Here is a 57,671-nt window from a genome sequence, read left to right as displayed (position 1 = left end):
TAGTTTCATTTCCCTTATTAACCCTGGGTTTAGGGCTTCGCACTCATCAATTAGCTTACGCTGTAATTGCTGGTTTGGGTAGCGCCAATATCCTCGCCGTTTTAATTCGTTTCCAAGTATCACTAAGTTTATTCCATTTTTCCAAAATACCCACAGGCTTTGACATCTTCCCAGCCATAGGTTTTTTCAGCTTGGTGAGTATCTTAATCAGTTTTTGTTTAAGTCTAAGCTATTACCTAATTATCCCCTGCTTACGCTGGTTAGGTTGGAGATGACAATTATGGAAGGAGTCAGGAGGTAGGGGCGCAGGGTCTGCGCCCAACCTAGTCCCCAAAACACAGATACCCCCAGTTCCTTTTCATGTGAACTGGGGGTATCCCATATTTGGTAGACTATAAATCTTTCGGTATACTAAGTTGAGACTAATATACATTCTTTATTCCCTTTTGCATAGTTCTGTAATAACAATTTATATAAGATTTGTATATTCTTAATTATTTCTTTATATTTTGTGTTTCATTCTCCGTACTCGTCACCAGTGACCTTACCTCGGAAGACAATATACTGATACAGATTATAAAACAGCATCACCGGAATCAGGAAACCGATAAAAATGATCATAATTACTAGGGAACTAGGATCAGCAGCAGCTTCATAAATTGTAATTTGTCTGGGGATAATATAGGGAAAAACAATCAAACCCAAACCCAGAAATGTCAAAACAAATAACAAAATAGTCCAGACAAAAGGTGCGCGTTCTTCCTTGCGGTTTAAACTTTGTAATAGTTGCCAAATTAACCATATTCCTAAAACAGGAATTACCGCAAAGATATAAACTAATGGCTTTTGAAACAAACGCATTCTCGCACCTTCATAAATTATGGGTGTGGTAATTGTAATTAAAATTGCCCCGATTAAAGTTGTCCAAGCTGCAAGTTTTGCAGTTTTATAGTGAGTCTCTTGTAATTCTCCCGTGGTTTTCCAAACTAAATATGTAGAACCAATCAAAACATAGCCTTGAATTAAAGTTAAAGCGACTAATATCGAAGGTAAACTTAACCAATCCCAAGTGCTACCGATAAAATGCCCTTTTTTATCAACATTAACACCTTGTAAAACTGCACCTAACGCAAAACCTTGACCCAGTGCAGCCGTAAAACTTCCTGCACCAAAAGCCAAATTCCAAAATAATTTGCGTCGGGATAATTCCCGAAATTCAAAGGCTACACCCCGAAAAATAAAGCCGAATATCATTACCAAAATTGGGATATATAAAGCATTTAAAATTGTGCCATAAGCCAGAGGAAATGCGCCAAATAAACCTCCAGCCATGAGAACTAACCAAGTTTCATTAGCATCCAAAATATTACTTAAACTTGTCATCAAAATCCCCCGACGTTCTTCATCAGAAGAAGTGAGAGATAATATTCCTACGCCTAAATCAAAACCATCTAACATGACGTAGAGAAAGAGAAATAAAGCTAAAATCACAAACCAAACTTGGGGAAGAAAATATTGTAATGTTTCCATAAATTGCTTTATTTAGGGCTTAGTATTCAGGAAGAAGGAATCATACGCAAAATACCTTTTTAACTTTCTTCCCTTCGTGTTCTTAGTGCCTTCGTGGTTCATTTTTCCGCTGCTTGTGCGTAAATCCTAATTTTATTGTTGTGCTTCTATAGGACGTTCATCTGGTGTAAATTCTCCAGGTGTTGTATCTACTGCGGGTTTAGTAATTTCTACACCAGGAATTGGTAAATCAAAATTTGGACCCTTGCGAATAATGCGACTACCAAAATACAAAGCCGCAATAAATAAAATACTGTAAACTGTAGCAAAAGCAGAAAGAGAAACCAACACATTACTAGCAGGTAAATGAGAAGCTGCATCTACAGTACGAATTTGTCCATAAAGTACCCAAGGTTGTCTTCCCACACAGCGGACAATCCAACCTGATTCCACAGCAATATAACCTAAAGGTGCAGCGAAAACCCAACCCCACATTAACCAACCTTGCTGACTAATATTGTCGGCTGAAAGTTTACCCCGTAACCATTGCATGGTACTGAATAACATTAAACCAACAAAGAAAAAACCAATACCAATCATGACGCGGAAGGCATAATAAATTAAACCTACCATTTTTGGTCTATCTTCGGGTTTCCATTCTTTTAAACCTCGTAGCGGTTGAGAAAGATTTTGTTTAAATTCGAGAATATAACCTAGTCCGTTGGGAATAGTAATTTCCCAGTCGTTTTTCTCAGCTTTTTCATTAGGAATAGCTAATAAACTCCAATCAGCAGGTTTTCCCGCAGGTGAAGAATTCCATTGTGCTTCCATTGCGGCTAATTTTGTGGGTTGATAGTGATAAACTTGTTCACCACTAAGATGTCCGATATATATTTGCAATGGTGCAACTGCGATCGCTGCTGCTATAGTTATCTTCAAAGACTTAGAAAAGAAAGCTGTATTTCGTCTTTGCAAAATATACCAAGCACTAATTCCCCCAATCACAAATAAAGATGTTTCCAGTGTGGCAAAAAACATATGCAGCACACTATTAACCATGAAAGGATTTAAAATTGCTTGAAAATAATCATGAACCACAAATTTACCATCAACTAATTCTCCACCTGCGGGGGTTTGCATCCAAGAATTAGCGGTTAAAATCCATAAAGTTGAGAGGTTAGCACCAACAGCTACCAAAATTGTGGAAAGATAATGAATAGTTGGGTTGACACGCTCCCAACCAAATAACATAATGCCTAAAAAAGCAGCTTCCAGCATAAATGCCCAAGATGCTTCAAAGCCAATTACACTACCAAAAAAGTTACCTACAGCTTCCGAGAATGGGGCCCAATTCGTCCCAAATTGAAATTCCATTGGTATACCAGTAGCTACACCAATCCCAAAATTAAGGACGTAGAACTTTGACCAAAACCGCGCGTGTAAGTAATAATCTGGGTTGCGAGTTTTCAGCCATAATCCTTCAACTATCACCAAATAGATCCCCATACCTGTAGTCAGGACAGGCCAAAGCATATGAAATATTGCCGTGAGTGCGAATTGCATCCGTGATAACACAACGGAATCGGATAAAAATTCCACGAATTCTCTCCATTAGCTCGCTATCCTTTCTAGGATAAAGGTTAGATATGAATGCGAATACCTCTAAAGTCTATACTTCAGGTAATTTTTCAAATATTGGGTATTTTTATTTCTGGTGTTGCTGATTAAGAGTATGATTTTGTTTCACGCAGAGGCGCAGAGTCTACAGAGAGTAAGAGTTTGAAATCATTGATTCTTGAATTTCATACCCTAATTCAGCAACGCCTTATTTCTTTTGAACCAGGTAGAGTCGAGGATGCGTGTAGAGACGTTCCATGGAACGTCTCTACCACTCAAAATTCTCTTCCTGTTCCCTGTTCCCTGTTCCCTGTTCCCTTGTCATAACGACAATTTTTAACGCCAACCTTGTATCTTAGAGAAACTTATCAGGGGTGATGGGTAGATCACGAATACGTTTACCTGTAGCATGATAGATGGCATTAGCGATCGCTGGTGCAACACCTGTAATCCCAATTTCCCCCACACCACGAACCCCCGCCGGATTAAAATTCAAATCCGGTTCACCCACAAAAGAGACTTGAATCCGGGGAATATCTGCATGAGTTGGGTAATGGTAAGTAGCCAGATCATAAACCACGGGATAACCGATATTGGGATCAAAATGGCACTCCTCCATTAAAGCTTGCCCAATTCCCATAATTACAGCCCCCCGAATTTGAGAAGCTGCGGTTTTAGCATTCATCACCTTACCAATATTCATCACAGACACCCACCGCGTCACCTGTAAGCGCCCGATTTCCTCATCAAGACTGATTTCGCAAAAATGTGCGCCCCAGGACTGGAAAGCCCATTTACTACCCTCTTGACCAGGAGCAGAAGAGCCTGTTGCTTCAAAAGCTGCCCGTTGAGATTGACGCAGACTTGCAAAAGCCTCCTGGGCAGTTTTAGCTTGGGCAGTTTTGAGAACTTCCTCACAAGCTACCATTACCGCAGGAATTAAGGTTGCAGTCATTTGTGAACCCCCGGCAATACTACCATTGGGGAATAGAGAGTCACCCAATTCCACCCGCACCTTTTCCACAGGTAGTCCTAAACCTGCCGCTGCTGTACTTGCCACAATAGTATATGCACCCGTACCCATATCATTCCCACTGGTGAGAACATGAGCCGTACCATCTGCTAAAAGCCTGATTTTCACAGAAGCAGCACCTCGTAAACCGGGAAAAGTGCAACCAGCCATTCCCCAACCAATTAATTTGCCGTCACGAGTCAGGGAACGAGGTTTTTTCGGTCTTTCTTGCCAACCAAATTGTTCTGCACCCACCCGCAGACATTCCGCAAAATGTTTAGCAGAGAAAGGTAAACCACGCCGGGGATTTTCCTGAGTTTCGTTTTTTAACCGTAGTTCTATGGGATCTATTCCCAACTCCCACGCCAACTCGTCCATTGCTGACTCTAGGGCATATAAACCAGGATTTTCTCCAGGCGCACGCATAAACGTGGGTGTACCGATATTCATCACTGCCAATTCTTGCTGGAGGCGCAAATTGGGGGCAGCATACATGACTGCGGTGATATTTGTACAGGGTTCAGCAAAAACATCAACAGGGGAAGTATATGATTTAGCAGTATGTTCAATTCCCTGCAAACTACCATCAGCATTTGCGGCTAAACGAACTGTTTGCTCAGTTGCCGAACGGTGTCCAGAATTGGCTGTCATTTGTCGGCGACTGAGAACTACTTTCAGAGGCCGCTGAAGTTTCCGAGCCGCTGCTGCACAGAGAATTCCATGAGGCCAGGGAAAAGCTTTAGAACCAAATCCTCCCCCTAAAAATGGCGTAACAATCCGTACTCGCTCCGGTGTGAGTCCAAAAAGTTCTGAGTATGTGTTCTGGCTACCAGCTACCCACTGAGTTGCTTCATAGACAGTCAGGGAATCGGGATTTTGCCAGTGAGCAATAATGGCATGAGGTTCCATTGGAGCGTGCAGTTCTGTGGCTGTTTTGTAGGTAGCTGTAATCTTTACTGCTGCACCTGCCATACTATCGGCAAAATTCCCGGTGGCAAAGTCCCCTTTTTCAAATTTCATTTCTTCCCCAAACATGGAAGGAGCATTTTTAAAGGTAGCTTGTTTGGGGTCTAAAATGGGTTTTTGGGTGGTGTATTCAACTTTAACTAAATGGGCTGCGTCTCTTGCTTGTTCAAAGGTATCTGCTACTACTAAGCCAATAATCTGCCCAGCATAATGAATTGTGTCATCTGCTAATGGTAGCCGTGCTTCGTAGATTTTGGAGTTGACAAAGTTGTTAGTGGGCTTAAAAATTTTCGGGGCATTTTTATGGGTGAAAACGGTAATTACCCCTGGTGCTGTTGCTGCGGCTTGGGTGTTGATACTTTTAATTTTCCCATTGGCGATACTAGCAGTTACGAGATAACCATGTATTAAATTGGGTATTTGATGTTCGGCTGCGTAGGTTGCTGTACCTGTTACCTTTGCTTGTCCATCTTTGCGGTTAATGCCAGTCCCAATTATTGTATTATTCATACGATGCCTCCTCCTTGAGCCGAAACCTTGAGGGCGCGACGAATTGCCCGCTTTGTGAGTTCAATTTTATAACCGTTATCAGCCAAGGGTTTTGCTCCTTGTAAAGCGATATCTGCAGCTTGTGTAAATGTGGCGATATCTGCCGATTTACCTATTAAAAACTTTTCTGCTGCTGTGGCTCGCCAAGGTTTATGTGCGACTCCACCTAGAGCCAAGCGGACATCTTTAATTTTTTCCCCAGCCAATTCTAAAGCCGCTGCTACTGATATTAAAGCAAAAGAGTAAGAAGTGCGATCGCGCAGTTTTAGATAAACTCCAGATTTTGCAAAGGATACAGGCGGTAAAATTACGGCGCTAATTAATTCACCTGGTGCTAGATTACTATCTCGCTGGGGTGTATTTTCTGGGAGACGGTGGAAATCAACAAAGGGGATTTGTCGTTTACCCTGAGAACCTTCTACTTCTACCACAGCATCTAAAGCTGCCAGCGCCACGCACATATCCGAGGGGTGAACTGCCACACATTGATCACTAGCACCTAAAATAGCGTGCATCCGATTAATCCCTGTTGCGGCGGCACAACCACTTCCAGGCACTCTTTTGTTACAAAGAAAGGCAGTATCGTAATAGTAGGGGCAACGAGTTCTTTGCAGGAGATTTCCCCCGACTGTGGCCATATTGCGAATTTGTTGAGATGCACCGGAGAGAATTGCCCTGGTTAATATGGGATAATTGCGGCGGATCTCGGCATGATCAGCTAAAGCCGTATTTGTCACCAATGCCCCGATTCGCAAACTACCATTAGCCATTTTTTCAATGCTTTGCATCTGCAACCGAGAGATATCAATCAGTTGTGATGGCTCGTCTAAAAAGGCTTTCAGGCGATCGACTAAATTTGTCCCCCCACCGATAAACATGGCATTATCATCGGCTACCGCTCTGTTGACGGCATCTTTGACTGAAGTGGCGCGAATATAGGTAAAATTATTCATGATGCTTGTATTCCCTCAGAAACCATCACATTTGCCATCGGGGAAGGGGGTTTTTGACCAATGGCCTGTTGGACTGCGGCGACAATCCCATTGTAAGCACTACACCGACAGAGATTCCCACTCAATCGCTCCTTGATTTCCGCTTCTGAAAGTTGAGCTAACTGGGGAGGATTATTCAAATCTGAGGTAACAGCACTGGCACAACCGCGTTTAACTTCCTCTAGTAAAGCCACAGAAGCGCAGATTTGCCCCGGTGTGCAGTAACCACACTGAAACCCATCGTTGTCAATAAAGGCAGCTTGTATGGGGTGGAGAGTATTCCCTGTTGCTAGTCCTTCAATGGTGACAATTTTTTTTCCTTCCTGCATGACTGCCAAGGAAAGACAAGAATAAACTCGTTGTCCATCAATAAGTACGGTACAAGCGCCACACTGTCCATGATCACAGCCTTTTTTACTCCCCACTAATCCCCAGCGTTCCCGCAGGGCATCAAGGAGGGTAACACGCGGCTCAACAGTTAGGGCGCGTTGCTCACCATTGACATTCAGTGTCACATTCATCTCACCTTTGCCTCCTGGATTAGTTTCTTTGGCTACGCTTCCTTGATTAAGCAATGAAGGAACAGTAATTGCTGCTCCGGCTGTAGTAAGTGCCTGTCCTAGAAACCCACGTCGGGATGTTTTCCCTGGCTTTTTGTCGGATTGTTCCATGATTGCTGCCTGCTATATACGATTTAGACAACTTTAGACATTCTACTATTTGACGTTTCTTTCTGTCTTCATCCACGGTAGTTAGGGCTTGCTAAATCCACAGGTTAAAATGAATTGACTGAAAATAATTAACAGGTGACAGGTGATTCCTTTTTTCTTCTTTCTCCTGACTCAATACTTGTCTGTTAACCTAAAAACATTAAATCACGTAGGTTGGGTTGACGTTAGGAAACCCAACATTTACGGATTTTTGTTGGGTTGCACTATCTCTTAACCGAACAGTATTGACTCCTGACTCCTATCCTTCACGAAAAGACTTATTCAATAAAGTTTAATCATATCATTCCATAATTCCTATTTTTTGATCATAATCTCCTATCCAAACATCAATTTTTCCGATTTGGGTATAATTGGTAAATTTATCATTTTTAGGAATATTTACGGTAAATTGTTGTAATTTTCGCCAATCTAATTCTGTTAAATATTCTTGATTTTGCATTTGGGCAATTAATTTTTCACTATCTCCCCATTTGACAACTACAGATGTTTGATGTTCATCATCAATCACTTTCACTGATTTAGCAACTTCAGGAAAATCATAACTTTCTCTTAGTTTTTGAATATCTACACCACCATCATGATTCTGATTGAATAAACTACTAAAATACATTTGAATAATAGGTAATATATCACCGTTTAAGTCATATTTTGCTAATATCTTTTTAGTTAAATTAGTCCGGTAAATATATCCGGGTGGGTTGGAAGATGACATATTAAAAATAATTACATTACCTTTGTCTTGTTTACCTTCTCGGTTACATCTTCCCGCTGCTTGAATGATAGAATCTAAAGGTGCAAGTTGACGATAAACTATGGGAAAATCCACATCAACACCAGCTTCTATAACTTGAGTGCTAATTAAAAAACAGGGTTTTTCATCTTTTAATAATTGTCGCACTTTGGTAAGAATTTGGGAACGATGAGCAGGACACATTCGGGAACTAAGATGAAAGCATTTTTCTGGAAATTTTTCCGATAGTATTTGATATCCTTCTCCAGCTAGTTTTGTAGTATTGACAATAATTAAACCTTGATTTAATCCAGATTCTTGAATACTAGAAACTATATTTTCCCATTCCCAAATATCTAAAATGTATTGATAATCAACACGGTTAAGTTGTTGAAATAATCTCGTAGTTTCATCTTCGGGAATAATATCAACAACATTAATTAAATCATCATCAAGGTTATGAAAAGCTGGTTGTGTAGCACTCATCAATACTATTGTACATCCCCAATCTGTAACTAAGGTATTTAATATATTTAATATTGGCCGGACTAAATTAGCTGGAATAGATTGAGATTCATCTAATAAAATAACTTTATTGATTAAACCTTGTAATTTACGGCATTTTGTAGGACGATTAGCAAATAAACTTTCATAAAACTGTACTCCACTGGTGACAATTACGGGTTTATCCCATCTTTCTGTATTTAATTTATATTCTTTAACTTCTGCTAATTCTGGTTCATATCCTGAATGATGTTCTAATACTGCTGTTTCTCCAAATAATTGCCGATAAACATCTGCTGTTTGTTCAATGATGCTTTTTAGGGGTCCTACGTAAACTATACCGGACATTTGATTTTTTTGACTGTGTAAATAAGCAAAATTAGCACTAGCAATGGTTTTACCAATTCCACAAGGTCCAGTTAATCTAAAAATTCCTTTTGGTAATTCACTTTTGTTGGTACAATGTTGAGCAAAAATTTTTCTAGCTATACTAATTGTATTTTGTGAATTTGATAAATTTAAATCATGATTCCAAGTATATGTAAAATCTTCTTGTTTTAGAGAATTTTCAAATCTTTGAGCGTCTAATCTATCACTATCAACTAAGACAGAAAATAACATTCTAATAGCAAATTCTCGGCGTAATTTAGGTAAATTAATATCTGGTAATTGTTCAGGTATAAAATCAGCAATTTCTTGTTGAGCATTTTCCAAACATTCTTCTAAACCTGCTGCTAATTGTTTATATTCATTTCCTCTAATTCTTAACCGTTCAGATAGACAAGAATGATGGCCAGCAATAATATAAGCCATTGCTGGAGGTTCTTTTTTTGCCATTTGTAACGCTAAAACTGCACCATGTGGAGAGTGTACAACTCGTTTACCGTTATTTTTGAGATATTCCTGCCATTTGTGCTGATATTTACCCAAGTCATGCCATAAACCTGCATATCTGGCTACAGCTTGAAATTCTTGGGGTACAGCACTTGCAGACATTTCAGCCACATTGTGTAAATGTTCTGCTAGTAGTTGTTCGCATTTATCAGGAGTAATTCTTGCTAAGTAGTTCATTCGTATCTATAATTAATAAAATGTTTTTAGTCTAGACTATGCAGTTAAAAATATGGGGTGAGTGGGCATTATTTACAAGACCAGAATTTAAAGCTGAACCGCACAGTTACCAGGTAATGCCCTTTACTGCGGCTGTTGGTGTACTGGAGTCTATTTTCTGGAAACCAGAGATTAAGTACAAGATTAATTATATTACGGTATTAAATCCAATTAGTACATTCACTATACACCGTAACATGGTGCAGTCCAAACAAATCTATGGAAATGCTAAAAAATGGATGAAGAATGATGGTATAGGTGGATACACGGCTGTGAGCGATCGCGCTCAAAGAAATCATGTCATATTACGTGATGTTGCTTATATCGTTGATTTCAACTTTGATTTACAGACTGAGGAAGATTTATCTAATAAATATGCAGCCCAAATAAAACGCAGAATTGAAAAAGGACAATGTTTTAAGCAGCCATATTTTGGCTGTCGAGAATATATAGCCTATTTTGGTTTTCCCTCCGCAGAAGATAAACCCGCACCGGAGTTAAAAGGGGAATTAGATTTAGGATTAATGCCTAAACAAATGCACTTTATTCCTGATAAAAAAGGGGCTGTTTCTTGGCAGACTTCTGAAGGTTTTGTTAAGGGTAATGTGGTTACAGAATTTGCTCACTTTATCATGAGAGATGGGCGAGTATGTTACGAGAATTAAATCAACTAGGAAATGCTTTAGAACAGGATAATAAACTCACGCCAATTGGTTTTGGTGAATGTGTTTGTCATTGGCAAATTAATTTACCTTTAGAGAGTTTTAGTGTTTTGGAAACACCCCCAAAAGGTGATAAGGGTAAACCTAAATTTGGTAAAAAAATATTAGTTCCAGATTTACGGCGGAATGGTGATGAAACATTATTAATTGATGATGGGGGAGAATATGTTTTTGGTGCTGGAGATAGAGGTGCAAAACGTCATCAACTTTATTTACAACTTCTAGAAAGATGTTTACAAGAAACTAACCATGAAGCGGTAAAAGCGGTTTATGATTTTATCACTAATACAACTGTGGAGAAAATCACACCAGAGTTAACCGCAGCTTATCCACCAGCAGCAAATATAGATTGGTGTCGGGATAGATTTGTATTCATGTTTAATGGTAAGCAAATTACCAAAATTCCCGCAATGCAAAAATGGTGGTCTAATTATTATGCTAGTAAACAAGATACCGTTGATGGTGTTTGTTTATTAACAGGTGAAAAGACTCCTACAATGGGGCGGAAAATGCCGATGATGGTTAAAGGTGTTCCTGGTTCTTCTACTTCTGGGGCTGCTATTAGTAGTTTTGATAAAGCTGCTTATCAGTCTCATGGCTGGGATGGAAATATTAATGCTCCCATTGGTTTTACAAGTGCTGTCAGATTTCATAAGGCTTTAGATTTTTTATTGAATAGTAACACCAACCGCTATAAATTAGGAGAACAGGTTTTTGTCTATTGGGGTGAGGAAGAAGGGGAAGGTATTAATCCTGAAATCTGGGAAAATCTGGCTTTTGAATCTATTTTTGCTAGTCCCCATAGTCCTAAAAGGTTTAACTTAGAAGATCTCAAATCTAGTAAGTTTTATCTAGCGATTCTCAAAGGCAATAAAGGCAGAATTTCCGTTAGTGGTTGGAGTGAAGTTACTACCCAAAAAATCAAAGATTCTATTGGGCAGTTTGTAGAATGTCAGCAAGTTAATGATTTATCACCTAGTCCTATTTGGATGTTGTGCAATACTGCTTTTTTGAATGCTGCTAAAGAACACACTGATAGGATAGCAACTGCATTAGTTAAGGCTGCTTTTTTGGGTGAAAGTTTACCTGATGAATATGCTTACAGAATCATTGATAGGATATGTAGTGAAAAATCTTTTACTCGTCCTAGATTTCAAGGTTTAGCAGTTTATTTAGCGACAAATAGAGACAATATGAACACAGACCAAAAAGTTTTAGACAATGCTTATATTTTGGGAAGAATTGCCTTTTTAATGCACCAAGCCCAAATTGATGCTCAAAAGATGAGTGAAGATAATACTAATGTCATGCGTAGTCTCAAGGCTTTATCTTCTACTCCTACTCAGGTGTTTGCTAGGCTTTGTCATGGTTGTACTCATTATCATTTAGAAGCAGGAGGAAAGATAAAAACTAAAAAATTACTCACAAGAGAATTTGAGAAGTTTAATATTTCTGAACTACCAGAAGTTCTAGATTTAAAATCTCAAGCTTTGTTTTTTCAAGGTTGGTGGCAACAACGGGCTGAGTATTTTACTAAAACAGTAGATGAAGTAGATGAATAGGAAGTGATGATCATGTATCTTACTCAAGCGAGAACCGCTATATATGTAAAGATGTTCCATGGAATGTCCCTACATTTTCACTAATAAAACTCTGAAAAAATAACGAGGAATAAAAATCATGACTGTACATTTAGACCCTACAAAAAAACACGATGCAATTTTATTATTTGATTGTCTTGATGGTAATCCCAATGGTGATCCAGATGCCGGAAATCAACCGCGAGTTGACCCCCAAACTAATCAAGGTTTGGTGACTGATGCTTGTTTAAAACGCAAGGTGAGAAACTATGTAGAGATGGTTGGAAAAGATGAATCTACACCAGAAAAATATAAAATATTTGTGGAGGAAGGAAGTGTTTTAAATGAAAAAATCAGTCGCGCTTATACTGCTGTAGGTTTACCACAAAAAGAAGGAACACCAGAACAACAATTAGAGGTTGCAAAATGGATGCAGCAAAATTTTTATGATTTAAGAATGTTTGGGGCTGTGCTTTCTACTGGTTTAAAAGCTGGTCAAGTTTGGGGACCCATGCAAATTAGTTTTTCTCGCAGTATTGATCCTGTTTTTCCTCAATCTGTGAGTATTACTCGTTGTGCTGCAACTGAGGAAACGGCTAAAAAAGATGGTACTAAAAAGGATAATAAAACTATGGGGAGAAAGGAGGTTTTACCCTATGGTTTGTATAAATCTCATGTGTTTTATAATCCCCATTTGGCGGAAAAATCTGGTTGTGTGTCTGAACGTGATTTAGAATTGTTTTGGCAAGCTTTAATGAAGGCTTGGGAATTTGACCGTTCTTCTGCACGGGGTTTTATGGCTTGTCGTGGTTTGTATGTTTTTAGTCATGCCAGTAAATATGGTAATGCTCCTGTGCATGAGTTGTTTGATAAACTAAAAATAGAATCTACTGTGAATGTACCCCGCAGTTTTGCTGATTATCAAGTGGTGTTTGATGATGAATTGAAACTACCTGATGGTGTAACTTTGACAAGGTTGGCTTAAAAATGCGCGAGGGGGTGGGTGTTAAATCGAAGTGACTATGACTAAGCTGGAAACTCTTGCACTATCTGGATTTCAGGTTATGGGCGATCGTATACCCTCGCGCACCTTGCACTGTAAGGGTTTCAGCGTTTTTTGCTCTTGTGCTGTCGGCTGGAATGGGGTATTATGGGGTGGCTCGCGCAAATCTGTCTGGAAATCCTTTATTTCCAAGGGTTTGAGAGGTCAGCAGTGACAATTACCAACAAAGGTGATTGAGGATTGAAACATGGTGATACGGCGATCGCCACTCAACACTTTAGTGTGACAATTACCAACAAAGGTGATTGAGGATTGAAACCTTCGCGGCTTTATTAAGTTCTTTGAGAACGGGATCGTGACAATTACCAACAAAGGTGATTGAGGATTGAAACAATTACTGAAGATGACGGACGATATACGGAAGGTGACAATTACCAACAAAGGTGATTGAGGATTGAAACAATTAGAACTACTTAACTAAGCATTATAAGCTACAAGTGACAATTACCAACAAAGGTGATTGAGGATTGAAACATTGAAACTCAACGCCGCGAATTATCTAGGGAGGTGACAATTACCAACAAAGGTGATTGAGGATTGAAACATGAGTAATAAAAGCAACTGTATACAGATTCATCAGCTGGTGACAATTACCAACAAAGGTGATTGAGGATTGAAACTTAACGATCGTCCTAATAAATACGCCATATCTATAAGTGCGGTGACAATTACCAACAAAGGTGATTGAGGATTGAAACACGTCGGGTCTAGGTGATTTACAAGAAGAAATCAGGTGACAATTACCAACAAAGGTGATTGAGGATTGAAACAGGTAACTTATATTTGATACCTTTAGTCTTCAGCGTGAAGTGACAATTACCAACAAAGGTGATTGAGGATTGAAACAAAAATCAAACTAATGCAATTACTAATGTAAATAATGTGACAGTTACCAACAAAGGTGATTGAGGATGAAACCCAAGACCCCCGATAATTCTTATATCCGCACAGCCAAACGCGGAAAACATAAAATATTTATTGGTATGGCTCCTGGTGTGGGGAAAACTTATAAAATGTTGGAGGAAGCACATCAACTTAAACAAGAAGGTATTGATGTTGTCATTGGCTTTTTAGAAACTCATGGACGCAAAGACACGGCTATAAAAGCTATAGGATTGGAGGTAATTCCTAAAAAAACTATTCTTTACAAGAATATCAACCTCGAAGAAATGGACACCGAGGCAATTTTAAATCGTTCTCCCCAACTGGTTTTAGTTGATGAATTAGCTCATACAAATGTACCTGGTTCACATCGGGAAAAACGCTATCAGGATGTAGAATTAATGTTAGCAGCAGAGATTGATGTTTACTCTACTGTTAATATTCAACATTTGGAAAGTTTGAATGATGTAGTCGCAGCAATTACGGGTATTGTGGTGCGGGAATGTATTCCCGATATTCTCTTAGATGAAGCTGACGCTGTGGTTGTAATTGATGTGACTCCTGAAACCTTAGAAGAACGTTTACGGGAGGGAAAAATTTATGCCGCTAATAATATTGAGCAATCTCTAAAAAACTTTTTTCAGCGGCGTAATTTGATTGCTTTGCGAGAATTGGCGTTAAGAGAAGTTGCAGATACTGTTGAAGAAGAGGCAAATACTTCTATCTCTCCTGAACAAATTTGCAATATTCATGAACGAGTTTTAGTGTGTGTATCTACTTATCCTAATTCAATTCAATTATTACGGCGTGGGGCGCGACTTGCCAATTCTATGAATGCTAAGTTTTATACTGTATTTATTGCAGATCCTGAACGGTTTCTTAGTAAAGAAGAAAGTTTGCATATTCATACTTGTGAAAAACTCTGTCAAGAATTTGGTGGTGAATTTATCCAGGTGAAAAGTAACAATGTTCCTCAAGCAATTTCCCAAGTTGCAACAACTCATCATATCACCCAAATAGTTATCGGTGAAAGTCAACAGCCACGATGGAAAATATTGTTGAAAAGCTCTTTTACCCAACGATTACTGGAGCTAATTAGAGATAAAAAAATAGATTTACACATTATTGCTACTGAAAAATAAAATTTAATATTTGTTAATCTATCTCAGTTGAGATGTAATTTTATGCTTTTTTGTCTAGGGTAAATATCAAACTTGGAAATCTATCCTCACAAGTTCCTCAAATTCTTTATGTATAAATATGAGTAGTTACTAAGGGAGGCTTTGAACCGGATACAGTAATTGTCAATGCTAGGCAAGGTAATATAGAGGTATATATGTTTAATAAAATTTTAGTGGCGTTAGATCGCTCAGAACTAAGCAGAGAAGTTTTTAAACAAGGCGTAACTTTAGCAAAGTTAACATCCGCAAACTTAATGTTACTGCACGTTTTATCACAAGAAGAAGAGGGTAGTCCTGACGCACTGATTTACCCCAATATTGATTACTATCCTGGCTGGAATGAGCAAACGTTTAAATTGTACCAAGAGCATTGGGACAAATTCAAAAAAGAAAGTTTGCAGATGTTACAGTCATTTAGCGCCCAAGCGAATACATCTGGCATTAATACGGAATTTACTCAAAATACTGGTAGCCCAGGACGGAAGATTTGTGAATTAGCAACCGTTTGGAATGCTGATTTAATCATTATTGGACGACGAGGACGTTCTGGGCTGGCGGAATTCTTTCTCGGTAGTGTGAGTAACTATGTTTTACATCATGCACCTTGTTCTGTGCAAATTGTCCATATTCCTATTAGTTCTCAAGCGGCAGAGGTTACTTCAGAAACTACCACTTTTAGTAATTAATACGAAATTACGATGAAGCTGCATAGAATAAGTTTCAAGAATTATTAACCGCAAATAAACGCAGATAAACGCAGATGAATTCATGGATTTTATGATTCTGTGCAGTCTCACATAAAATTGAAGTTTGTGGCGTTTCTGATAGCCATATTGAGGTATAAATTCCTAAATTGAACCTTTAAAACTCTTACCTTTGCGTCTTTGCGCCTTTGCGTGAGACTAAAATTCATACCGTTAATCAGCAACGCCAAATTTGTATAAAACAAACAGTAATTGGTAAATATTTTTACCTCTTATCAGTCTCTTTGAAGTGGAAAAAAAATGAAAACATCAGTTCCACCTTCTTCAATTCATCCCAGTGGAGATAAGCGTTTGAAGATGTTAGACGCAACTATTAAGCGTCATCAATATCAACAAGATGCACTTATTGAAATTCTGCACCGGGCTTCGGAACTTTTTGGTTATTTAGAACTGGATTTATTGCTTTATATTTCCCATAGCCTGAAATTACCACCTAGTCGGGTTTATGGGGTGGCTACATTCTATCATTTGTTTTCCCTTGCACCGAAAGGGGTTCATAACTGTGTGGTATGTACGGGTACTGCTTGTTATGTAAAAGGCGCTCAGAATATCCTCACTCGGTTGGAAAAATTTACGCAAATTCACACAGGAGAAACTACTACAGATGGTCAAATTTCTCTGATGACAGCTAGGTGTTTGGGTGCTTGTGGAATTGCCCCTGCTGTGGTTTTTGATGGTGCTGTTTTAGGTTATCAAACCCCGGAATCAGTTTGCGAGAAAGTGGGAGAATGGTTACAAAATGGAACTACATGAATTATTAGAAATTGCCCAAAAAGAACGTTCTCAACAGAAATCTGTACAAATTCGGTGTTGTACTGCTGCGGGTTGTCTGTCTTCTAATTCCCAAGCTGTGAAAGATAATTTAGAAGCATCTGTCAAAGCTGCGAGTTTACAAGATACTGTGCAAGTTTCTGGTGTGGGTTGTATGCGTTTGTGCTGTCAGGGCGCATTGGTACAGGTGGAAATTTTGGCAAATTCTCCAGAATCAAAGTTGTATCAAAAAGTTATCCCAGAGAATGCAGCAGAAATTATTGCGGGGGTAAATGGAGAAGTCACAAATTTAAATCAGGGTGATTTAAATCAGCCATTTTTTAGCCGTCAATTGCCTATTGTTCTCGAAAATAGCGGTAAAATTGATCCCGAACGGATTCAAGCGTATATTGCCGCTGATGGTTATCAAGCCCTTTACCATGTGCTGCGGGAAATGAAACCCTCTCAGGTAGTGGAAACCATTACTAAAAGCGGTTTACGGGGACGAGGTGGGGCTGGTTATCCGACGGGTTTAAAATGGGCAACGGTAGCAAAATCGCCAAGCGAGAAAAAGTTTGTGATCTGCAATGCTGATGAAGGTGATCCTGGTGCATTTATGGATCGCAGTGTATTAGAAAGTGATCCTCATCGGGTTTTGGAGGGAATGGCGATCGCTGCTTATGCGATCGGTGCAAATCAAGGTTATATTTATATTAGAGCCGAATATCCCATTGCTATTAAACGTCTAGAAACGGCAATTCATCAAGCCCAACGTTTAAGACTGCTCGGTTCACAAATCTTTGACTCTCCCTTTGATTTTAAAGTAGAAATCCGTATCGGTGCAGGTGCTTATGTGTGCGGTGAAGAAACGGCTTTAATGGCTTCTATTGAAGGTAAACGCGGTCTCCCTCATCCCCGTCCACCATACCCCGCTGAGTCCGGTTTATGGGGCTATCCGACGTTAATCAACAATGTGGAAACCTTTGCCAATATCTCGCCAATTATCCGTAAAGGTGCGGAGTGGTTTGCTAATATCGGCACTGGTAAAAGTAAAGGTACAAAGGTATTTGCGTTAGCTGGAAAAATCCGCAATACGGGTTTAATTGAAGTGCCAATGGGAACATCCTTACAAGCGATCGTTGAAGAAATGGGTGGAGGTGTTCCTGATGGTGGTATTGCTAAAGCAGTACAAACCGGCGGTCCTTCTGGGGGATGTATACCTGCGTCGGCTTTTGCTACACCTGTAGATTATGAATCTTTAACCGCGTTGGGTTCAATCATGGGTTCGGGTGGGATGATTGTGATGGATCAAACTACAAATATGGTAGATGTCGCCCGCTTTTTTATGGAATTCTGCATGGATGAATCTTGTGGTGAGTGCATTCCTTGTCGAGTGGGAACTGTGCAATTACACGGTTTATTAACAAAGATTAGTAAAGGGGAAGCTTCACTAGCTGATTTGGATTTGCTGGAGGAACTTTGTGACATGGTAAAAAACACAAGTTTGTGTGGTTTAGGACAATCTGCACCAAATCCAGTTTTTAGCACTTTGCGATATTTTCGAGATGAGTATTTAGCTTTAATTAGGTGACAGGGAACAGGTGACAGGTGACAGTAAGAAGGGAGAGGAAGTAGGGGAGAAAAATATTCTTTTGCAACTGACAACGAACAACTGACGACTGACAATCACCAAATTATTATGCCTGTTAAAACTTTAACAATAAATGACGAATTGGTTAGCGCCCGTGAGGATGAAACTTTACTAGAAGCGGCGCAAGATGCGGGTATTCATATTCCTACATTGTGTCATTTAGAAGGTGTAGGAGATGTGGGTGCTTGTCGTTTATGCTTGGTAGAAATTGCGGGAAGTAATAAATTACAACCGGCTTGTGTGACAAAAGTTTTTGAAGGAATGGAGGTAAATACAAATAGCGATCGCTTGCAAAAATATCGTCGTACAATTGTAGAAATGCTATTTGCCGAAGGTAATCATATTTGCTCAGTTTGTGTCAGTAATGATCATTGTGAATTGCAAGATTTAGCCATAGAAATGGGCATGGATCATGTACGGCTAGAATATCACTTTCCTTCTCGTTCTGTTGATACTTCTCATCATCTTTTTGGCGTAGATCACAATCGTTGTGTTCTTTGTACTCGCTGTATTCGGGTATGTGATGAAATCGAAGGCGCTCATACTTGGGATATGGCAGGAAGAGGTACAAAATCTCACGTAATTACTGATTTAAATCAGCCTTGGGGAACTTCTCAAACTTGTACTTCCTGTGGTAAATGTGTTAATGCTTGTCCCACAGGGGCGCTATTTAATAAAGGTGCAAGTGTGGGGGAAATGATTCATAATCGTGGTGAAATTGATTTCTTAGTAACCGCAAGACAGAAAAAACAATGGAATTTTTAATTATTTTCCCAGCAACATCCTAACCATGAATAACTCACCAAAAATTACCCTGATGCTATACCATATTCGACAAATATTTAAACGAATCCTTGTAGTGGGAATATTGACAACATTTATATTCCTGGGTTTAGTAAACTTCACATCCAATACAGTAATTGCTGCTGTCACTCAATTAGGAAATCCACCAGAAGAAGTTATTTATCGCTCACAAGTAAAATTAGATGATCAATTAGGTAAAGTTTGGCAAGTTGTTTTATTTAAACAAGTTTATCCTGATCAACCATCTAATATTAATCTTCGCTTAGTTGGGTTTCCTAGTTCTGCTGAATTAATTCATCCCCAACCTTTAAAAATTACCTCCAATACAGGTCAAATTTGGAGTGCTGCTGATGTATTTTTAGAGGAAGCCCCAGGTCCCACTATCGGTCAATATAACTTGAATGAGATATTACCTCAATTACCTCTAGAATCTTTAACTTTATCAATTCCTGTTCCTGGTAAAAACTTCATTAATATCTCTGTTCCTACTTCTGTAGTTAAAGAATGGCAATCATTAATTACAACTGAAAAGGACAAAATATGACTAAAATAAAATTAGCAACAGTATGGTTAGGCGGCTGTTCTGGTTGTCATATGTCCTTTCTCGATTTGGATGAATGGTTAATAGACTTAGCCGCACAAGTAGATATAGTTTATACTCCATTTGCTGATATTAAAGAATATCCAGAAGGTGTAGATTTAGTATTAATTGAAGGAGCGATCGCCAATGCAGAACATCTAGAATTAATTCACAAAATCAGAAACCGCACTAAAACAATAATTTCCTTTGGTGATTGTGCTGTTACTGGTAATGTTACCGCTTTACGAAATCTTTCCGGTGGTGCTGAATCTGCTTTACAATTAGCTTATATTCAACAATCAGATGTTAACCAGCAAATTCCCAATTTACCAGGTATTGTTCCCCCCTTACTAGATAAAGTCGTACCCGTTCATTATGTAGTACCTGTAGATATTTATCTACCTGGTTGTCCCCCTTCAGCATCACGCATTCGGGCAGCAATTGAACCTTTATTAAAGGGAGAAAAACCAGAAATTAGCGGTCGAGAAATGATAAAATTTGGTTAATTAGTATTTCTTCTTTCTTCTTCTTCTTTCCTCCTGTAAGGGCGAAGCATTCGGAAAATAAACTTGGGAAAAACCGATAATTTATCGCCCGAATGCTTCGCCCCTACGACTCCTGACTTCTATTTTTTTCCGAGGTGACTTATGTTAACAGCAGCAGATGTAATGACAAAAGATGTGGCAATGATTCGTAGTTCAGCCACAGTAAAAGAAGCCGTTGATTTAATGCGAGTGAGAGATTGGAGAGCATTAATTGTAGATCGTCGTTATGATGAAGATGCTTATGGAATTATCACAGAAAGCGATATTGTTTATAAGGTAATTGCCTATGCTAAAGATCCGAATACAGTCCGCGTTTATGAAATTATGACTAAACCTTGTATTGTTGTAAATCCAGAATTAGGTTTAGAATATGTAGCCAGATTATTTGCTAATCATCATCTCAGACGTGCGCCTGTAATTGGTGGTAAACTATTAGGAATTATCTCCCTGAGTGATATTTTGGCTCGGAGTAGTTGTTTAGAAAAACCGCGCTCATTTTTGTTAGAACAAGAATTACAAGATGAAATTAAAAAAGCTCGAATTGTTTGTGCAGAAAAAGGCATAAATTCCGCTGAATGTGCAGCCGCTTGGGATGTGGTAGAAGAAATACAAGCAGAAATGTCTCACCAACGTGCCGAAAAACCTCTGAAAACTGCCTTTGAAGATTACTGTAATGAGTATCCAGAAGCCGCAGAATCTAGGGTTTACGATTTGTAATTTGTAGGTTGGGTTGACGCAAGAAAACCCAACATTCCCTCAACTTTTTTGAGTTTCACTATCCTTCGGGTATCTACGTTCTACCCAACCTTACATTTTTTATTATTACCATCTAAGTGAGGTAAACCAAGAAAGAATTAACCGCAGATAGAAGATGATAAACGCGGATAAACGCAGATAAATTTGTACATTAGGAAACGCTATATTTTTTATGAAAAAAATTATTATTGATCCTGTTACCCGCATTGAAGGACACGCGAAAATCAGCATTTATTTAGATGATGAAGGTCAGGTAAATGATGCTCGTTTTCATGTTACAGAATTTCGTGGTTTTGAAAAGTTTTGTGTTGGTCGTCCTTTCCCAGAAATGCCGGGAATTACAGCCAGAGTTTGTGGTATTTGTCCAGTGAGTCACTTATTAGCATCAGCCAAAGCAGGCGATCGCATTCTCGCTGTGACAATCCCCAAAATAGCCACTCAATTACGCCGTTTGATGAATTTAGGTCAAATACTCCAATCCCATGCCCTCAGCTTCTTTCTCCTCAGCGCCCCTGACCTATTATTGGGCATGGATAGTGAACCTAAAAACCGAAATATTTTTGGTTTAATTGCTGCTGAACCAGAATTAGCGAGAGGTGGAATTCGTTTACGGCAATTTGGACAAGAAATTATTGAATTATTAGGAGGTAAAAAAATCCATCCTGCTTGGGCTGTTCCTGGTGGAGTTCGTGAACCATTAACTGAAGAAAATCGCAGCCATATTCAACAACGGATTCCTGAAGTTAGGGCTACTATTCTTAATGCCATAAATTTATTTAAAGGCTTATTAAAAGATTACAAAAAAGAAGCGCAAACCTTTGGAAATTTCCCTAGTTTATTTATGGGTTTAGTTACTCCTGAAGGTTTATGGGAAACCTACGACGGACAAATTCGTTTTGTTGATAGTGCAGGAAATATCGTTGCTGATCAACTTGAACCCACTAAATATCATGAATTTATCGGAGAAGGAGTGCAAAGTGAGTCTTATTTAAAATCCCCTTACTATCGTCCTTTAGGTTATCCTGATACTACAGATCATTGTCGTTTAGATAGTGGAATGTATCGTGTTGGATCATTAGCAAGATTGAATATTTGCACTCATATTGGTACACCTTTAGCAGATGCAGAATTAAAAGAATTTCGCTCTCATGCTAAAGGTACAGTTCAATCATCATTTTTCTATCACTATGCCAGGTTAATTGAAATTTTAGCCTGTATTGAACATATAGAAATTATCCTTGATGATCCGGATATTTTATCAACTCGTCTCCGTGCGGAAGCTAGTATTAATTGTCTAGAAGGTGTGGGTGTAAGTGAAGCCCCAAGGGGAACTTTATTTCATCATTATCAAGTTGATGAAAATGGTTTAATAGAAAAAGTAAATTTGATTATTGCCACTGGTCAAAATAACTTAGCAATGAATCGCACAGTTGCCCAAATTGCCCGTCATTTTATCCAAGGTGATGAAATAAAAGAGGGAATGTTAAACCGTGTCGAAGCTGGAATTCGGGCTTTTGATCCTTGTTTAAGTTGTTCAACTCATGCCATGGGACAAATGCCTTTATATATTGAAGTTGTTGACAAAAATGGTAGTTTAGTTAATCAAATTTACCGGAATTAATGAAGCGATCAAAAATCTGAAAAAGACAGGTTATTAAAAGCCTCTTTCCTTGGAGGAGAGAAGTTTTTACAGCGGTCTTAGAAGATGTTTTAAAAATCCCTCATGGTGTATCAAATATTTTCTGATCCTCCTTAAAAAGGGGGATTTTTACTCTAGTACACAACGAATTAAGGGGGGTTAGGGGGATCTAGCAGTGTCTAAAATTACCAAGCCAGGGAAATTTAAGAGAATCTAAAGTTTTTAATATCAAACATCCTCTAAACTCTAGTTATGATATTAAATAGGAAAATAAATCATGTCGAAACTGCGTATTCTTCATTTAGTTGGGTCTGCATATAATGATTTTTACTGTAATTTATCACGCCTTTATGCTCAAGATTGTTTGACAGGAATAGCAGATAAATCACGTTATGATTTTCAGATTGCATATATTACACCTGATCTGCTGTGGCGATTTCCTCCTTCTCTGAGTCCAGAAGATATTGCTGTTACCAAACCCATGCCACTATTTGAGGCTATAGAGTTTCTAACATTGCAAAACATTGACCTAGCGTTGCCACAAATGTTTTGTATTCCGGGAATGACACATTATCGCGCTTTATTAGAGTTGCTGAAGATTCCCTACATAGGTAATACTCCAGATATTATGGCTATAACAGCCAACAAAGCTAGAACTAAAGCAATTGTCGCCGCAGCAGGGGTAAAAGTACCTTATGGAGAAATTCTGCGTTCTGGAGACGTTTCTAAAATTGCACCTCCAGTAGTTGTTAAACCTGTAAGTTCTGACAATTCTTTAGGAGTATCTTTAGTTAAAGATGTTACTGAATACGATGCTGCTTTAAAAACAGCGTTTGAATATGCAGAGGAAGTAATTATAGAAGAATACATCGAACTTGGTCGAGAAGTCAGATGTGGCATCATTGTTAAAGATGGGGAATTAGTAGGTTTACCTCTAGAAGAATATCTAGTAAACTCTCACAAACCCATCCGTAACTATGCTGATAAACTCCAAAAAGGAGATGATGGCAACTTATATTTGACTGCTAAAGATAATATAAAAGCCTGGATTGTAGATACTCATGATCCTATGACTCAAAAGGTTCAGGAAGTAGCCAAAAAATGTCATCAAGCTTTAGGTTGTCGTCATTATAGTTTATTTGATTTTCGCATTGATTCAAACGGAGAACCTTGGTTTTTAGAAGCTGGTTTGTATTGTTCTTTTGCCCCAAAAAGTGTCATCTCTTCTATGGCAAAAGCAGCGGGAATTCCTCTCAATGAGTTATTAATAACTGCTATTAATGAAACCTTGGGTAGAAAGACAATAGATGTGCTTTAATTAAAACCCTTGTAGAGAATTTCGACTCCTGTTCCCTGTTCCCTTATCCCAACGACAATTTTTAACACTCACCTACTTACATAATTTTTTGCCATGAGCTTGATCATTTGTAGACAATCACAAGCGATCGCATTTTGTGGATCAAACTTAAGTGCTTGTTGCCAAGATGCGATCGCTTCTCTCCATTCTCCTTGCAATGCCGATAATTTCCCCGCTAAGGCATGGAAGTCTGCATTACTGTAATACAATGCGAGAGCTTGATTATTGTGCGTTGTTGCTTCTAAATAATGCCCCTTTGACAATAAATGCAATGCTTGTCTGTGATACCAAATGGCTTGGTCATGCAGACTGAGCAAGTCAGATAAATCGGCTTTGCAGCGTCTACAAGTTACAGAGGAAATAGGAGGAGTCTTGCTGTCAATTTCTCCCCTATGCTCCCCTGTTCCCTTTGTCGGACGATAAACTACACCACAAACAGGACATTTCATGATTTCTCACTCTGACTCATTGGAACTTGCATAGTAAAGAAAATCTGAGAGTTCTTCTTGTAACTGGGGTAATTCTGCACTCTTGTTTGCGATGGCGTTCCGCCCACCGGAGGTGATCGCATTTTCAATCTGAGCTAATAAGTCTTGTAATTCCTCTGCTTGTTCAGAATCTATGGTTAAAAGTGTTTGTTGAGCGCGATCTAAAAGTGCTGTTAATTCAGGATCAATTTCTACTGCGGAAATTGTCTCTTCTGTTGAGATTTCCATTGTTTCATCAATTTCAAACAAGGCATTTAAATCTGCCCTAGCTTGCTTCAATTCATGGCTAGAAAGTTTCTGAATACCTGCATTATTAACTACTAGCGTTCCTTGTTGCCCATTGCCTTTCTCAGTCGTGGTGACAGTGAGAATCCCATTCATGTCAAAGTCAAAGTGAACCTCAATTTTAATGTCTCCTGCTGGTTTGGGTGGTAAGTTTTCCACCTTAAAAGCACCTAGAGGAACATTTTCTTCAGCGATCGCATTTTCTCCCTGAAAAACTTCAATTTCTACAATTTCTTGTTCATCAAACACGGTGCAATAAACTTGAGAGCGAGAAACGGGAACAACGCTGTTGCGGGGAATAATCACACTGAAGTAACCCGGCATAATCCCCATTGGTGTAGACACAGCCGCAGAAAGACCCAAGGAATGGGGAATCACATCAACAAGAATGGCATCAACCGATTCACCTACCAACACCCCAGCTTGTAAAGCTGCTCCTAATGCCACACAAAGGTCTGGTTGAATGCCATCACTAGGAGTTTGTCCCAGATGTTCTGAGATCATTTCTTGCACCAGAGGAATGCGCGTAGAACCACCAACTAAAATAATCCGGTCAATATCGTTGGGTGCGAGGTCTGCATCTGTGAGGGCGCGGTCAATTGCCTCTAGGGTTTCTGTCAATAAAGGACGAATCAATTTTTCCAAATCTGTTCGCGCTACTTCTGTCTCTAGATGTAATGCAGTCTTGCCTTTACTGCCTAAAAAAGCTTCTCGAACTGTGGCAAAGGCATGGGAACTCAGATCAATTTTTAACTGCTCTGCGGCTCGCAGGAGACGCGCTTGGGTGGCAGCATCATCTGGCACATCCACACCATGCTGTTTACGAAATAGATCCACTAAATAGAGTTGCAAAAGCCTGTCGAAATCGTCTCCACCCAAGCGGTTATTACCATGAGTGGCTAGAACTTCTGTGACTTCGCCTGTAATTTCCACTACTGACACATCAAAAGTCCCACCTCCCAAGTCATAAACCAAAACCCGTTCTGTCTCTTCGGAACGCAAATCATAAGCTAAAGCCGCCGCCGTTGGTTCGTTGATAATTTGCAGCACTTCCAAACCAGCTATTTCCCCAGCGGTTTTAGTTGCTTGTCGTTGAGCATCTGTAAAGTAAGCGGGAACTGTAATCACGGCTTGGGTAATTGTTTCTCCTAAAGCATTTTCAGCCCGTTGTTTGAGGGCGCGGAGAATAATAGCGGAAACTTCATGCGGTAAGTATTCTTTATCTCCTAAAGTGGTTTTGTGGTCAGTTCCCATCCAGCGTTTAATTGATTTTACGGTGCGTTCGGGAGCCGCAGCATATTGACGGAGTGCTTCTCGTCCCACCAGCACTTTACCCGTATCGCTAAACCCTACGCAGGAGGGTAAAATCAGATCGCCATCTTCTCCTGGCAATACCCGCACCTGTCCGTTTTCGACAATTGCCACTTCGGAATTTGTTGTCCCTAAATCAATACCAACTGCTTTCATAGTTCTAAATTTAAAAGTTTTTTGCCCCTGGTGCGATGCCTGCGGACTTAGCGTTGCTATCGCACAACTGCCCACTATAGGTTATCGCATGGAAGGCACTGAATCTTGGGTAATTATAAAATATCGTATTTTGGCAGCATGACAGCTTCACCATTAGAGATAAGATTACAGATATTGACCAAATAATTCATAATTCTTGCTTGGTAAGCTGCCACCTAACGCCGAAATTGGGTGGCAAGTGATACCTTCAGTCAGAGTTTGCGCGATTCCTACGGAGTGCTTCGTGATCGCCCTAAATTTTTTTTAAATAGTAACAGTAGTATGTATTAGCGTAGCGCATAATAAATAATAATTACAAACTAATCATAATTACAAGCAAAAAGGCGTGTTGAGTAACGCACTTTACAATATCTGGAATCATATTTAAGCATCTAATAGAGGCATAAGCAAAGGAATTGGGCGATCGCGGTTCTTTCTGTAAACGAGAAAATCGCTATCGAGAGTAAAAATCAGACTGCTAGGATATAGCTCCGACATTCGGACTAATTCCGCATCTGCTAAAGAAACTGGTACTGATTGATAGCGACTTAATAATGTCATTACTGTCACCAACTCCGCATCCAAATCAAACTGAATAATGATCTGTTTCTGAGCTAACAATTGCAGCAAAATTTCTCGCCCCCTCTTTACTCGTTGTAACAAAAACCAACTTTCTGAAATCACCGCTTCACAAGTTAGTAATGGGGGAGCAATTTCCTTTAATTGTTCTGTTACCCAAGTATGGTGGACATCATTGCGGTCAATTAAAGCCAGTAAAATCCCTGTATCAACAATTACTTGATAGTGCATCACTGTCCATAGCCCTGCATATAATCAGGATTTGTTGAAAGATCGCCTGGTCCTTCCCCTGCCCCAATCGAAGCTTGAGCTACCTCAAAAAACGAGAGGGAATTTGTTTCTAGAGACGTAGTGATTGCTTCCTGACGTTTTTTCCAAAGAGATTCTACAAAAGTTAACACCTGATACTGATCTTCCGCCGGTAATACCTCTACCGTTTGTAAAATTTGTTTGGATAAGGCAGACATACTAGTTATTCCTACAAAATACACGACCTTATAATTACGACAAATATAACATCAACTTCTAAATAATGAAAGGCGAACTGCTTGCAGCAGCGCTTCGCGATCGCAATTTAGAATCTTTGTTTATTTAAAGGCTTTGCTACCGCCCTACAGGGTATGTTACAATGACTAGAGTTATTTCTCAAACAAAATGCAATGCGACAAGTTTCAGTTTCAGAAGTAAAGAAAGATTTTGCTTACATTATGGATAGCGCCCAACAAGAACCCATTCTTGTTAAGGAACATGACCGCAATTATGTGGCTATTATTTCGATGAATGATTATGAGGATTTGGTAAAGATTAAAAATCTGCGTTTAAAAAATATATCGGCGGATTTAGGGGCAGAAGCTCAGGCAAATGGACTAACCTTAGAACTGTTAAACGAGATACTAAATAGTGATGATTAATCGCTATGTTTTGGATGCTAATGTTTTAGTTAGTGCTGTTTTATCTCCTGGTTCTACTGCTAATCTAGCTTACCAAAAAGCTCTTGACACTGGCATTTTATTGATTTCAGTTGAAACTTTTGCAGAGTGCGAAAGTGTGATATTTCGTTCTAAGTTTGATCGTTATATTTCTGTAGCACGTCGTCAAAAATTTTTAGCGGAATTTAGGACAGCCGCCGAGTTAGTTTCGATTATTGAGTTAATTAATGATTGTCGAGATACAAAGGATAACAAATATTTAGATGTAGCAATTAATGGTTCGGCAAATGTCTTAATTACAGGTGATCAAGATTTGTTGATTCTTCATCCTTATCGTGAAATATTACCAATTTTAAGTCCGTCGGATTTTGTTAGGGATGATGTTTACTAAAAAGTACCTTTAAAATTTTAACTTTTAGGCGATCGCCTAATAATTATTTATCTTGGCGATTCCTGCGGAGCGCTTCGCTATCGCCCCCAACTCAATGCCAAAATATCACAATATTGTCCAGTTTAATGCTTTTTATACAGCGATCGCCTATCAATTACTTGTGTTTGGCGATCGCTTTTCGTCTCTACTTCAGCGTGACGGTATTTCCACTAACATCACATCCAGAATACTCGACAGCACTTTGTACTTGCGCCCAGGAATACCAGTTGTTGCAGTCGCTTCCTTTGCCGAATGCCATGATCAAGGTGGAAGGCGCACCCACACTCTTTGCCTGGTAGATATAGCACAACTTGTGTGCAGAAAAGTCACCACCGCCCGCAAAATTGGTGGTATAGCTTTTGTACAGGACACTATCGCCAGTATTGACGTTGTAGAATGATCTAATGCGAGATTCGCCATAATCGCCGGCTAAGGAAAACGCTCCTTTAGGGAAGTTCACATTGGTATCAATATTCTGAATCATTGGGCTGCAAATAATTTGATTTCCAGCGTAAGCTGGGTTAACCAGGACAACGGTAGTCAGGACGATGGTAGCCAGAACAGTCCCAAAAAGGCGGATGAAAGTGCGAAATTTATTCATAAAATAAGTTTTGGTCATCGGTTCACTCCTTTGTTGAGTTTCGGAAAAAGGACAAAAAGTAGGATTATACACCTTACCCTCATCCTCCCACGTATACTATGCGGACTGTAACCGGGTATTAACTAGGTTTTATGAGTGAGTTAGACACTAAGTGGAGGTAACTGCCGTCTAACGGCTTAATTGAGCGGCAAGAGATTTGCCTCAAATCAAAACCAAAATATCACAATATGATCCGCTCCAATGCTTTGCTATACAGCGATTGCTGTGCCAGTTGCGTAAGTCCTGTCCTAAAGCCGATCACTAATATTGCCAGTCGTGATTTCTAGGCGATCGCTTATCAATTACTTGTGCTTTGCGATCGCTGGTTGATTTTTTGCGAAATTGCGATATAAATGTTATGCTTAACGTAATACATAACACTTGCCTATGCCTCAAAAATATAAAGACAAACGCACAGCAGAATTTGCTGCGGGCGATCGTGTCAAAGAATTTCAGGCATTTGAAAGACAAGCATACAAACGTCTAGAAATTCTAGAAGCCGCACCTAATAAAGAATCCTTAATGGCTTTGCCAAGTAACCGTTTTGAGGCACTGGGCGGAGATAGAAAAGGGCAGTACAGCATTCGTATAAATGACAAATGGCGTATTTGTTTTGAGTGGACAGAAACAGAAAATCGGCCATTTAATATCGAAATTGTTGATTATCACTAAAGGAAAAAATAACTATGGCAAGACCTGCAATTCACGCTGGCGAAATCTTATCCGATGAACTAAAAGAGCTTGGGATTAGCGCATCAGAACTAGCGCGATCGCTCCACATACCCACAAATCGGATTACGCAAATCCTCAAAGGGCAAAGAGGTATCACTGCTGACACAGCATTACGTCTAGGACGATGGTTTGGCACTGGTGCAGAACTATGGCTTAATTTGCAAAAAGCTTATGAGTTACGCCTAGCCGAAGAGTTAGCGGGAGAAGAAATTCAAAATACGATTCAACCTCGTTCATCTATAAACAATCAGCCGTTAGTTCAAGTTTAGTTGACACTCTCAGCACGAATATTTTTAAGGATAAATGAGGACTGACAGTTGCGATCGCTATTATTGTGAGGCGGAATTTTTAGGCGATCTCATTAACAATCTATCTTCTAAAGGTGATCGCTAAACAATTATTTCTTTTTGCGATCGCCTAGCACCTATCAAAACTCAAAAACTAAGCCAACTATCTATAATCGAAAGCCACCATCACAATACCAATCACTTGCTACAAGAGCTTGGTACATAGCTGTTTTCCAAGAGTTACTATGCTGACTAGTAGAGGATTTAGCTTCTATCCCCAAGTGTTTTCTTACCCACTCTGAACCTAACTGACAATAGCTGACTAAGACATCTCTCAAGGAAACCAACTCATTGCTCGCTTCCACCGAATATCGTAAATCCAAATTAAAATTGCGAAAGTGCGCCTTAACTCTTGCTTTGGATATGTCGTCCCAGTGATCTGGAGCTTTAACAAAAAAGCGAATAGATGCAGGTGTCGTTTGTATTACCTCCGCATAGAGCCATTGATCATCAATAAAGTTCTGATGATCAAAATAAGGATGTAGGCTTTGACCTTCTGCTGTAGTCGCAATTGCCGTGCTTTTACCTGTATTACAATCTTTACAGGATGGTACTAAATTAAATGGGAGAACCGAGAATTGAGGATATTTAGCTTTAGGCAAGTAATGATCTAAAGTAGAAGCTTGACCAAAGCCACAAAATGGACATTTACCTAAAGGAGACTGTGATAACAATGAGTCATAGATCGCTCTTGCTGGTTTTGATCTTCCTACCATATGTGAGCTATAAACATCTTTCAGCTCCTTTTTAGTCACTGTGCCTAAAGCGTTTTTATCATCCTCGCAGTTATTTGGTGGAATGGAATAAAGCTCTTTAGCCTTTACTTTTTGCTTGTAATTGGTTGCTGCAACCACAATCTCGTTAGTTACCAGATTGAGGCGTGTGCGTAAATCTTCATCTGTAATGCTATTGATGCATTTTTGATATACTTCTTGAGGATCGTCATTTGGTGTAGCTAAAGCCCTCATTCGATAGCTCCCAATTGCGAATCTCTAATCATTATCATCGAACGTAAAATAGTTTTCCCCTCAAAACCAAGTTGATGCTGATATTCTTGTTCTACTTCTTCGTAGCTCTTACCTTCAGCGACAGAGTTCTCCAATAAGTTGTGAAATCCAGATTTGGAAACTTCTAATCCGAAAACCTCTCGCGTTAAAATCCCCACATTTTCTGCAAATGTCTCACTTTCTGGTCTATCAACATTTGCAATGAGCCTAGTTCTTCGTAGTATCGAAACGCAAGATTTAGGCACTTCTTGTAACACCACTGGCGAATGGGTTGCGATGATCGCTACACCATTACGATTAACCAGCAAATCAGATAACGCTCGCGTGAATGCTGATAATAATGGTGGATGAAGATGGCTTTCGGGTTCATCAAGCAGGACTAAAGTTTTTTCTTCAACTGTTTCAACAAGCTTTGTAACGGTTAAAAGTACAATAGCATGACCTGAACTCATTCGGTTGAAAAGCGCTTTTGCTCTTTCAGAAAACGTCTGTTGATTGTCAGATTGATCCGCAGCATATACATTAGCAAGGTTACACAAATCCATTTCGGCAAAATTAAAATCTGATTCTAAAGTCCTAACCGCATTTATCCACCGAGCTTTTTTCGCCATTAACGCAAGACATATTTTTAGACTGCCTGTAAAATCGTGACATAAATCGTCTTTATTTTTAAGACCCAAAGTCTCATCACCTTGTTGAGCAAAACGCTTTTTAAGCCCTACATAGTAATAGCGCATTCCAGCACGAGTATTAGGCTGATCATTAGGAGGAGTAAAAAGATCAAAGGCACTAAATGAAATAGAAACAACGCCAGCAAAGTAATTATTCTTGATTCGGGTAGTTGTATTCGATGATGATGGAATAGAAAAATATCCTGTTTCTTCCATAGTACCTCTCGCAGGAAGAAGCGCATTAACCATATTATTCAGCAGGGTTGTTTTTCCTACTCCATTACGACCAATTAATATATGGATATTGGAAGAAGGTTTAGTATTTGGCTCAACAGAAAACTCGACTTTTATGCCAGAATAACGTTCATCGGCTTCCTTCTCATAATAGAAATTGTATTCAGTGAGTTGTGCTTCATCGCGCAAAATTCTTCTGAATTGGTTGTCAATGGACGTGCGGTTCACAAACCTAAGTAAAGAAGTCTGAAAAGCGTCTTTGTTTTCAGCAAGTTGAAGGCGATTAGAATCATGTACAACATCGCCGAGAGCAGTGAGAACATTAATAGCTATTTCTTGAGAAAGTTTTTCTACTACATTTTTGTAGTAATCAGCATCCTGACCAAGAGAATAAAAATTTTCGGGCAACACCTCAAATTGCTCTGGAATTTGTTCTTGAGTCCATCCCGTACCTTGACCAACAAAGCCTATTTTAATGTTACCGATAGTCTGCTCATTACCTTGCTCATCAAAGATTGTGAGGTTAAATAAGGTCTTATAACCGTAATCATCCCAATTATCGGGGCTTAGATAACCCGTGTTACGAGCCTGATTTGGAAAAACGTCTAAGCTTCTTCCTAGCTCTAGCTTTTGAAAGGTCAGTGCCATTATACGGTTCCTACTCAATTACATTGTAATTTTGGCGTTAACCATAAATTACTATAGATTTTAACTCTAATTCAAACGCGATCGCCTCAATTATCTATCTGCTAAAGGTTTTGTAGTATGCGATCGCTATTCCTGTGAGTTGTGATTATTAGGCGATCGCTATTCCTGTGAGTTGTGATTATTAGGCGATCGCTATTCCTGTGAGTCGTAATTTTTAGGCGATCGCTATTCCTGTGAGTCGTAATTTTTAGGCGATCGCTTCAATTATCTATCTGTTAAATATTTACTGAGGGCGATAGCGAAGCACTTCGTAGGAATCGCAATTACTGTGAGTCATGATTTTTAGTTAATAGACATCAAATTCTCAAAAGGATGACGATTTTTCCAGCGGTAAGTATTAAAGTCCCGAAAATCAACAGATAGAATCCGCCCATGCCCCAAATGTTCAGCAAGAATAATCAATGAAGCGTCCGCTAAATCCATTGGCAGAGAACTATATTGATTCATCAATTCACTGATTCTTTTCCCATCTTGAACGTTGAGATCAAAAACCTCAAAAGCACCAATTTCTAAACTATGAATAAACGTCTGTTGAGCATTTGTGCCTGTATGTTTCAAGAGAATATGACAAGCTTCCGTAATCACACACCATGTTGTAACCAGAGGCTCATCAATCGTATCTAGAACTTCTTGAGCGAGAACATGATAATCATCACGGCGATTGATTAGTGCTATCCAAAAGCCAGAATCAACGATGACCATATTTTTCGTTAAGACTTTCAGTGAGATATTGCTTGTAATTAACCGACAAATCAGAGTCTCCTTCAGCACAACCAATCAGCCCTGATTCTCTAAGGAGTTGCAAAGGTTTTACAGGGGATTCTTGATGTAATTTTTCATAATAAAGATCGATCGCCACTTTCATAATGTCAGACACACCTTGATTTGTCCGCTGGCGAATGTAATTAAACTTACTAGCGCGATCGCTATCGAGCCTTGCATTAACTCTCATATTTTTGCTTGTCATAACTCTGTATGACAATACTATAGCTCAAAAAATTCAAAGTTAAGTAGTTCTCAAATAGTTTCCTCATAGGGCGATCGCGTATTGCTAACGCCAACGCAAAGCGTCCCGGAGGGAACTAGCGCGACCTAGTAATCGCTCTTTTCCTCGTATGTATCGTATATTAAGTATTAGAACCCAAATCAAATTCCTAAACTTCTAAACTTCATGTAATTACTACAAGGATTTAACTGTGATTACAAATGCTAGTAGCCTTACCCTTAGCAATCTCCGTCAAACCTTTGGTTTAAGACTCAACTCTAGCGATCGCTTTTTTGATGAATGGTTAAATAATTCACCAACACTAACCGAAGCAGAACTACAAGGACTAGATCGCCTCACTCGCAACTATAACTATCTCAGTCAGGAGGAAGCGCCACTCGAAGAAATTGTTAAGCTTGTCGTGGTGTCGCCATTGCTAGATTTGGCTGGTTTCTATCAATCTCCTTTTTTGGTAAAAGCAGAAGTAAGTACCAGTATCGAAGTTGTTGATGAAGCTAATGCTATGGCGGTTCAAGGCAGAATTGATATTTTGGTAATCCAAGATAGTTTTTGGATTTTGGTAATCGAATCAAAACCTGCAAAGCTGGACGTTACCGCAGGAATTCCCCAAGCACTGACCTACTTATTGAGCGCGCCTAATTTGCAGTCAAGTTGCTATGGAATGGTGACAAATGGCAGAGAAGTATTGTTCTTGAAATGCGATCGCCACCAAAATGTCCCTCAATATACGCGATCTCAAACTTATCGGTTACTTGAAAATACAGCAGAACGTATCCAAGTTTTGCAGGGACTTAAACAAATTGGGGCTTATATTGGCGATTTGAGGAGTTAGGCGATACCGGCGGCAAGAGAAGCGATCGCAATTACTGTGAGTCGTGATTTCTAGGCGATCGCTTAATATTTGTATTTGCGTAGGTGCATCATGAGAGAGCAAGCAGCGATAAATTCTCATCTTCATGAAATAATTTAATCGCGTTAAAATTCCGGCGCAGCAGATTTTCAATTTGTAATGTCGAACAGTTTCCAAGACGAAGCCAAATAACTTTAGGTGGATTTCCAAAGATTAAGCTCAGGTCGTGCATATCCGCATCTTTCGAGACAATCATCAAATTATTGTCTTTTGCATAGTTCCAAACTACTGGGTCAGTCGTTGCTTTCATACCCACATCTCGAACGTGAAGCGAATTTGGGAAAAGATCGCTTAAACGGTTTGGCAACTTGGGCGACAAGTTTTCATCGAAAATTGACACTCTCAGGGCTAAAGCCACTGAGATTCTTGGTTCAACGAGTCCACTTAACTTAGAACCCTTGCGGTATCTAAGCCAGAGGTGGTTCTCTCCCCAAGCGTTAACTTTCCCTCTGCCCGAAGGTAGTTGCATTACTGCAAATTTTGATTGAGTTTATAATTCTGTGTCGTCTAGCTCCCATGAAGATTTTACCTATTCGGAGGGCAGTCACTAGAACTATGGAATAGAACCCATATCTTCAGTTGTCAAGGACCAGAAAAGCCGTTAGGCAGTTAGGTTTTTATACAGGTTGATTACCATTCCTGTTGTGAACAGTATAACATCATTGAGAGCAAAGATAACAAAACTTCGCGCATCTCAACCAATCTTCATGAAAAGAAAGACTCTATGCGGTTAAAACCGTGGTCAGTGAGCTTGCCGAACTGCACGAGTCGCTTATATCTCAGGTCTAAAGACACTGAGCTTTACTCTTACCGGATGCTCTTGTAATTTCATGCAGATAATGGCGTGGTCATAAACCGACGCTCACGATCAGCAGCATAAGCAATGCAGGCCTTTAAATCCTCTCGTGTCAGATCAGGAAAATCGGCGAGAATTTCTGCTTCAGTCATCTCAGAAGCCAGATATTCAAGCACTTCATAGACCGTAATCCGCAAACCACGGACACAAGGTTTACCACTGCGTTTTCCAGGCTCAATTGTAATGATGTCTCGGTAGTTCATAGGTTTTTACAATCATTAGTTGCATTCGTATATTTTACCGAAATAAAGCAATTCAGCGGACATCTTTCAACTAGGATTTCGCTCTGAATAAGTTACTCCTCTATTTTTGTGTCGCTACAATTACCTGTGCTTCTCTCAAGACTTTATCTCCGCATAAATAACCCCTGACTACTTCCTGAATCACCGTATTTTCTGTGACATCTGCCCTTGATTGACGACCTACAGCATACATTGTTTGGGAGTCAAAAGGTTTACCCTGGGCGACAATGGGAACAACACGGCGTTGTTTGAGTATTTCTAAAAGCGATCGCCTAATTAACTCTACTCCCTGTTGATTGCTGGTGAAAATTTCCGTTAATGATTCTGACATTGGTAATTTGTCTATCTCATTAGATTCAGTATAATTACCATTAATCCAATCTAATAGCTTTTGCCAGAAGCCTTTTTGTATTAATGGTTTTGAGTTTGAGGTAGTAGATAATGCTTCTAGTTCCCCTTGCCAGTAAGTACAAGCCTGATCTAAAGCATCCACAATACCCAGTAAATCTTTGAGGAATTTCTCCTGCTGCTGCTCAAATTTATCCAATGCTTGTTTTTGACTTTCTTCCAGACGTATTTGCAGATGTTGTTGATCTGCACGAGTTACGTCCAATGCTTGCACCAAAGCATCTTGAGTAGAACGCAATAATTTACCCTGTTGCTTCATTTCATGACGTAGAGCAGTCCATTCAGCCACCATTTGATAGGGATCAAAGGAATTAGCAGATGATGGTGCTTCACCTAAATATTCAGGGGGTACTTGTTCTGAGTGTAAATAATCTAGAAATTTGCTAAATAAAGCTTCTTTGTCAGTTGTCATTGGTAATTGGTAATTGGTGATTGGTGATTGGTAATTGGTAATTGGTAAATACTTGGTAGGCATTATCAATGATTTAAAATGTGGCACGAATTAAATCATCTAAACTAACTTCTAGTTGAGATAGGGCTTTTTCTTGCACCTGTTTTAAGATTTCTGGATTCAGTTCTGCTTTTAGGGGACGAAATTTCAAGAAATCCTCATGTTGACCTGTATCTCCTTTACGAAGTGCCTCGTAAGCTACTCGAATTTCCTTAAACTCTTCTGGATAAGTATGAGCAGGAAATTCCCGTAGCTTAGTATGATACGCCGCTTTAATTTGGGCGCTTGTTGCTCCTGGTGAAATACCTAAACGTTCGTAATTGTCAGCCATAAATAATTTCCAATTAATCAGTCTTTATCTGTGTTTATCTGCGTACCCTTCGGGAAGCAAGCTACAATTATTCTTGATATCTAACTTTTACAACAATTCTTGAAAACCTGCTTTTCTTCTACCCTTGCGTTTTTTAGATGTAGATGATGCGTTTCTAAAGATAAAGTCTAAATCTATTTCATCATCATCTTCGTCTTCATCTTCATCTTCCTCATCTGAGAAATCAGGCATTCTGTTTAACATCATTTTCTTTAGTTCTGGAAGCATCCGTTCAAAGTCGGCTTTAGGCATTTTGTTGCCCAATAATTTTTTAAGCATCCCTTCCAATAAATCATCAACATTTGACATATTGAGATTGTCAAATTGCTCTGGATCTGGCATGACGCTCTGAGTTTCTCTATTATTGAGAAATGCCTGTTCTTCCCGAAATGCTTGTAATGCTTTAGCATCTTGTAGACGACGGGCTAATTCAAATCCCTGCTGCTTTAATTGTTCATAATTGGGATGATCTACATCATAAGTAGTGGCTCTAGCTAATAGCAATAGAGGGTTTTGTGGTTCTCGACGTAGTGCTTCATCTAGGAAAGGGATCAGGCTTGTAATCTCACCAAAACGGCGTGCTTGGAGTTGAATATTTGCTAGAGCATTGCCTGGTTGGGGCATGGTATCGAGGTAGAAACGGACGGGAAGCTCTAATTTTTTGGGACTACTTTCTTTAACAGCTAAAACAACTAAATTGGCAACTCTGGCTTCTGGGTATTCTATTGATAGGTCAATCAAATTTTGCCTATACTGACTGATTAAAGCGGCGATCCCTTTTTCCCGTTTAGCAAAGAGGTGGATAGAAAGAGCGATCGCTTGCAATACAGCAATTTGTTCTTGACCAGCTAATCTTTGTAGAATAGTTTCCCATACTTTGGCTGCTGCTTTTTGGTCTAATGAAACTCGACCACCGGAATTGGGCGGACTTTGGGCTGCATTCACGAATATCTGACAAGCACGGATAGCCGGATCTCGTGGATTTTCTGTCTCCACCATCCGGCTAAATAAGGGATAACTTAACGTAGATAAAGCATCTATCCAAGGCGATGTTTCTATTTGAGGTTCAATATTCAGATCGCCAAAGTGCTTGCCAAATTTGCGCCGAGCTTCATTGAATGCTTGTCTGTCACCTAGTCTATTCCAACAGTGCAGCAGTGTACTATAAACTTCTTCATGCCGACATCCACTTTCTAATGATTGGGTAAGCAGGGCGATCGCTTCAGTATAATTTTCTTCCATGGTCTCAATTAATCCCTTGCGCCCCAGTAACTCTGGCGATGTGGGACAGATGCGTTCGGCTTGTTGCAAAGCTCCCAAAGCTGCACGTTCACGATCTAGTGCCATGTAAGCATCTGCCATCCAGCAGTGGAGATGTGCTTGGGTCGCTTTCAATCGTTGTGCAGGCCATTCTTGAGGTTTTTGTTTCGCTTCCTGTTCTAACCACTTCAAAAAACGAGTCAACAGACGTGGACGTTCTTGATCGTGATCATTAGCATCGAAAACTTCTAAGAGATTGATTGCCAGTTGGGGGTTAAAGGGTTGCTCTGTTAACAAAGGTTGCCAGAATAGTTCAGCACAGCTTGTTTCTCCTTGATTCAGTGCTTGTTGTCCGGCTAGGGTCAATAGCAGTGGACGGAGACTTTCTAGTTCTGGAAAACGTGGGGAACGTCGCTCTATCTTCAATAGCAAATGGGCGGCATCATGGTGATCAGCTTGGTCAATCAGTTGCAGCATTTGCAACACCGTTAATGCCTCTTGGATATTTTTATCTACTGTTGTTCGCGGATTTATAGATTTGAGGGGTTCTTGTGCTGTTTTTCCCTGTTGGAAAATTGCCAAGCGTTCTAAAATTGGATGCTCTAAATACTTTGGTTGACCAAATAAAGACGATTTCAACCCTAAAAGATCAGCCGCAGCATCCCAATTACCGCTGATTTGTTGAGTATAAACAACCCAAGCTAGGGGCAAGTCTCCATCAGTGACAGCACGCTTAATTTTCAAAAAAGATGTCAAAGCTGTTTCTGGTTGCCCATTTTTTAGCGCCAGAACGCCTCGTACCCAATGGAGTTGGGCAGCACTAAAGCGTTTAGATTGTTCCTGAATTAACTGCTCAACTGTAGCGGTATCTCCTTTGAGTAACAAGAGTTTTAGGTAACAGATGCTGTATTCTTTTGGTAGAGTACCTGCTTCAAAAACATTTCTGAGCAAATTTAGTGCTGCATCTAATTGCTTCAACTCCAGCAAACATCTAGCTTGCCAGTAATGAACTTCTCCCACCAAACCAAATTCTAGAGCGCGACCAAAGGATTTTTCTGCCTGTTTAAAATCTTGTTTTTGAAATTCTTGCTGACCCCGTAGCAACCAAATCTCTGATTCTTTGGGAGTAAATTCTATATTAGGATGCGATCGCTGATTTTTCTTGATTTCTTCCAATGCCTGCCGATATTTTTTCTGGTTTAGCAATTCTTGCAGTTGCACCTGGAAAGAGTTTTCAGCAATTTTTGTCTCTGCGCTAGAGACTTGTTGTTGTGAGTGCTGTTTTGATTGATGTTTAGCCACTGGGCTTTCTTCCTAATTGTTTTTTTATTTTCACCCTCATATAGCAATCCTAAATGATTCATGAAAATTTTCTATTGGCTATTGCCCTAACCAATAAGTTCTCAACTCAAATAGGACTATAGTTGAGGGCGGCTCTAGCTGCTCTCTTAATTTTAATATTAGTGGGCTGTTTTTTTGACACCATTGCTGTCTTAGGTCTCCCCAAGTAGAGCAACTGCCGTTTAATTGTCAAGGTACAGATTACTGTTAAGCAGTTAGGTTTTTATACAGGTTGATTACCTTTCCTGTTACAAGTAATATAACACAAGTCGCTGGAGGAAGACAGCCTCTAACTGGCTTTCATCCCTTGCCTAAGATTCCTGATAACCATTATCCAACACAGAAAAATCCCTATGAACACACAACCTATCCGCGTCGGAGTTCTCGGTTTTGGTGGACTTGGACAAGCAGCCGCAAAACTCCTCTCCAGCAAACGGGAAATGATTCTCGTTGCAGCCGCAGACCAAAAAGGCTACGCTTACTCCACAGAAGGTTTAGACACCACAGCTTGTATTACCACCTACCAAAATCAAGGTACAGTCGGTTCTTTAGAACCAGTCGGGACATTAAGCAATAACAGCATTCAAGACCTGATTGAAGCCACAGGTGACGCTGTAGATGGTTATTTCCTGGCTTTACCCAACCTCCCCAACGACTTTATTCCCAACGTCGCTAAAGAATTTATCAAAGCTGGTTGGAAAGGTGTGCTGGTGGATGCTATTAAACGCACCAGCGCAGTAGAACAACTCCTAGCCATGAAAGATGAACTGCAAGCTGCGGGAATTACATATATGACAGGCTGTGGTGCTACTCCTGGACTGTTAACTGCTGCCGCTGCTTTAGCTGCTCAAAGTTACGCGGAAATTCACAATGTAGTAATTACCTTTGGTGTGGGAATTGCTAACTGGGAAGCCTACCGCGCCACTGTTCGGGAAGATATTGGACATATGCCTGGTTATAGTGTGGAAGCCGCTAGAGCTATGACTGACGCAGAGGTAGAAGCATTATTGGATAAAACCAACGGTGTATTAACCTTAGAAAACATGGAACACGCTGATGATGTGATGTTAGAAATTGCGGGAATTTGTTCACGGGATAGAGTCACAGTTGGTGGTGTAGTTGATACCCGCAATCCCAAAAAGCCCCTCAGTACCAATGTGAAAATTACAGGACGTACTTTTGAGGGGAAAATATCCACTCATACTTTTACATTAGGCGATGAAACTAGCATGGCTGCTAATGTCTGCGGTCCTGCTTTTGGTTATCTCAAGGCTGCCCAGGAATTACATCAACGAGGCATTTCTGGCTTATTTACAGCGGCTGAAATCATGCCTAAGTTTGTAAAATAGATCATTGTAAGAAGGTGATAGGTTATAGGTTACAGGTTACAGGGAGGAGAAGAGAAAAATGTTCTTCCTTCTTCTTTCTTCCTGACTCCTGAATGGGCGCAGGCCCTGCGCCCCTACTAAGCTGGTGGAAGTTCGGAAGATGAAAAGAACTCGATAGCTGCTTCTTCCATGACAGTGGGGGGTGTTTGGATAATAAAAGGCAATTCAGCACCTACAAGACCCCGTTGGATACGTTCTGATGTTTGATTGAAGACGACAAATAGAGGATAAATAGTATTTGCACCCTCACTTAAAATATGACTGTGACGGGGGTGCATCATCCATTCGTATTCTTTGTCTAACCACACTTGACTTTTGCGCCATCTTCCTAATAAATCAGAAAAGTCTTCATGGGGACGATGAATGAAAACTAAAATTTCTACACCGGTTTTAATTTTCCATTCTGGGTCACACATGATAATAGCTATATCACAGGGTAAAGCTGTCGTCGTGGAAGTTTTAGCTTCAATATCACGGATACGAACGATTGGTAAAGGGATTGTGATCACACTTTCAGACGGACGACGCAGACTCGGAATCATCTCCAAATAGGGACGATGTTGTTTGAGGAGAGCGATCGCCGATAAATGATTGCTATACTCAGCTAAACTAGTTTCATAAAGAGATTTTTGTACGGACATAATTTTGTAAAATATAAAAGTGTAAAGTATGAAGGATGAAGTATGAAATGATTGTTTTAGCCTTCATGCTTCATCTTTGAACTTTTAACTAACCCATCTTTTCAAATACTTTGAACATTGGCAAATACATGGCCAGCAAAATCGTACCGACCATCCCCCCCAGCACTACAATCATCAATGGTTCTAACACGCTGGTGAGTGATTTAACGGCTTGTTCTACTTCGTCTTCATAGAAATCAGCAACTTTCATTAACATTCCATCTAGTTGACCTGTTTCTTCACCAATACTCATCATCTGAATTGCCATAGCTGGAAAAACAGCTTCTTTGAGTAATGCCACACTAATCATACCCCCTTGTTGAACTTCTTCACGAGCAGAATCAATCGCGTTAGCAATAACTTGGTTTCCTGATGTATCTCTCACAATTTCTAAACAGGTTAAAATTGGTACTCCAGAGCGAGTTAATGAACCAAAAGTTCTACTAAACCGGGCAATGGAAGATTTTTGAATCAAATCACCAAACAAAGGCATTTTTAAAGAAATACCATCAATGTTTAACTTACCAATAGGGGTTTTGTAATACTGCTTATAGATAAACGACAACACAAATAGAATCGCAATAATCAGTACAGACCAATAACTTCGTAAGACTTTACTACAAGTCATCAAAAATTGCGTGAGTGCTGGTAATTCTACTCCTATAGATTCAAAAATGTCTGCGAAAATTGGAATCAGAAAAACTGTCATTCCCACAAAAATAGCAGTTGCTAAAAAACCCACAACCATCGGATAAGACATAGCTGATTTAATTTGGTTCTGTAATCGTGCCATGTCTTCTAATAATTTAGCTAGACGATTTAAGACTTCATCTAACACACCCCCAATTTCTCCAGCTTGCACCATACTCACATACAAACCATCAAAACATTCAGGATGTTTACGCATGGAATCTGAGAGGTTAATTCCAGTTTGGACATCGGCACTAATTTCCATCAGAGCCGCTTTTAGTTTAGGATTACTACACTGTTCAGATAGTACACCTAAGCCTCTGACGATCGCTACACCTGCATTTACCAAAGCCGCAAATTGACGAGAAAAAACGGCTTTATCTTTTACAGAAACCTTCACGAAGGAATTCTGAATTTTCTGAATATCAAACCGAGAAGCCAAACTTTGAGATTCTTTTAAATCTTGAACAACAAAACCTTGGTTTCTGAGATTAGTCCGAGCATCTGTCAAGGAATCAGCAGTAAATTTTTCTGTTCTGGATTTTCCCTGAGAGTCACGAATTTTGGCAACGTAAGTAGGCATAATATTAAAATTTTGTTAGTTGTCAGTTGTCAGTTGTCAGTTGTCAGTTGTCAGTTGTCAGTTGTCAGTTGTCAGTTGTTAGTTGTTAGTTGTTAGTTGTTAGTTGTTAGTTGTTAAGAAGTTTTCCCTGTCACCAATCACCAATCACCAATTACCAATCACCTATTTAACGTAATTTAGCTCCTGCTGGGGCTGTTGCACCAATTAGACGCTGTACTTCATCTGGTTTGGAAGTTTTAGATATTGCTGCTTCAAAAGAAATAGTTCCTGCTTTATATAAATCAGCTAAAACTTTCTCTAGAGTTTGCATTCCTAACTTACCACCAGTTTGAATAGCTGAATAAATTTGTGCTGTTTTTCCTTCCCGAATCAAGTTAGAAATAGCCGGGGTAATAATCATGATTTCTTGAGCCATGACTCGACCATATTCATTGGGTTTAGGATTTTTCTTAGATACTAAAGTTTGACTAAAAACTGCTACTAAAGAGTTAGACAATTGTACCCGCACTTGGGTTTGTCTTTCTGAGGGAAAAACGTCAATAATCCGGTCAACGGTTTGTGAAGCAGAACTAGTGTGTAATGTACCAAATACCAAGTGACCTGTTTCTGCTGCGGAAATTGCCAAAGAAATAGTTTCTAAATCCCGCATTTCTCCTACGAGAATAATATCAGGATCTTCCCGCAAAGCTGCTTTTAAGGCATTAGCAAAACTTTTTGTATCTTCCCCTAATTGGCGTTGGTGAACTAGGCTTTTAATTGGTTCATAAACAAATTCAACGGGGTCTTCAACTGTGAGGATATGTTCTGCCCTTGTGCGGTTAATTAAGTCAATCATTGCCGCTAGAGTTGTCGTCTTACCTGAACCTGTTGGACCTGTAACTAGAATTAGTCCTCTTGGCTTTTCCGACATTTCTCGGACTATATCTGGTAAACCTAATTTTTCAAAGTTAGGAATTTTAGAACTTAATGCTCGTAAACAAGCAGCATAAGCACCACGTTCCTTATAAACATTGACTCGGAAACGCGCTAATCCCTTGACACCGTAAGAGCAATCTAATTCCCATGTTTGTTCTAAGGTTTTGCGCTGAGTATTATTGAGCATACTAAAAATTAACCTTTGACACTCATCGGAGGTAAGACTGTGGTCGCCAATAGGTGTAAGATGTCCACTGATGCGAAAATAAGGGGGTAAACCGGCAGATAGGTGCAAATCTGAGCCACCCATATTAATCAATTGTTCCATCAAGTCTTCAATCATCATTTCCATAATCTTGCTCCATTTTCATTAAATAAAAATTAAAACTCTCAACCCAAAAATGCGTTGCTAATCTGCAAATCTAGGTGTCATACAGTAAGGACAATCTAACCATTCTGGTTGTAACTCTGCACTACAAGTCCGGCAAGTTAGTCCACTTTTCCGTTTGGCTTTTAATTCAGCTTCTAAACCAGTATCGGTGAATGTTACCCGTTCTACTTCTTCCAAGGTGGTTGCACCTTGACGTACTAGGTCTAAACTGTATGCTAGTAAGGTTTTCATCCCCTCTTCAACAGCTACTTCTTTAATCCTTTCTGTGGGTGCTGCTTGGTTGATGAGGGTTTGTAAATTTTCAGTAATTCGCATTACTTCATAAACACCACAACGTCCCTTGTAGCCAATCCCATTACATTTAGGACAAAGGTTTTGATTGCTAGAGATTTCCTCCGGTGGGATAATGTTGGCTTTGTAGAAAGTTACTTGAGCCTCTTGGGAAGCTGATAGACCATAGCGAGCTAGTTCTTGAGTAGTGGGAGTATAGGGAATACGACATTCAGAACAAACCCGACGAACTAGACGTTGTGCTAAAACCCCAATCAAAGAACTAGAAACCATGAAAGGTTCGATTTCCATTTCTCCTAAGCGAGCGATCGCTCCAGGTGCATCATTAGTGTGTAAGGTAGTTAATACTAAGTGACCTGTTAATGCTGCTTCAATCGCTGTTTTGGCTGTTTCTTTATCTCGTGTTTCTCCCACCAGTAGCACGTCTGGATCTTGGCGCAAGAAAGCCCGTAATGCCGTTGAGAAATCTAACCCTTTTTCCCGAATTACCTGTACTTGAGTAATCCCCGGCAAACTATACTCAATCGGATCTTCTACGGTACTGATATTAATCCCCGGATCATTCTTTTCTGATAGTGCTGAATACAAGGAAGTCGTTTTACCTGAACCAGTCGGACCTGTAACTAGAATCAATCCAAATGGCTTACTAACCATATCCTTGACTATATTCAAAGTCTCTGGATCAGTAATTAACTTATCCAAACCCAATTGGGTGGAGGAGTTATCTAAAATCCGCAGACAAACCTTTTCTCCATAGCGACTAGGGAGGGTATTTACCCGGAAATCCACCTTTCTACCGGCAAATATGCGGCGGATACGTCCATCTTGTGGTAAACGCCTTTCAGCAATGTCTAGGTTAGAAATAATTTTAAACCGGGCTGTTACCGCGGGGATGATTTTTTTCGGCATATTTTCAAATGCCTCACGCAATACTCCATCTTTTCGGAAACGAACCCGTAAATATTCTTCTTGGGGTTCAATGTGAATATCCGAAACACCCTCATTTAAAGCTTTTAGCAGAATTTTATTGACAAGTTTAATGATTGGTGCATCATTAGCATCCTGACCTGGATTATCTAAATCAACATCATTATCAGTAACTTCCTCCATATCCTGATTGTCTAGATCATTTAAAGCCTTAGTCACGTCAAAGCTTTTTTGCTGTTCTAGAATTTTTTGTCGTGCAGCTTGTTCATCTAGGTATTGATTAATAATTTGTTGGTAATCTTCCTGGGTAATTACCATGCGCTGCAACGCCAAGCTTTGGGGACGCAAAATCCGATTGAGATCATCAGATGCTTCTAGATTATCTGGATCAACCATCGCCACCAATACATAAGGTGGATTTTGAGTATCATTTTTGGATAATGGTACTAAATGATGCCGACGACAGATATCAACAGGGATGAGAGTTTGAATTAAAGTCCCCACATTTGCTGTTTCAATTTGGTTGAGTTCCGGATCAAGAGACTCAACACCGTAGAGAATTTTGAGTTCAAATAAATGTTGTTTTTTGTATTCCCTGACAAACTCAGGTGATAATTGTCTCCCAGTGATTGACTCTAATACTTCTGTCAGTGGTCTTCCAGACTTGCGGCTTTCAATTACAGCCTGCCTCATCTGTTCATTATTGACATAGCCAGCCTGCACTAGCTTATTACCGAATGGCGAAAACTCTGCTCTTGTGGTTAGAGCCGTGCTGCGCCGTTGTGGTGATGAGTAAGTCATAAGCAATTGGGTTAGGGTAGGAGAACCTCTTATTTAAGTATTCCCATACTGTGGTAGATAATTCTCATTGATACCTTATTAAATTCCAGTCAACAACCTTTCTACGTAAAAATTTTTATAAGAAAATAGGCTGAAAACCCTTGAGGTCAAGTTTTGGAGCTTGGTGGAAAAACTTAACCGTTCTTTAGGCAAGGGATGAAAGCCAGTTAGAGGCTTCAGCCTCTAGTAACATATTGTTTCGCTATTGAAAAAGTTATGACAAGTGAACTAGTATAATGTTGTGGTGTTTAAGTCAAAGCCATGATAATTTACGAGTTTAAAGTCAAAGGAAAAGATATACAATATCGCGCAATAGATGAGGCTATTCGTACCAGCCAATTCATCCGAAACAAGTGTTTACGCTATTGGATGGATAACAAAGGTGTAAGTAAGTATGACCTCAACAAATATTGTGCGGTATTAGCATCCGAATTTCCTTTTGCTGATGAACTTAACTCAATGGCTAGACAATCTGCTGCGGAACGTTCTTGGAGTGCCATAGCTCGGTTCTATGACAATTGTAAGAAAAAGGTTCAAGGTAAAAAGGGTTTCCCTAAATTTAAAAATAATTGTCGTTCTGTTGAATATAAAACGAGCGGGTGGAAACTATCTGAAACCAGAAAAGCAATTACTTTCTCTGACAAGAAAGGAATAGGTACTTTAAAATTAAAAGGTACTTATGATCTGAATTTCTACGACATTAAACAAATTAAACGAGTGCGTTTAGTGCGTCGTGCTGATGGGTATTATGCTCAATTTGCAATTGATGTAAATATTCGAGTTGAAACACAACCAACTTATCAAGTAGTAGGGTTAGATTTGGGTTTAAATTATTTCATTGCTGATTCAAAAGATAATGTAGAAGAATGCCCGAAGTTTTACCGTAAGTCAGAAAAACAGTTAAACCGAGCTAATCGTAAAAAATCTAAGAAGTTCAGTAGAGAGCGCAAAAAAGCCAAGCAACGACAATCTAACAACTACCACAAAGCTAGAAACAGGTATGCCCGTAAACATTTAAGAGTAAGTAGGCAGCGAAAAGAATATTGCAAGAGATTAGCATATTCCGTGATCCAATCTAACGATTTGGTAGCTTATGAAGACTTGAATATTAAAGGCATGGTAAGAAACCGACATTTAGCTAAATCAATTTCTGATGCTGGTTGGTTTACTTTTCGGCAGTGGCTAGAATACTTTGGGCATAAATATGGGAAAGTAACTATTGCAGTTCCACCCCATAATACCTCTCAAAATTGTTCTAATTGTGGTCAAAAAGTGAAAAAATCCCTATCAACTAGAACCCATATTTGTCATCATTGCGGGTTCGTAGAAGATAGAGATATTAATGCCAGTATCAATATCCTAAAATTAGGATTAAGTACCGTAGGGCATACGGGAACTTACGCTACAGGAGATTTGCCCTCTTGGGCGATTGGTGTAAACCTGTCGTCTAACGGCGAGTCTATGAATGTAGAATCCCCGTGTCTTTAGACCGGGGAGTGTCAAAATTGGGGTATGAGGTAACACGCAACAGGTAATAGTCAATCGGGTTTAAAGTGAATTTTTCGGGAATTTTGCCTAAATTTCTGGCTGTATCTCTTGTGATTGACCATTTGTCACAATAGGATGACAGTGATATTACTTCCTTTCCAAATGTTGGTAATGAAATTACTGCTGTTAAAACCATGGGAAATGAGTAGATAATGGTAAACGAAAATAAACAGGTAAACTATATAAGCCAGCAATTGGGCGAACCAATAGAGGTATAGCAAGCAATGAAAAGCGACTCCCCATCCGAAATTAACTCCAACGAACTTGGCAGCGAGGTGACTGAGCAAGTAGCAACCCCAATGAATGAACAGGGAGATACTATACTCACTGAAGAAAATGGCGACGCTACAGCCCAGCCCGAAGTTGATATCGCTGCTTTGTCAGAGTTGACTCAACAAATTGAATCTCTCAAAGTACAATTAGAAGAACGCAGCACTCAGTATATGCGGATTGCCGCAGATTTTGAGAATTATCGCAAACGCACAGCCAAAGAAAAAGAAGAACTGGACTTACAGGTAAAGCGAAACACAATTACGGAATTGCTGCCTGTAGTTGATAATTTTGAGAGAGCGCGATCGCACCTCAAACCCCAAAGCGAAGGCGAAATGACAATTCATAAGAGTTATCAAGGGGTTTATAAACAGTTGGTAGATTGTCTGAAACGGTTAGGCGTAGCACCTATGCGACCTGAAGGCCAAGAATTTGACCCTAATTTGCATGAAGCAGTGATGCGAGAACCGACAGATGAACATCCAGAAGGAACGGTGTTAGAAGAATTAGTTCGCGGTTATTATTTTGGCGATCGCGTACTTCGTCATGCCATGGTGAAAGTAGCTGCTCCCAAAGAAGATGCCCCTTCTACACCAGAAGATCAATCTAGCCAAGACAACAGTTAACCAGAGCCAGGATTTTATCTCTTACCCAGGATAGGGCTGTTGATACTTAGCTCAAGTTTCACAGCCCCCTGCTCCCAAAATTTCAGTTATTCAGATAAATAATGTCGAGGATTTATTTAAAACAATAACCTCTATGTGTATAATCGCTTATAATAAAACTTGCATAAATTTGGCTATTAAATTTGTAGCCTGTAGCTAACACAAAATCGCTGGCGAATAGTTACGGTAAAATATTTAACTCAAAGACTTTACGTATGGGAAAAGTTATCGGCATTGATTTAGGAACTACTAATAGTTGTGTCGCCGTGTTGGAAGCTGGGCAACCAATAGTGATTGCCAATTCCGAAGGAGGACGGACTACACCTAGTATTGTGGGTTTTGGGAAAGGTAACGATCGCTTAGTCGGACAACTAGCAAAGCGACAATCTGTAACCAATGCCGAAAACACAGTCTACAGTATCAAAAGATTTATTGGTCGTCGTTGGGAAGATACAGAAATAGAACGCGATCGCGTCCCTTATAACTGCATCAAGGGTAGAGATGATACCGTTGATGTCCAGATTCGCGGACGTAGCTACACACCCCAAGAAATATCCGCTATGGTGCTGCAAAAACTCAAGCAGGACGCAGAAAATTTCTTAGGTGACACAGTTACAAAAGCCGTAATTACCGTACCAGCATATTTTACAGATGCCCAAAGACAAGCCACCAAAGATGCTGGGACTATTGCTGGCTTAGAAGTATTAAGAATTATTAATGAACCCACCGCCGCCGCCCTAGCTTTTGGTTTAGACAAACAAGACCAAGAGCAATTAATCTTAGTATTTGATTTAGGAGGAGGGACATTTGACGTATCCATACTCCAACTAGGAGACGGAGTTTTTGAAGTTAAAGCCACCTGTGGCAATAACCACTTAGGGGGAGACGACTTTGATAATGCCATTGTCTGCTGGATGGTAGAGCGATTCCTGGCAGAAGAGAAAATAGATATTACCCAAGACAAAATGGCTCTGCAACGACTACGAGAAGCAGCAGAAAAAGCCAAAGTTGAACTATCCAGCATGGTTAGCACCTCCATTAATCTGCCATTTATCAGTGCTGATGCCACAGGACCAAAGCATCTGGAAATGGAACTCAGTCGTTCTCAATTTGAAGAACTGACAGGGAAATTAATCGAGGGGACTATCGAACCAATGATCCAAGCCCTCAAAGATGCAGACCTCAAACCCCAAAATATAGATCGGATTATTTTGGTTGGTGGTTCTACCCGCATTCCTGCCGTACAAAACGCTTTAATCAAGTTTTTCAATGGTAAAGCCCCAGATCGTTCCGTTAACCCAGATGAAGCTGTAGCTTTAGGTGCAGCCATCCAAGCCGGAGTTTTAGGTGGAGAACTAGATACGCTGTTGCTTTTAGATGTCACACCCCTATCTTTAGGAATTGAAACATTAGGAGAAGTCTTTACAAAAATTATTGAACGTAATACCACCATTCCCACTAGTAAATCTCAAATATTTTCTACAGCCGTAGACGGACAAACATCCGTGGAAATTCACGTTCTCCAAGGAGAACGGGCAATGGCAAAAGATAACAAAAGTTTGGGCAAGTTTCTACTCAGTGGCATTCCTCCTGCACCTCGTGGTGTCCCACAGATTGAAGTAGCATTTGAAATTGATGTCAATGGCATCCTCAAAGTTGCCGCTCAAGATAAAGGTACAGGTAGGGAACAAAGCATCCGCATTACTAGTACAGGTGGTTTGAGCAATAATGAGATTGAGCAGATGCGGAAACAGGCTGAGTTGTTTGCCGAAGAAGATCAAAGACGTAAAGAATTAGTAGAACTCAAAAACCAAGCTGATAACCTCTTGTTCAGTTATGCTTCAACATTACGGGATAACCGCAATTTACTCAGTGAACAGTTGATAGTTAAGGCTAATGAAAAAGTTGACCTACTACAAACAGCAATGAGTAATCCGAATATGTCCCCAACTAACTTTAAAACTCTTTTAGATGATTTCCAACAAACTCTATTTGCTATTGGTGCAGATGTTTACAAACAGGCTACTAATGAGGAACCAGGATCTGAAGACTTAACAGAAATAACTGTGATCGAAGAACATCAGCCAACCGCCGATAGCTCACAAGTACCACAATTTAGTTTTGATTTTGATGAAGAAAATAACGCACAAGCTGATTATGAAACAATAGATTAGAAACATCTAACTCGCACTGCTTTTGTTGCAGCCTCAGTGCGGTTTTCTACCCCTAATTTATTGAGGATCTGTGTCACATGATGTCTAATAGTAGAAGGACTTATTTTTAACTTTTGCGCGATCGCATCATTAGTCAATCCTACACTCAATAATGCTAACACTTCTTGCTGTCGTTTAGTCAATTCATAGACAGGTTGAGATAAAGATTTAGGTTGTTGAAATAATGACTGTAGAGCCTCTGATGATACTTTACACAAACCAGCAGCAGCAAATCGTACAGTTTCCGCTAATTCATCAATTGATGCACCTTTGAGCAAATAACCAATCGCTCCCGCTTCCATGACTTCCTGTAATAAGTCTGTTTCTACAAAACTTGTCAACACCAAAACCTGAATTTTTGGGTATTTTTCCTTAATAAATCTTGTTGTTTGTACCCCATTCATCTCCGGCATCATCAAATCCATCAATACTACATCTGGCTGTAATTCTGCACACAGATGTATTGCTTCTTTACCATTACGTGCTTCACCTACTAATTCAATATCATCAAAGGCTAGTAAAGAAAATTTAATCCCACCTCTGAGAATTTCGTGATCATCAACAGTGATGACCCGAATGGGTTTGATTAATTTATTTTTTTCCATTTTGATGCCCTGAAAAAATGCTTTTAAAACCAAATAATATCTTCTTTAGGTCAGTATTTATAATATCGTTATTATTTTGTAATTTTTAATTGCCCACTCTGTATTACCCAAGTTAATACAATCTTAGTACCCTTTCCTGGATAACTTTCCAGATTGAAAGTAGCACCAATAGATTCAGCCCTTTCTCTCATAATTTCTATGCCTAAATGACCCGATGGTGTATCTTTAATATCAAACCCCAAACCATTATCACTAATACATAATTTTATATACTCTGAGTTACCTTGAAAACTGACAGATACTTGCGTAGATTGAGCGTGTTTAATAATATTATTGAGTGCTTCTTGGGTAACACGATAAAATACCAGTTTTATCTCTTCCGGTAAAGGTTGATCTCCGGTTATTGTGGAGATAATTTGGATTTTTGCCCGTCCTTGAACTGCTGTGATTAGTTCTTGTAATAAATTACCTAATAACTTTCCTTTCAACCCGCTAGGACGTAACTCTAACAACAAATTCCGCATTTCTGCTAATGCTCCCTGTGTTAATTGGGCAAGTTCTTCTAATTTCTCTTGGACTATTTCTGGATGACGTTGCCATACTCTTGGTACAGCTTCGGCAATTGTCGCCACAGAAAACAATGTCTGCGATACTGAATCATGTAAATCTCTCGCTAAACGATTTCGCTCTTCTTCTACTGCAATCTTTCGTAAACGTTCGCTTTCTATTAATTGTTGGCGCAATTTGACTGATTGAAACAACTCTTGAGTTAGACCTAAACTCATAATCAAGACAAAGGACATAAACCCAAATTGAGCTAAGTACACAGATTTGAACACCCTTAAATCTATGAGCCGATCATTTACAGCCACTCCTATTAATATCACTATACTAACAAACAGACTAATTGCTGCTTGTTTTTCACCACGCAGATATTGACGGTAACAGGCATAAAGCGAAAAGATACTAAGACTAATTAAACCGATAACTTGGAATTTAATCAAGGGATTGATTCTTGTCCCGTCGGGATAGGTAATTAACTCACCCCAAGGTAAAGAAAAATTTGATAGTTGACTGATCCGGGAATAGGGAATACCAATAGGAGAAATTAAGTTGCTCAAAAAATAAAATAGGTACAGGCTATTCAGCACCAAAATTAGACGTACTGGCTTAAAATTAGTATATATAGCTATAAACCATGTCAGAAAACCTGTAAAGATGAATCCTGACCCAGATACCCATTTTCTAGCATAGATATAGTTTTCTATATTTGTAGATTGATACATAGCTATTATGCCCAGGATATAGCTACAGGCTGACAAACTGGATAAACCAAAGCAGATATGAAGTGCCGGTTGTAATCCCTGCCAGCCAATCAGTATGTGTAATATACCCACATAGAGACAAACCCCAACGCATATACTAAGAATAATAGGGAGAATATTCATTGATGGATTAGATTAGAAGTTGAAGTTGATCTGTAAATAAGTAATATCACTTAATAAGACATTTGGTCAAACTTCATTTCTCTTTCGATTCATAACTAATAATTATATATAGCACTTCGATTTAATTTATTTCGATTTAATTTATGTAGAGGTAAAGCAAGAACAATTGCTTCAGCTTCTCCAAAATCTAGCTCGTTTAAAAGTTCATTAACTTGATTTTTATTACTTACTAAATGAACGTTAATCCAAGATAAATTTTGAACTTCTGTTGTCCCCGGAACTAAATAGCCAACATTGACTATTTCATCATAAACAGCTTGAGGAATAATCACTTGATCATACAGTTGATGTAATAGTTCAAGATGTCCGACTGCGGCTAAATTGGTAAGGGAAGTTGTGTCGCTAATTATAATCATAATCTTCCCATTTCTTGTAAAGTTTTAATATCTTCTTCTAATTCAGCCACATCATAATGAATATAAATATTACGTTGAGCTAGTTCTTTTTGAAATTGAAGTACATTCATTTCCGCTAGACGACGAGCTTTTCCGATGCTAATTTTATCTTTTTCAAAAAGCATAATGGCTATTTCTAGCTTTAATTCACTTTCTGTCATTTTCGTTGCTTGAATAATATCATCAGAGATTAGAATAGTCATGGTTATATTTTTCCCTCGTTCAAATTATTATTATAGCTTTTTCGCATCTACTACAAATTTACTCAAGAGTTTCGATCCTCACGCAAAAGTTCAACACTGTCACTAAAAGTTTTACCTAAATAACGCTGACGTGCAGTATCTATTTTCGCCCACGCTTGTGCTTTCGCTAAGTCTTGATTTACTAATTCAGCACTAACTCAAAATCTGAAGTTTTGCTTCATCAAATATAACACCCCGACGAGCAAAATATTTATGAATGTTAATTTGTACAAATAAATCTTTCAGTTCTTCCGCAATTTCAATTGGTGGATTTCCTGATAATGCAACTGCTATTAAATGTTCCGCACTGTGAATTTCTCCACAATCAATTGCTAAGGTTGCTGCACTACGATATAATATCGAACGGGTTGGTTCTGCTGCACAATCATTGGTAATTAATTCTGCTGCTAACCGTTCTTTTTCAAATGCTTCTCGTGATAATTTACAAGCTAAATCTAAGTTACTTTTAAGTTTAGCAACTTGTGCCATTTCGGCTAAATCCATAGCTTGTTGATGTAATTCTTGAATCTGACTCATTTTTTTACTATAAATACTAAAGGATTACTAAATTCAACAACCACAATGTAAGCAGGGAGAGTACCATCTGTGGGGCTAACTTGTTCAAGTTTCTGTTTGATTCTAGCTTTTATTCGGTTGTTTTCACCTTTACGAATACCAGAAACTTCCAATCGTACTGCATTTTGAAATGGTAACTCATTGTTATCATCTTTTTTACCTAACCAATAATCAAATCCTGTTCCCCTGCGCGAACGTTCGATAACTGTATAGTCTGTAAGTTCTTGTATAATTAAAAAGGCAATTCCATAAGCTGCCTGTTCTGTAGTATATTCATTATCGTTCCAACAGCGTAGCATTTGGTCTGTTACCTCTTGCCAATATAGGTTAAAAAAAGTTGTAAATTCTCCTCTAACAGTGAGTTCAATACCTTGATTATAACTTTGGTTATGTAAACACACAGCACAGGCTTCTGCTAATGTCGCACCAAAAGCTGGAGTAATAGCAGGTAATCCTTTTTGTAGTTTCGTAATTACTAATTTTTTAGAATTTGAAGCCATCAGTTAATCAATATTTTAATCTTGTAAAATTTACATCACACTTAATAATTAGAAATCATCAATTTAAGAATCTATTACCAATTCTATCACCATTAATTGCTATCTTTTTCGCTCTTTTTCTGGGTAGTAGAGCAAGTGGCGTGGGTTGAGGGGGGTAAGGCGTAGGCGAATTTATTCGTTTATTCCCATTCATAGTTTCTACTTATATAGGATCATGATCCTAGTCAAAGACTAGATCAATGTCCGATGCGATCGCTATAACTATCGAAATATAATGAACGACACAGATCATTAAATCAAGAAATTCATCAAGTTTAAATTTTCGCTAACTTCCCCTCAGAGGCATTACCGCGCCAATCTGGGATTTTTTGCCATAAGCATTAATACTTTTTAAATAAAAACAAAACATATACTAATCAATGTCAACAATCACCGCAGATTCTACCCCTTCCTTACAAATTACCGCTTCCCAGGATTTCGCCTCCTGGTTGGAACAGCAAAACCTCAGTCTAGCCTTTACCACCTACCAAACTAACCGCCTTTTTTTCGTCAGTGGCCAAGCTAACGGCAGACTGAAACTACACGAAAGACTATTCGACAAACCAATGGGATTATGTGTAGCAGCAAATCGTCTCTACATGACCACCCGTTATCAAATTTGGGATTTCCATAATCTCCTGGATAGTGGGGAAAAATCACAGGAAACAGATCGTCTCTATGTCCCCCACACCGCTTACACCACTGGAGATGTCAACGCCCATGAAATAGCATTAGACAATGCCGGAAAACTAATTTTTGTCAACACCGATTTTAGTTGTTTAGCCACAATTAGCCCGGATTACAGTTTTGTACCCATCTGGCAACCGCCCTTTATTTCCAAACTCGTCGCTGAAGATCGTTGTCATCTGAATGGGTTAGCGATGGTAGAAGAAAAACCCGCTTATGTCACCGCCTGTAGTACCACAGATACCGCCGCCGGCTGGCGAAATCATCGCCACGATGGGGGAGTCGTGATTGATGTTAAGCAGAACGAAATTATCGCCACAGGCTTATCAATGCCCCATTCTCCCCGGTGGTATCAGGGGAAATTGTGGTTACTCAATTCCGGCACAGGGGAATTTGGCTACATCCAAGATCAACAATTCCATCCCATCACCTTTTGTCCTGGATTTGTGCGCGGGTTAGCCTTTTGGCAAAACTTCGCCTTTGTGGGACTATCTCAATTACGTTCCCAGAGTTTTACTGGCTTAACCCTAGAAAAACGCCTCATGTCTGAGGGAAATCGCCCCCAATCTGGGTTAATGGTCATTGATTTACAAACAGGTGAAACCCTGCACTGGTTATATTTTCAGAGCGTAATTGAAGAACTATTTGATGTGGTAGTTCTGCCCGGAGTGCGACAACCCCAACTCATTGGCTTACAGGAAGAAGAAATACAGCGTCTAGTCACATTTCCCAACAGTGGCGGCATTGTCACCACCAAACCTACGGCAAAACGCCCCAGTAAGGGCGCAAAACCTCCTATTGCGGGTTTACCGACCTCTCCCCCAACCCCTCTCCTGCAAGGAGAGGGGAGTAATAAGAGTAATGGGGATATCTCACCCTCAACCCTACAAGGAGAGGGGAGTAATATTATTGCTCCCCCCTTCCCTACTAGGGAAGGGGGGCAGGGGGGGTTAGGTCAAACCGTCCGTTACCAACGGGTGTATCACCTCAATACTAGCAATGCCCTCACCTACAATCATCTCACCTATCCCAGTTTAGAAAAACGCTGGCAAACCCAACCACCCCAAGGGGAATTAACCGGGCTTTCGGCTTCTGTAGATGGGGCAATTGTGGGATTTGCGATCGCTGAACGTTTAAGCTCAGAAGAAGCCGAAATGATCTCCCTATTTGTGTTACCCGAATACCGTCATCAAGGGATTGGCACAAGGTTAGTCGCCTATTTAGAAAGAGAATTGGCACAACAGGGATGTGAAGAAATCGTCCTCAGCTATTCAACCAATACAATTACCAATACAGCTTTAGACCCGCTACTGCAAAAGCTACATTGGCAACCCCATCAAACCAACATGGTGCTAGGCAAAACCGCTACAGAAAAAATTGCCCAAGCCCCTTGGTTAAACAAGTTTCCCCTACCTCCAGCCTTTGAGGTGTTTCCTTGGCTAGATGCAGGTTTAGCCCTGCCCCGTGCTGTGGAATCACACCGCTTAGAACCCCTAAATAGCTTGGGATTACGCTATCGGGGGGAGGTAATTGGTTGGGTGTTCACCCATCGGGTTGCACCTGACACAATTCGTTACACCACTCTCTCAATTGCTGAACCTTTTGAGAAGCGGGGGCGAGGGATTTCACTGTTGGCTGAAGCGATCCGTCGTCAAGTTAACAGTGGTGTTCCCTATCTGACGGGTTCGGTTTCCCACCATTATCCCCGTTTGTTGCAGTTTGTTGAACGACACCTGACTCCCTATTTAACTGGGTTAGGGGAAGTACGACAGACGAGTAAATCTTTGATCCCCCTAAATCCCCCTTCACAAGGGGGACTTTGACTCCTATTCCCCTCTTATTAAGGGGCTAGGGGGGATATTTCCCACATCTATTTCATTTTGAATTCATTTTGGAGAAAACTAATTATGCCACCAGTAGAAACAACAGATCCACAATTCTCATCACCTGTAACCAACCCCTTCGGGCTGACGAATGTGGGGAATATCGCTGCACCCACCTTTGCCGATATTGATAATGATGGGGACTTGGATGCTTTTGTGGGTGAAGCTAACGGCGATACCCTGTTCTACCGCAACACGGGAACGGCTGCTGCTCCCACCTTTACCCTGGAAACCACCAACCCCTTCGGACTGACGAGGGTGCTCTCTAATTCTACACCCATCTTAGCCGATATTGATGGGGATGGGGACTTGGACGCTTTTGTGGGTGACGCTTACGGCGATACCACGTTCTACCGCAACACGGGAACGGCTTCTGCTCCCACCTTTACCCTGGAAGCCACCAACCCCTTCGGGTTTATAAAGATGAATCTTTCTAATTCT

Annotated in this window: 54 protein-coding genes, 1 pseudogene and 1 CRISPR repeat array (1 of these 56 cut by a window edge); of the genes and pseudogenes, 26 read left to right on the top strand and 29 right to left on the bottom strand. The window is 39.7% G+C overall.

Going from position 1 to position 57,671, the window contains the following annotated elements:
• A protein-coding gene (locus tag FJR04_RS10320) for a serine/threonine-protein kinase (protein WP_168494262.1) crosses the window boundary here: on the top strand, positions 1 to 275 show its end. 1,414 nt of this gene lie to the left of the window's left edge; only the last 275 of its 1,689 coding nucleotides appear in the window; its start codon lies off the left edge, out of view; it ends in the stop codon at positions 273 to 275.
• Between the two features lie 241 nt (positions 276 to 516).
• Here FJR04_RS10320 and cydB read toward each other — a convergent pair whose 3' ends face one another.
• From cydB to cas3, 6 genes are all read right to left on the bottom strand, one after another.
• The gene (gene cydB / locus FJR04_RS10315; RefSeq protein ID WP_168494260.1) at positions 517 to 1,530 is read right to left on the bottom strand and encodes a cytochrome d ubiquinol oxidase subunit II; all 1,014 of its coding nucleotides are present in this window, start codon (positions 1,528 to 1,530) and stop codon (positions 517 to 519) included.
• 132 nt (positions 1,531 to 1,662) lie between these two features.
• Positions 1,663 to 3,108 carry a cytochrome ubiquinol oxidase subunit I gene (locus tag FJR04_RS10310; RefSeq protein WP_168494258.1) on the bottom strand — a complete coding sequence of 482 codons (1,446 nt, stop codon included), beginning with the start codon at positions 3,106 to 3,108 and terminating at the stop codon, positions 1,663 to 1,665.
• A gap of 373 nt (positions 3,109 to 3,481) precedes the next feature.
• A complete protein-coding gene (locus tag FJR04_RS10305) occupies positions 3,482 to 5,614 on the bottom strand; it encodes a xanthine dehydrogenase family protein molybdopterin-binding subunit (RefSeq protein WP_168494256.1) in 2,133 nt (710 codons plus the stop codon).
• Complete coding sequence (locus tag FJR04_RS10300) at positions 5,611 to 6,606, bottom strand: xanthine dehydrogenase family protein subunit M (protein WP_168494254.1); 996 nt, start codon at positions 6,604 to 6,606, stop codon at positions 5,611 to 5,613. Before FJR04_RS10300 ends, FJR04_RS10305 begins: the two co-directional genes overlap by 4 nt.
• Positions 6,603 to 7,316: a 2Fe-2S iron-sulfur cluster-binding protein gene (locus tag FJR04_RS10295; RefSeq protein WP_168494252.1), complete on the bottom strand. Its 714-nt coding sequence runs from the start codon at positions 7,314 to 7,316 to the stop codon at positions 6,603 to 6,605. Before FJR04_RS10295 ends, FJR04_RS10300 begins: the two co-directional genes overlap by 4 nt.
• A 340-nt stretch (positions 7,317 to 7,656) precedes the next feature.
• On the bottom strand, positions 7,657 to 9,681 hold the full coding sequence (cas3, locus tag FJR04_RS10290; protein ID WP_168494250.1) for a CRISPR-associated helicase Cas3': 2,025 nt from the start codon (positions 9,679 to 9,681) through the stop codon (positions 7,657 to 7,659).
• Between the two features lie 38 nt (positions 9,682 to 9,719).
• On the opposite strand from cas3, the gene cas5c reads away from it, so the two are divergent.
• The 13 genes from cas5c to FJR04_RS10225 all read left to right on the top strand — a co-directional run bounded on the left by cas5c (position 9,720) and on the right by FJR04_RS10225 (position 23,955).
• Positions 9,720 to 10,385, top strand: a complete 666-nt coding sequence (cas5c, locus tag FJR04_RS10285; protein WP_168494248.1) for a type I-C CRISPR-associated protein Cas5c — start codon at positions 9,720 to 9,722, stop codon at positions 10,383 to 10,385.
• Positions 10,370 to 12,004, top strand: a complete 1,635-nt coding sequence (locus FJR04_RS10280; RefSeq protein WP_168494246.1) for a type I-C CRISPR-associated protein Cas8c/Csd1 — start codon at positions 10,370 to 10,372, stop codon at positions 12,002 to 12,004. Before cas5c ends, FJR04_RS10280 begins: the two co-directional genes overlap by 16 nt.
• A 118-nt stretch (positions 12,005 to 12,122) precedes the next feature.
• Positions 12,123 to 13,007, top strand: coding sequence for a type I-C CRISPR-associated protein Cas7/Csd2 (gene cas7c / locus FJR04_RS10275; RefSeq protein WP_168494244.1), 885 nt, complete (start codon positions 12,123 to 12,125; stop codon positions 13,005 to 13,007).
• Between the two features lie 228 nt (positions 13,008 to 13,235).
• Positions 13,236 to 14,004: direct repeats of the CRISPR family, unit length 37 nt; unit sequence GTGACAATTACCAACAAAGGTGATTGAGGATTGAAAC.
• Between the two features lie 22 nt (positions 14,005 to 14,026).
• Complete coding sequence (locus FJR04_RS10270) at positions 14,027 to 15,109, top strand: sensor protein KdpD (RefSeq protein ID WP_371717678.1); 1,083 nt, start codon at positions 14,027 to 14,029, stop codon at positions 15,107 to 15,109.
• 194 nt (positions 15,110 to 15,303) lie between these two features.
• The gene (locus FJR04_RS10265) at positions 15,304 to 15,834 is read left to right on the top strand and encodes a universal stress protein (RefSeq protein ID WP_168494240.1); all 531 of its coding nucleotides are present in this window, start codon (positions 15,304 to 15,306) and stop codon (positions 15,832 to 15,834) included.
• A gap of 318 nt (positions 15,835 to 16,152) precedes the next feature.
• Complete coding sequence (gene hoxE / locus FJR04_RS10260) at positions 16,153 to 16,665, top strand: bidirectional hydrogenase complex protein HoxE (RefSeq protein ID WP_168494238.1); 513 nt, start codon at positions 16,153 to 16,155, stop codon at positions 16,663 to 16,665.
• Positions 16,652 to 18,253 carry a NuoF family protein gene (locus tag FJR04_RS10255; protein WP_168494236.1) on the top strand — a complete coding sequence of 534 codons (1,602 nt, stop codon included), beginning with the start codon at positions 16,652 to 16,654 and terminating at the stop codon, positions 18,251 to 18,253. The genes hoxE and FJR04_RS10255 overlap by 14 nt, the downstream gene beginning before the upstream one ends.
• 108 nt (positions 18,254 to 18,361) lie before the next feature.
• Complete coding sequence (gene hoxU, locus FJR04_RS10250; protein WP_168494234.1) at positions 18,362 to 19,078, top strand: bidirectional hydrogenase complex protein HoxU; 717 nt, start codon at positions 18,362 to 18,364, stop codon at positions 19,076 to 19,078.
• 25 nt (positions 19,079 to 19,103) lie between these two features.
• Positions 19,104 to 19,661 (top strand): DUF3122 domain-containing protein, encoded by a 558-nt coding sequence (locus FJR04_RS10245; protein ID WP_254445250.1) that lies wholly within the window; start codon positions 19,104 to 19,106, stop codon positions 19,659 to 19,661.
• On the top strand, positions 19,658 to 20,203 hold the full coding sequence (locus FJR04_RS10240) for an oxidoreductase (protein ID WP_168494232.1): 546 nt from the start codon (positions 19,658 to 19,660) through the stop codon (positions 20,201 to 20,203). Before FJR04_RS10245 ends, FJR04_RS10240 begins: the two co-directional genes overlap by 4 nt.
• A gap of 141 nt (positions 20,204 to 20,344) precedes the next feature.
• Complete coding sequence (locus tag FJR04_RS10235) at positions 20,345 to 20,959, top strand: CP12 domain-containing protein (RefSeq protein WP_168494230.1); 615 nt, start codon at positions 20,345 to 20,347, stop codon at positions 20,957 to 20,959.
• 211 nt (positions 20,960 to 21,170) lie between these two features.
• Positions 21,171 to 22,619 carry a Ni/Fe hydrogenase subunit alpha gene (locus FJR04_RS10230; RefSeq protein ID WP_168494228.1) on the top strand — a complete coding sequence of 483 codons (1,449 nt, stop codon included), beginning with the start codon at positions 21,171 to 21,173 and terminating at the stop codon, positions 22,617 to 22,619.
• A 295-nt stretch (positions 22,620 to 22,914) separates the two neighbouring features.
• A complete protein-coding gene (locus tag FJR04_RS10225) occupies positions 22,915 to 23,955 on the top strand; it encodes a D-alanine--D-alanine ligase (RefSeq protein WP_168494226.1) in 1,041 nt (346 codons plus the stop codon).
• Between the two features lie 68 nt (positions 23,956 to 24,023).
• Here FJR04_RS10225 and FJR04_RS10220 read toward each other — a convergent pair whose 3' ends face one another.
• From FJR04_RS10220 to FJR04_RS10205, 4 genes are all read right to left on the bottom strand, one after another.
• Positions 24,024 to 24,443, bottom strand: a complete 420-nt coding sequence (locus FJR04_RS10220; protein WP_168494224.1) for a tetratricopeptide repeat protein — start codon at positions 24,441 to 24,443, stop codon at positions 24,024 to 24,026.
• A 6-nt stretch (positions 24,444 to 24,449) separates the two neighbouring features.
• Positions 24,450 to 26,234: an Hsp70 family protein gene (locus FJR04_RS10215; RefSeq protein ID WP_168494222.1), complete on the bottom strand. Its 1,785-nt coding sequence runs from the start codon at positions 26,232 to 26,234 to the stop codon at positions 24,450 to 24,452.
• 423 nt (positions 26,235 to 26,657) lie between these two features.
• Complete coding sequence (locus FJR04_RS10210; protein ID WP_168494220.1) at positions 26,658 to 27,083, bottom strand: type II toxin-antitoxin system VapC family toxin; 426 nt, start codon at positions 27,081 to 27,083, stop codon at positions 26,658 to 26,660.
• On the bottom strand, positions 27,083 to 27,319 hold the full coding sequence (locus FJR04_RS10205) for a hypothetical protein (RefSeq protein ID WP_168494218.1): 237 nt from the start codon (positions 27,317 to 27,319) through the stop codon (positions 27,083 to 27,085). The genes FJR04_RS10210 and FJR04_RS10205 overlap by 1 nt, the downstream gene beginning before the upstream one ends.
• 192 nt (positions 27,320 to 27,511) lie before the next feature.
• Between FJR04_RS10205 and FJR04_RS10200 the strand changes: the two genes are divergently transcribed.
• The 5 genes from FJR04_RS10200 (at position 27,512) to FJR04_RS10180 (ending at position 29,852) form a co-directional block, all read left to right on the top strand.
• Complete coding sequence (locus tag FJR04_RS10200; protein ID WP_168494216.1) at positions 27,512 to 27,763, top strand: type II toxin-antitoxin system Phd/YefM family antitoxin; 252 nt, start codon at positions 27,512 to 27,514, stop codon at positions 27,761 to 27,763.
• Positions 27,756 to 28,172, top strand: coding sequence for a putative toxin-antitoxin system toxin component, PIN family (locus tag FJR04_RS10195; protein WP_168494214.1), 417 nt, complete (start codon positions 27,756 to 27,758; stop codon positions 28,170 to 28,172). The genes FJR04_RS10200 and FJR04_RS10195 overlap by 8 nt, the downstream gene beginning before the upstream one ends.
• 94 nt (positions 28,173 to 28,266) lie before the next feature.
• The gene (locus FJR04_RS10190; protein WP_168494212.1) at positions 28,267 to 28,611 is read left to right on the top strand and encodes a hypothetical protein; all 345 of its coding nucleotides are present in this window, start codon (positions 28,267 to 28,269) and stop codon (positions 28,609 to 28,611) included.
• 627 nt (positions 28,612 to 29,238) lie between these two features.
• Positions 29,239 to 29,523: a type II toxin-antitoxin system RelE/ParE family toxin gene (locus FJR04_RS10185; protein WP_168494210.1), complete on the top strand. Its 285-nt coding sequence runs from the start codon at positions 29,239 to 29,241 to the stop codon at positions 29,521 to 29,523.
• A gap of 14 nt (positions 29,524 to 29,537) precedes the next feature.
• Positions 29,538 to 29,852, top strand: a complete 315-nt coding sequence (locus FJR04_RS10180) for a HigA family addiction module antitoxin (protein ID WP_039203333.1) — start codon at positions 29,538 to 29,540, stop codon at positions 29,850 to 29,852.
• Positions 29,853 to 30,037: 185 nt separating this feature from the next.
• Here FJR04_RS10180 and FJR04_RS10175 read toward each other — a convergent pair whose 3' ends face one another.
• From FJR04_RS10175 to FJR04_RS10160, 4 genes are all read right to left on the bottom strand, one after another.
• Positions 30,038 to 30,898 carry an HNH endonuclease gene (locus tag FJR04_RS10175; protein WP_168494209.1) on the bottom strand — a complete coding sequence of 287 codons (861 nt, stop codon included), beginning with the start codon at positions 30,896 to 30,898 and terminating at the stop codon, positions 30,038 to 30,040.
• The gene (locus tag FJR04_RS10170) at positions 30,895 to 32,490 is read right to left on the bottom strand and encodes an AAA family ATPase (RefSeq protein ID WP_168494207.1); all 1,596 of its coding nucleotides are present in this window, start codon (positions 32,488 to 32,490) and stop codon (positions 30,895 to 30,897) included. The genes FJR04_RS10175 and FJR04_RS10170 overlap by 4 nt, the downstream gene beginning before the upstream one ends.
• A 342-nt stretch (positions 32,491 to 32,832) precedes the next feature.
• Positions 32,833 to 33,252, bottom strand: a complete 420-nt coding sequence (locus tag FJR04_RS10165) for a type II toxin-antitoxin system VapC family toxin (protein WP_168494205.1) — start codon at positions 33,250 to 33,252, stop codon at positions 32,833 to 32,835.
• The gene (locus FJR04_RS10160) at positions 33,239 to 33,517 is read right to left on the bottom strand and encodes a CopG family transcriptional regulator (protein WP_234301152.1); all 279 of its coding nucleotides are present in this window, start codon (positions 33,515 to 33,517) and stop codon (positions 33,239 to 33,241) included. The genes FJR04_RS10165 and FJR04_RS10160 overlap by 14 nt, the downstream gene beginning before the upstream one ends.
• A gap of 229 nt (positions 33,518 to 33,746) precedes the next feature.
• Here FJR04_RS10160 and FJR04_RS26145 point away from each other — a divergent pair, with 229 nt between their 5' ends.
• Positions 33,747 to 34,388, top strand: a complete 642-nt coding sequence (locus FJR04_RS26145) for a type I restriction enzyme HsdR N-terminal domain-containing protein (protein ID WP_168494203.1) — start codon at positions 33,747 to 33,749, stop codon at positions 34,386 to 34,388.
• 88 nt (positions 34,389 to 34,476) lie between these two features.
• Here FJR04_RS26145 and FJR04_RS10150 read toward each other — a convergent pair whose 3' ends face one another.
• The 5 genes from FJR04_RS10150 to FJR04_RS10130 all read right to left on the bottom strand — a co-directional run bounded on the left by FJR04_RS10150 (position 34,477) and on the right by FJR04_RS10130 (position 39,355).
• Positions 34,477 to 34,935, bottom strand: coding sequence for a DUF5615 family PIN-like protein (locus FJR04_RS10150; RefSeq protein WP_254445249.1), 459 nt, complete (start codon positions 34,933 to 34,935; stop codon positions 34,477 to 34,479).
• A gap of 359 nt (positions 34,936 to 35,294) precedes the next feature.
• Positions 35,295 to 35,525, bottom strand: a complete 231-nt coding sequence (locus FJR04_RS10145) for a DUF433 domain-containing protein (RefSeq protein WP_168494201.1) — start codon at positions 35,523 to 35,525, stop codon at positions 35,295 to 35,297.
• Between the two features lie 100 nt (positions 35,526 to 35,625).
• Positions 35,626 to 36,384 (bottom strand): nucleotide exchange factor GrpE, encoded by a 759-nt coding sequence (locus FJR04_RS10140; RefSeq protein ID WP_168494367.1) that lies wholly within the window; start codon positions 36,382 to 36,384, stop codon positions 35,626 to 35,628.
• 73 nt (positions 36,385 to 36,457) lie between these two features.
• A complete protein-coding gene (locus FJR04_RS10135) occupies positions 36,458 to 36,754 on the bottom strand; it encodes a J domain-containing protein (protein WP_168494199.1) in 297 nt (98 codons plus the stop codon).
• 87 nt (positions 36,755 to 36,841) lie between these two features.
• Complete coding sequence (locus FJR04_RS10130) at positions 36,842 to 39,355, bottom strand: tetratricopeptide repeat protein (RefSeq protein ID WP_168494197.1); 2,514 nt, start codon at positions 39,353 to 39,355, stop codon at positions 36,842 to 36,844.
• 392 nt (positions 39,356 to 39,747) lie between these two features.
• Here FJR04_RS10130 and FJR04_RS10125 point away from each other — a divergent pair, with 392 nt between their 5' ends.
• On the top strand, positions 39,748 to 40,743 hold the full coding sequence (locus tag FJR04_RS10125; protein WP_168494195.1) for a saccharopine dehydrogenase-like oxidoreductase: 996 nt from the start codon (positions 39,748 to 39,750) through the stop codon (positions 40,741 to 40,743).
• A gap of 116 nt (positions 40,744 to 40,859) precedes the next feature.
• On the opposite strand, the gene FJR04_RS10120 is transcribed toward FJR04_RS10125, so the two are convergent.
• The 4 genes from FJR04_RS10120 to FJR04_RS10105 all read right to left on the bottom strand — a co-directional run bounded on the left by FJR04_RS10120 (position 40,860) and on the right by FJR04_RS10105 (position 46,060).
• A complete protein-coding gene (locus FJR04_RS10120; RefSeq protein WP_168494193.1) occupies positions 40,860 to 41,423 on the bottom strand; it encodes a hypothetical protein in 564 nt (187 codons plus the stop codon).
• 88 nt (positions 41,424 to 41,511) lie between these two features.
• Entirely contained in the window at positions 41,512 to 42,735 is a 1,224-nt protein-coding gene (locus FJR04_RS10115; RefSeq protein ID WP_168494192.1) for a type II secretion system F family protein, read from the bottom strand.
• A gap of 166 nt (positions 42,736 to 42,901) precedes the next feature.
• Positions 42,902 to 44,002: a type IV pilus twitching motility protein PilT gene (locus tag FJR04_RS10110; RefSeq protein WP_168494190.1), complete on the bottom strand. Its 1,101-nt coding sequence runs from the start codon at positions 44,000 to 44,002 to the stop codon at positions 42,902 to 42,904.
• Positions 44,003 to 44,059: 57 nt separating this feature from the next.
• Complete coding sequence (locus FJR04_RS10105; RefSeq protein ID WP_168494188.1) at positions 44,060 to 46,060, bottom strand: GspE/PulE family protein; 2,001 nt, start codon at positions 46,058 to 46,060, stop codon at positions 44,060 to 44,062.
• A 300-nt stretch (positions 46,061 to 46,360) separates the two neighbouring features.
• Here FJR04_RS10105 and FJR04_RS10100 point away from each other — a divergent pair, with 300 nt between their 5' ends.
• From FJR04_RS10100 to dnaK, 3 genes and pseudogenes are all read left to right on the top strand, one after another.
• On the top strand, positions 46,361 to 47,587 hold the full coding sequence (locus tag FJR04_RS10100) for an RNA-guided endonuclease TnpB family protein (RefSeq protein WP_168494186.1): 1,227 nt from the start codon (positions 46,361 to 46,363) through the stop codon (positions 47,585 to 47,587).
• 212 nt (positions 47,588 to 47,799) lie between these two features.
• A pseudogene (gene grpE / locus FJR04_RS10095) lies at positions 47,800 to 48,543 on the top strand (nucleotide exchange factor GrpE).
• 254 nt (positions 48,544 to 48,797) lie between these two features.
• Positions 48,798 to 50,756 (top strand): molecular chaperone DnaK, encoded by a 1,959-nt coding sequence (gene dnaK / locus FJR04_RS10090; protein ID WP_168494182.1) that lies wholly within the window; start codon positions 48,798 to 48,800, stop codon positions 50,754 to 50,756.
• On the opposite strand, the gene FJR04_RS10085 is transcribed toward dnaK, so the two are convergent.
• The 6 genes from FJR04_RS10085 to FJR04_RS10060 form a co-directional block, all read right to left on the bottom strand.
• Positions 50,753 to 51,400 carry a response regulator transcription factor gene (locus FJR04_RS10085; RefSeq protein WP_168494180.1) on the bottom strand — a complete coding sequence of 216 codons (648 nt, stop codon included), beginning with the start codon at positions 51,398 to 51,400 and terminating at the stop codon, positions 50,753 to 50,755. The two genes, dnaK and FJR04_RS10085, sit on opposite strands and share 4 nt — an antisense overlap.
• Before the next feature lie 71 nt (positions 51,401 to 51,471).
• On the bottom strand, positions 51,472 to 52,848 hold the full coding sequence (locus FJR04_RS10080; RefSeq protein WP_217359296.1) for a sensor histidine kinase: 1,377 nt from the start codon (positions 52,846 to 52,848) through the stop codon (positions 51,472 to 51,474).
• A gap of 95 nt (positions 52,849 to 52,943) precedes the next feature.
• The gene (locus FJR04_RS10075; RefSeq protein ID WP_168494176.1) at positions 52,944 to 53,264 is read right to left on the bottom strand and encodes a hypothetical protein; all 321 of its coding nucleotides are present in this window, start codon (positions 53,262 to 53,264) and stop codon (positions 52,944 to 52,946) included.
• The gene (locus tag FJR04_RS10070; protein ID WP_168494174.1) at positions 53,261 to 53,506 is read right to left on the bottom strand and encodes a UPF0175 family protein; all 246 of its coding nucleotides are present in this window, start codon (positions 53,504 to 53,506) and stop codon (positions 53,261 to 53,263) included. Before FJR04_RS10070 ends, FJR04_RS10075 begins: the two co-directional genes overlap by 4 nt.
• A gap of 192 nt (positions 53,507 to 53,698) precedes the next feature.
• Positions 53,699 to 54,082, bottom strand: coding sequence for a hypothetical protein (locus FJR04_RS10065; protein ID WP_168494172.1), 384 nt, complete (start codon positions 54,080 to 54,082; stop codon positions 53,699 to 53,701).
• On the bottom strand, positions 54,079 to 54,621 hold the full coding sequence (locus FJR04_RS10060) for a hypothetical protein (RefSeq protein WP_168494170.1): 543 nt from the start codon (positions 54,619 to 54,621) through the stop codon (positions 54,079 to 54,081). The genes FJR04_RS10065 and FJR04_RS10060 overlap by 4 nt, the downstream gene beginning before the upstream one ends.
• A 419-nt stretch (positions 54,622 to 55,040) precedes the next feature.
• On the opposite strand from FJR04_RS10060, the gene FJR04_RS10055 reads away from it, so the two are divergent.
• Entirely contained in the window at positions 55,041 to 57,170 is a 2,130-nt protein-coding gene (locus FJR04_RS10055; protein ID WP_168494168.1) for a TIGR03032 family protein, read from the top strand.
• Positions 57,171 to 57,254: 84 nt separating this feature from the next.
• Positions 57,255 to 57,671: VCBS repeat-containing protein (locus tag FJR04_RS10050; protein WP_168494166.1), on the top strand; the 417-nt coding region annotated here is incomplete at its 3' end.

The organism is Anabaena sp. UHCC 0204 (assembly GCF_009711975.1).
GTDB lineage: Bacteria > Cyanobacteriota > Cyanobacteriia > Cyanobacteriales > Nostocaceae > Dolichospermum.
Note: the sequence above shows the minus strand (reverse complement) of the source record. Positions and strands in the feature narration are given on the sequence as shown.

What these genes read in the sequence shown, in the direction of transcription:
- FJR04_RS10080 (WP_217359296.1), bottom strand. Translation starts at nt 52,848, where the DNA reads ATGAATATTCTCCCTATTATTCTTAGTATATGCGTTGGGGTTTGTCTC.
- FJR04_RS10145 (WP_168494201.1), bottom strand. Translation starts at nt 35,525, where the DNA reads ATGAACTACCGAGACATCATTACAATTGAGCCTGGAAAACGCAGTGGT.
- FJR04_RS10225 (WP_168494226.1), top strand. Translation starts at nt 22,915, where the DNA reads ATGTCGAAACTGCGTATTCTTCATTTAGTTGGGTCTGCATATAATGAT.
- FJR04_RS10195 (WP_168494214.1), top strand. Translation starts at nt 27,756, where the DNA reads ATGATTAATCGCTATGTTTTGGATGCTAATGTTTTAGTTAGTGCTGTT.
- FJR04_RS10125 (WP_168494195.1), top strand. Translation starts at nt 39,748, where the DNA reads ATGAACACACAACCTATCCGCGTCGGAGTTCTCGGTTTTGGTGGACTT.
- FJR04_RS10210 (WP_168494220.1), bottom strand. Translation starts at nt 27,083, where the DNA reads ATGCACTATCAAGTAATTGTTGATACAGGGATTTTACTGGCTTTAATT.
- FJR04_RS10220 (WP_168494224.1), bottom strand. Translation starts at nt 24,443, where the DNA reads ATGAAATGTCCTGTTTGTGGTGTAGTTTATCGTCCGACAAAGGGAACA.
- FJR04_RS10110 (WP_168494190.1), bottom strand. Translation starts at nt 44,002, where the DNA reads ATGGAAATGATGATTGAAGACTTGATGGAACAATTGATTAATATGGGT.
- FJR04_RS10300 (WP_168494254.1), bottom strand. Translation starts at nt 6,606, where the DNA reads ATGAATAATTTTACCTATATTCGCGCCACTTCAGTCAAAGATGCCGTC.
- FJR04_RS10170 (WP_168494207.1), bottom strand. Translation starts at nt 32,490, where the DNA reads ATGGCACTGACCTTTCAAAAGCTAGAGCTAGGAAGAAGCTTAGACGTT.
- dnaK (WP_168494182.1), top strand. Translation starts at nt 48,798, where the DNA reads ATGGGAAAAGTTATCGGCATTGATTTAGGAACTACTAATAGTTGTGTC.
- FJR04_RS10135 (WP_168494199.1), bottom strand. Translation starts at nt 36,754, where the DNA reads ATGGCTGACAATTACGAACGTTTAGGTATTTCACCAGGAGCAACAAGC.
- FJR04_RS10165 (WP_168494205.1), bottom strand. Translation starts at nt 33,252, where the DNA reads ATGGTCATCGTTGATTCTGGCTTTTGGATAGCACTAATCAATCGCCGT.
- FJR04_RS10075 (WP_168494176.1), bottom strand. Translation starts at nt 53,264, where the DNA reads ATGATTATAATTAGCGACACAACTTCCCTTACCAATTTAGCCGCAGTC.
- FJR04_RS10180 (WP_039203333.1), top strand. Translation starts at nt 29,538, where the DNA reads ATGGCAAGACCTGCAATTCACGCTGGCGAAATCTTATCCGATGAACTA.
- FJR04_RS10140 (WP_168494367.1), bottom strand. Translation starts at nt 36,384, where the DNA reads ATGACAACTGACAAAGAAGCTTTATTTAGCAAATTTCTAGATTATTTA.
- FJR04_RS10200 (WP_168494216.1), top strand. Translation starts at nt 27,512, where the DNA reads ATGCGACAAGTTTCAGTTTCAGAAGTAAAGAAAGATTTTGCTTACATT.
- FJR04_RS10115 (WP_168494192.1), bottom strand. Translation starts at nt 42,735, where the DNA reads ATGCCTACTTACGTTGCCAAAATTCGTGACTCTCAGGGAAAATCCAGA.
- FJR04_RS10190 (WP_168494212.1), top strand. Translation starts at nt 28,267, where the DNA reads ATGCCAAAATATCACAATATTGTCCAGTTTAATGCTTTTTATACAGCG.
- FJR04_RS10280 (WP_168494246.1), top strand. Translation starts at nt 10,370, where the DNA reads ATGTTACGAGAATTAAATCAACTAGGAAATGCTTTAGAACAGGATAAT.
- FJR04_RS10055 (WP_168494168.1), top strand. Translation starts at nt 55,041, where the DNA reads ATGTCAACAATCACCGCAGATTCTACCCCTTCCTTACAAATTACCGCT.
- FJR04_RS10085 (WP_168494180.1), bottom strand. Translation starts at nt 51,400, where the DNA reads ATGGAAAAAAATAAATTAATCAAACCCATTCGGGTCATCACTGTTGAT.
- cas5c (WP_168494248.1), top strand. Translation starts at nt 9,720, where the DNA reads ATGCAGTTAAAAATATGGGGTGAGTGGGCATTATTTACAAGACCAGAA.
- FJR04_RS10205 (WP_168494218.1), bottom strand. Translation starts at nt 27,319, where the DNA reads ATGTCTGCCTTATCCAAACAAATTTTACAAACGGTAGAGGTATTACCG.
- cas7c (WP_168494244.1), top strand. Translation starts at nt 12,123, where the DNA reads ATGACTGTACATTTAGACCCTACAAAAAAACACGATGCAATTTTATTA.
- cydB (WP_168494260.1), bottom strand. Translation starts at nt 1,530, where the DNA reads ATGGAAACATTACAATATTTTCTTCCCCAAGTTTGGTTTGTGATTTTA.
- FJR04_RS10160 (WP_234301152.1), bottom strand. Translation starts at nt 33,517, where the DNA reads ATGACAAGCAAAAATATGAGAGTTAATGCAAGGCTCGATAGCGATCGC.
- FJR04_RS10305 (WP_168494256.1), bottom strand. Translation starts at nt 5,614, where the DNA reads ATGAATAATACAATAATTGGGACTGGCATTAACCGCAAAGATGGACAA.
- FJR04_RS10105 (WP_168494188.1), bottom strand. Translation starts at nt 46,060, where the DNA reads ATGACTTACTCATCACCACAACGGCGCAGCACGGCTCTAACCACAAGA.
- FJR04_RS10150 (WP_254445249.1), bottom strand. Translation starts at nt 34,935, where the DNA reads ATGCAACTACCTTCGGGCAGAGGGAAAGTTAACGCTTGGGGAGAGAAC.
- FJR04_RS10070 (WP_168494174.1), bottom strand. Translation starts at nt 53,506, where the DNA reads ATGACTATTCTAATCTCTGATGATATTATTCAAGCAACGAAAATGACA.
- FJR04_RS10175 (WP_168494209.1), bottom strand. Translation starts at nt 30,898, where the DNA reads ATGAGGGCTTTAGCTACACCAAATGACGATCCTCAAGAAGTATATCAA.
- FJR04_RS10235 (WP_168494230.1), top strand. Translation starts at nt 20,345, where the DNA reads ATGTTAACAGCAGCAGATGTAATGACAAAAGATGTGGCAATGATTCGT.
- FJR04_RS10295 (WP_168494252.1), bottom strand. Translation starts at nt 7,316, where the DNA reads ATGGAACAATCCGACAAAAAGCCAGGGAAAACATCCCGACGTGGGTTT.
- FJR04_RS10060 (WP_168494170.1), bottom strand. Translation starts at nt 54,621, where the DNA reads ATGGCTTCAAATTCTAAAAAATTAGTAATTACGAAACTACAAAAAGGA.
- FJR04_RS10065 (WP_168494172.1), bottom strand. Translation starts at nt 54,082, where the DNA reads ATGAGTCAGATTCAAGAATTACATCAACAAGCTATGGATTTAGCCGAA.
- FJR04_RS10215 (WP_168494222.1), bottom strand. Translation starts at nt 26,234, where the DNA reads ATGAAAGCAGTTGGTATTGATTTAGGGACAACAAATTCCGAAGTGGCA.
- FJR04_RS10255 (WP_168494236.1), top strand. Translation starts at nt 16,652, where the DNA reads ATGGAACTACATGAATTATTAGAAATTGCCCAAAAAGAACGTTCTCAA.
- FJR04_RS10230 (WP_168494228.1), top strand. Translation starts at nt 21,171, where the DNA reads ATGAAAAAAATTATTATTGATCCTGTTACCCGCATTGAAGGACACGCG.
- FJR04_RS10245 (WP_254445250.1), top strand. Translation starts at nt 19,104, where the DNA reads ATGAATAACTCACCAAAAATTACCCTGATGCTATACCATATTCGACAA.
- FJR04_RS10120 (WP_168494193.1), bottom strand. Translation starts at nt 41,423, where the DNA reads ATGTCCGTACAAAAATCTCTTTATGAAACTAGTTTAGCTGAGTATAGC.
- cas3 (WP_168494250.1), bottom strand. Translation starts at nt 9,681, where the DNA reads ATGAACTACTTAGCAAGAATTACTCCTGATAAATGCGAACAACTACTA.
- hoxU (WP_168494234.1), top strand. Translation starts at nt 18,362, where the DNA reads ATGCCTGTTAAAACTTTAACAATAAATGACGAATTGGTTAGCGCCCGT.
- FJR04_RS10240 (WP_168494232.1), top strand. Translation starts at nt 19,658, where the DNA reads ATGACTAAAATAAAATTAGCAACAGTATGGTTAGGCGGCTGTTCTGGT.
- FJR04_RS10265 (WP_168494240.1), top strand. Translation starts at nt 15,304, where the DNA reads ATGTTTAATAAAATTTTAGTGGCGTTAGATCGCTCAGAACTAAGCAGA.
- FJR04_RS10185 (WP_168494210.1), top strand. Translation starts at nt 29,239, where the DNA reads ATGCCTCAAAAATATAAAGACAAACGCACAGCAGAATTTGCTGCGGGC.
- hoxE (WP_168494238.1), top strand. Translation starts at nt 16,153, where the DNA reads ATGAAAACATCAGTTCCACCTTCTTCAATTCATCCCAGTGGAGATAAG.
- FJR04_RS10100 (WP_168494186.1), top strand. Translation starts at nt 46,361, where the DNA reads ATGATAATTTACGAGTTTAAAGTCAAAGGAAAAGATATACAATATCGC.